45 protein-coding genes, 3 tRNA genes and 1 pseudogene (1 of these 49 cut by a window edge) are annotated in these 57,671 nt (G+C 60.0%); 38 read left to right on the top strand and 11 right to left on the bottom strand.

Features of this window, described 5'->3' with window-relative positions:
- The 7 genes from dnaK to NQL71_RS06445 form a co-directional block, all read left to right on the top strand.
- Nucleotides 1-1,799 carry the 3' portion of a molecular chaperone DnaK gene (dnaK, locus tag NQL71_RS06475; protein ID WP_046820628.1) on the top strand. 118 nt of this gene lie to the left of the window's left edge, so only the last 1,799 of its 1,917 coding nucleotides appear in the window; the start codon falls outside the window, past its left edge; the stop codon is at nt 1,797-1,799.
- Nucleotides 1,800-2,095: 296 nt separating this feature from the next.
- On the top strand, nt 2,096-3,220 hold the full coding sequence (gene dnaJ, locus NQL71_RS06470) for a molecular chaperone DnaJ (protein ID WP_046820627.1): 1,125 nt from the start codon (nt 2,096-2,098) through the stop codon (nt 3,218-3,220).
- A 10-nt stretch (nt 3,221-3,230) separates the two neighbouring features.
- Nucleotides 3,231-4,034, top strand: a complete 804-nt coding sequence (gene dapB / locus NQL71_RS06465) for a 4-hydroxy-tetrahydrodipicolinate reductase (RefSeq protein WP_046820626.1) — start codon at nt 3,231-3,233, stop codon at nt 4,032-4,034.
- Between the two features lie 259 nt (nt 4,035-4,293).
- The gene (gene carA / locus NQL71_RS06460; RefSeq protein WP_046820625.1) at nt 4,294-5,430 is read left to right on the top strand and encodes a glutamine-hydrolyzing carbamoyl-phosphate synthase small subunit; all 1,137 of its coding nucleotides are present in this window, start codon (nt 4,294-4,296) and stop codon (nt 5,428-5,430) included.
- A gap of 118 nt (nt 5,431-5,548) precedes the next feature.
- Nucleotides 5,549-8,770 carry a carbamoyl-phosphate synthase large subunit gene (gene carB / locus NQL71_RS06455; protein ID WP_046820624.1) on the top strand — a complete coding sequence of 1,074 codons (3,222 nt, stop codon included), beginning with the start codon at nt 5,549-5,551 and terminating at the stop codon, nt 8,768-8,770.
- The gene (greA, locus tag NQL71_RS06450) at nt 8,767-9,243 is read left to right on the top strand and encodes a transcription elongation factor GreA (protein ID WP_046820623.1); all 477 of its coding nucleotides are present in this window, start codon (nt 8,767-8,769) and stop codon (nt 9,241-9,243) included. Before carB ends, greA begins: the two co-directional genes overlap by 4 nt.
- A 28-nt stretch (nt 9,244-9,271) precedes the next feature.
- Complete coding sequence (locus tag NQL71_RS06445) at nt 9,272-9,676, top strand: MFS transporter (RefSeq protein ID WP_077182424.1); 405 nt, start codon at nt 9,272-9,274, stop codon at nt 9,674-9,676.
- A gap of 9 nt (nt 9,677-9,685) precedes the next feature.
- Here the strand turns inward: NQL71_RS06445 and NQL71_RS06440 are convergent, their stop codons facing one another.
- Nucleotides 9,686-9,994: a YhbY family RNA-binding protein gene (locus tag NQL71_RS06440; RefSeq protein WP_007942889.1), complete on the bottom strand. Its 309-nt coding sequence runs from the start codon at nt 9,992-9,994 to the stop codon at nt 9,686-9,688.
- A 101-nt stretch (nt 9,995-10,095) separates the two neighbouring features.
- Here NQL71_RS06440 and rlmE point away from each other — a divergent pair, with 101 nt between their 5' ends.
- From rlmE to NQL71_RS06355, 17 genes are all read left to right on the top strand, one after another.
- Nucleotides 10,096-10,725: a 23S rRNA (uridine(2552)-2'-O)-methyltransferase RlmE gene (gene rlmE, locus NQL71_RS06435; RefSeq protein ID WP_274642402.1), complete on the top strand. Its 630-nt coding sequence runs from the start codon at nt 10,096-10,098 to the stop codon at nt 10,723-10,725.
- Nucleotides 10,726-10,927: 202 nt separating this feature from the next.
- On the top strand, nt 10,928-12,838 hold the full coding sequence (ftsH, locus tag NQL71_RS06430) for an ATP-dependent zinc metalloprotease FtsH (protein ID WP_046820620.1): 1,911 nt from the start codon (nt 10,928-10,930) through the stop codon (nt 12,836-12,838).
- 8 nt (nt 12,839-12,846) lie between these two features.
- A complete protein-coding gene (gene folP, locus NQL71_RS06425) occupies nt 12,847-13,698 on the top strand; it encodes a dihydropteroate synthase (protein ID WP_046820619.1) in 852 nt (283 codons plus the stop codon).
- 16 nt (nt 13,699-13,714) lie between these two features.
- Complete coding sequence (gene glmM, locus NQL71_RS06420; RefSeq protein WP_274642401.1) at nt 13,715-15,052, top strand: phosphoglucosamine mutase; 1,338 nt, start codon at nt 13,715-13,717, stop codon at nt 15,050-15,052.
- 66 nt (nt 15,053-15,118) lie between these two features.
- The gene (gene tpiA / locus NQL71_RS06415; protein ID WP_046820617.1) at nt 15,119-15,874 is read left to right on the top strand and encodes a triose-phosphate isomerase; all 756 of its coding nucleotides are present in this window, start codon (nt 15,119-15,121) and stop codon (nt 15,872-15,874) included.
- Between the two features lie 4 nt (nt 15,875-15,878).
- Nucleotides 15,879-16,262, top strand: a complete 384-nt coding sequence (secG, locus tag NQL71_RS06410) for a preprotein translocase subunit SecG (RefSeq protein ID WP_017336473.1) — start codon at nt 15,879-15,881, stop codon at nt 16,260-16,262.
- Between the two features lie 22 nt (nt 16,263-16,284).
- Nucleotides 16,285-16,370, top strand: a tRNA-Leu gene (locus NQL71_RS06405).
- 97 nt (nt 16,371-16,467) lie between these two features.
- Nucleotides 16,468-16,544: transfer RNA gene (locus NQL71_RS06400), tRNA-Met, on the top strand.
- Between the two features lie 138 nt (nt 16,545-16,682).
- Nucleotides 16,683-17,141 carry a ribosome maturation factor RimP gene (gene rimP, locus NQL71_RS06395; RefSeq protein ID WP_007973115.1) on the top strand — a complete coding sequence of 153 codons (459 nt, stop codon included), beginning with the start codon at nt 16,683-16,685 and terminating at the stop codon, nt 17,139-17,141.
- 59 nt (nt 17,142-17,200) lie between these two features.
- Nucleotides 17,201-18,682, top strand: a complete 1,482-nt coding sequence (gene nusA / locus NQL71_RS06390) for a transcription termination factor NusA (RefSeq protein ID WP_007988680.1) — start codon at nt 17,201-17,203, stop codon at nt 18,680-18,682.
- A gap of 27 nt (nt 18,683-18,709) precedes the next feature.
- A complete protein-coding gene (gene infB, locus NQL71_RS06385; protein ID WP_077182426.1) occupies nt 18,710-21,235 on the top strand; it encodes a translation initiation factor IF-2 in 2,526 nt (841 codons plus the stop codon).
- A gap of 159 nt (nt 21,236-21,394) precedes the next feature.
- Complete coding sequence (rbfA, locus tag NQL71_RS06380; RefSeq protein WP_008057429.1) at nt 21,395-21,796, top strand: 30S ribosome-binding factor RbfA; 402 nt, start codon at nt 21,395-21,397, stop codon at nt 21,794-21,796.
- 3 nt (nt 21,797-21,799) lie between these two features.
- A complete protein-coding gene (gene truB, locus NQL71_RS06375; protein WP_020796537.1) occupies nt 21,800-22,717 on the top strand; it encodes a tRNA pseudouridine(55) synthase TruB in 918 nt (305 codons plus the stop codon).
- Between the two features lie 115 nt (nt 22,718-22,832).
- Nucleotides 22,833-23,102, top strand: a complete 270-nt coding sequence (rpsO, locus tag NQL71_RS06370) for a 30S ribosomal protein S15 (RefSeq protein ID WP_046820615.1) — start codon at nt 22,833-22,835, stop codon at nt 23,100-23,102.
- Nucleotides 23,103-23,311: 209 nt separating this feature from the next.
- Nucleotides 23,312-25,417, top strand: coding sequence for a polyribonucleotide nucleotidyltransferase (pnp, locus tag NQL71_RS06365; protein WP_007915263.1), 2,106 nt, complete (start codon nt 23,312-23,314; stop codon nt 25,415-25,417).
- Nucleotides 25,418-25,598: 181 nt separating this feature from the next.
- A tRNA-Thr gene (locus NQL71_RS06360) sits at nt 25,599-25,674 on the top strand.
- Between the two features lie 134 nt (nt 25,675-25,808).
- Entirely contained in the window at nt 25,809-26,114 is a 306-nt protein-coding gene (locus tag NQL71_RS06355; protein WP_166618442.1) for a DUF6388 family protein, read from the top strand.
- Nucleotides 26,115-26,165: 51 nt separating this feature from the next.
- Here the strand turns inward: NQL71_RS06355 and nadC are convergent, their stop codons facing one another.
- Nucleotides 26,166-27,014, bottom strand: coding sequence for a carboxylating nicotinate-nucleotide diphosphorylase (nadC, locus tag NQL71_RS06350; RefSeq protein WP_046820613.1), 849 nt, complete (start codon nt 27,012-27,014; stop codon nt 26,166-26,168).
- 230 nt (nt 27,015-27,244) lie between these two features.
- Between nadC and NQL71_RS06345 the strand changes: the two genes are divergently transcribed.
- The 6 genes and pseudogenes from NQL71_RS06345 (at nt 27,245) to NQL71_RS06325 (ending at nt 33,752) form a co-directional block, all read left to right on the top strand.
- Nucleotides 27,245-29,203 carry a DUF1631 domain-containing protein gene (locus NQL71_RS06345; protein WP_274642400.1) on the top strand — a complete coding sequence of 653 codons (1,959 nt, stop codon included), beginning with the start codon at nt 27,245-27,247 and terminating at the stop codon, nt 29,201-29,203.
- Nucleotides 29,204-29,266: 63 nt separating this feature from the next.
- Complete coding sequence (ampD, locus tag NQL71_RS06340; protein ID WP_046820611.1) at nt 29,267-29,824, top strand: 1,6-anhydro-N-acetylmuramyl-L-alanine amidase AmpD; 558 nt, start codon at nt 29,267-29,269, stop codon at nt 29,822-29,824.
- Entirely contained in the window at nt 29,824-30,660 is an 837-nt protein-coding gene (gene ampE / locus NQL71_RS06335; protein ID WP_046820610.1) for a regulatory signaling modulator protein AmpE, read from the top strand. The genes ampD and ampE overlap by 1 nt, the downstream gene beginning before the upstream one ends.
- Nucleotides 30,661-31,244: 584 nt before the next feature.
- Nucleotides 31,245-32,384 (top strand): annotated as a pseudogene (locus NQL71_RS36720) (HAMP domain-containing protein); the annotation flags it as partial.
- Between the two features lie 144 nt (nt 32,385-32,528).
- On the top strand, nt 32,529-33,242 hold the full coding sequence (locus tag NQL71_RS36715) for a methyl-accepting chemotaxis protein (protein WP_414478855.1): 714 nt from the start codon (nt 32,529-32,531) through the stop codon (nt 33,240-33,242).
- 120 nt (nt 33,243-33,362) lie between these two features.
- Complete coding sequence (locus NQL71_RS06325) at nt 33,363-33,752, top strand: hypothetical protein (RefSeq protein WP_274642399.1); 390 nt, start codon at nt 33,363-33,365, stop codon at nt 33,750-33,752.
- Here the strand turns inward: NQL71_RS06325 and NQL71_RS06320 are convergent, their stop codons facing one another.
- Both NQL71_RS06320 and cra read right to left on the bottom strand, forming a co-directional pair.
- Nucleotides 33,753-34,529, bottom strand: coding sequence for a TatD family hydrolase (locus NQL71_RS06320; protein WP_046820607.1), 777 nt, complete (start codon nt 34,527-34,529; stop codon nt 33,753-33,755). It lies immediately after the preceding gene.
- A 3-nt stretch (nt 34,530-34,532) separates the two neighbouring features.
- Entirely contained in the window at nt 34,533-35,528 is a 996-nt protein-coding gene (cra, locus tag NQL71_RS06315; protein ID WP_046820606.1) for a catabolite repressor/activator, read from the bottom strand.
- Between the two features lie 294 nt (nt 35,529-35,822).
- On the opposite strand from cra, the gene ptsP reads away from it, so the two are divergent.
- The 4 genes from ptsP to NQL71_RS06295 all read left to right on the top strand — a co-directional run bounded on the left by ptsP (nt 35,823) and on the right by NQL71_RS06295 (nt 43,068).
- Nucleotides 35,823-38,684, top strand: a complete 2,862-nt coding sequence (ptsP, locus tag NQL71_RS06310; protein ID WP_077182430.1) for a phosphoenolpyruvate--protein phosphotransferase — start codon at nt 35,823-35,825, stop codon at nt 38,682-38,684.
- Entirely contained in the window at nt 38,684-39,625 is a 942-nt protein-coding gene (gene pfkB / locus NQL71_RS06305; protein WP_046820604.1) for a 1-phosphofructokinase, read from the top strand. The genes ptsP and pfkB overlap by 1 nt, the downstream gene beginning before the upstream one ends.
- Before the next feature lie 11 nt (nt 39,626-39,636).
- Nucleotides 39,637-41,376 (top strand): PTS fructose-like transporter subunit IIB, encoded by a 1,740-nt coding sequence (locus NQL71_RS06300; RefSeq protein WP_274642398.1) that lies wholly within the window; start codon nt 39,637-39,639, stop codon nt 41,374-41,376.
- Nucleotides 41,377-41,523: 147 nt separating this feature from the next.
- On the top strand, nt 41,524-43,068 hold the full coding sequence (locus NQL71_RS06295; protein ID WP_274642397.1) for an alkaline phosphatase D family protein: 1,545 nt from the start codon (nt 41,524-41,526) through the stop codon (nt 43,066-43,068).
- Between the two features lie 96 nt (nt 43,069-43,164).
- Here NQL71_RS06295 and NQL71_RS06290 read toward each other — a convergent pair whose 3' ends face one another.
- Together NQL71_RS06290 and NQL71_RS06285 are read right to left on the bottom strand one after the other, a co-directional pair.
- On the bottom strand, nt 43,165-45,693 hold the full coding sequence (locus NQL71_RS06290) for a PepSY domain-containing protein (protein WP_274642396.1): 2,529 nt from the start codon (nt 45,691-45,693) through the stop codon (nt 43,165-43,167).
- A gap of 245 nt (nt 45,694-45,938) precedes the next feature.
- Nucleotides 45,939-48,257 (bottom strand): TonB-dependent receptor, encoded by a 2,319-nt coding sequence (locus NQL71_RS06285; RefSeq protein WP_166618432.1) that lies wholly within the window; start codon nt 48,255-48,257, stop codon nt 45,939-45,941.
- 208 nt (nt 48,258-48,465) lie between these two features.
- Here NQL71_RS06285 and NQL71_RS06280 point away from each other — a divergent pair, with 208 nt between their 5' ends.
- Nucleotides 48,466-49,146 (top strand): Fe2+-dependent dioxygenase, encoded by a 681-nt coding sequence (locus NQL71_RS06280; protein ID WP_046820599.1) that lies wholly within the window; start codon nt 48,466-48,468, stop codon nt 49,144-49,146.
- Nucleotides 49,143-49,907, top strand: a complete 765-nt coding sequence (locus NQL71_RS06275; RefSeq protein ID WP_248686615.1) for a tetratricopeptide repeat protein — start codon at nt 49,143-49,145, stop codon at nt 49,905-49,907. Before NQL71_RS06280 ends, NQL71_RS06275 begins: the two co-directional genes overlap by 4 nt.
- Before the next feature lie 143 nt (nt 49,908-50,050).
- Here the strand turns inward: NQL71_RS06275 and NQL71_RS06270 are convergent, their stop codons facing one another.
- The 5 genes from NQL71_RS06270 to NQL71_RS06250 all read right to left on the bottom strand — a co-directional run bounded on the left by NQL71_RS06270 (nt 50,051) and on the right by NQL71_RS06250 (nt 55,109).
- Nucleotides 50,051-51,214, bottom strand: a complete 1,164-nt coding sequence (locus tag NQL71_RS06270) for a type III PLP-dependent enzyme (protein ID WP_046820597.1) — start codon at nt 51,212-51,214, stop codon at nt 50,051-50,053.
- Between the two features lie 444 nt (nt 51,215-51,658).
- Complete coding sequence (locus NQL71_RS06265; protein ID WP_046820596.1) at nt 51,659-52,816, bottom strand: osmoprotectant ABC transporter ATP-binding protein OsmV; 1,158 nt, start codon at nt 52,814-52,816, stop codon at nt 51,659-51,661.
- Nucleotides 52,813-53,466 carry an ABC transporter permease gene (locus NQL71_RS06260; RefSeq protein ID WP_046820595.1) on the bottom strand — a complete coding sequence of 218 codons (654 nt, stop codon included), beginning with the start codon at nt 53,464-53,466 and terminating at the stop codon, nt 52,813-52,815. Before NQL71_RS06260 ends, NQL71_RS06265 begins: the two co-directional genes overlap by 4 nt.
- A gap of 12 nt (nt 53,467-53,478) precedes the next feature.
- Nucleotides 53,479-54,372, bottom strand: a complete 894-nt coding sequence (locus tag NQL71_RS06255) for a glycine betaine ABC transporter substrate-binding protein (RefSeq protein WP_046820594.1) — start codon at nt 54,370-54,372, stop codon at nt 53,479-53,481.
- A gap of 20 nt (nt 54,373-54,392) precedes the next feature.
- Nucleotides 54,393-55,109, bottom strand: a complete 717-nt coding sequence (locus NQL71_RS06250) for an ABC transporter permease (protein WP_046820593.1) — start codon at nt 55,107-55,109, stop codon at nt 54,393-54,395.
- 328 nt (nt 55,110-55,437) lie between these two features.
- On the opposite strand from NQL71_RS06250, the gene NQL71_RS06245 reads away from it, so the two are divergent.
- Nucleotides 55,438-57,021, top strand: a complete 1,584-nt coding sequence (locus NQL71_RS06245; RefSeq protein ID WP_274642395.1) for a peptide chain release factor 3 — start codon at nt 55,438-55,440, stop codon at nt 57,019-57,021.
- A 324-nt stretch (nt 57,022-57,345) separates the two neighbouring features.
- Entirely contained in the window at nt 57,346-57,603 is a 258-nt protein-coding gene (locus NQL71_RS06240; RefSeq protein ID WP_248686613.1) for a hypothetical protein, read from the top strand.
- Nucleotides 57,604-57,671 lie beyond the last annotated feature (68 nt).

Raw genomic sequence — 57,671 nt, 5'->3', positions numbered from 1 at the left:
TCGCTTACGCCAACGATGGCGAAATCCTGGTCGGCCAGTCCGCCAAGCGTCAGGCTGTGACCAACCCGCACAACACCCTGTATGCGGTGAAGCGTCTGATCGGTCGTCGCTTCGAAGAAGAAGTGGTACAGAAAGACATCCAGATGGTCCCTTACAAGATCGTCAAGGCTGACAACAACGACGCCTGGGTTGAAGTGAACGGCCAGAAAATGGCACCGCCACAAATCTCGGCTGAAATCCTGAAGAAAATGAAGAAGACCGCCGAAGACTACCTCGGCGAGCCAGTGACCGAAGCGGTGATCACCGTTCCGGCCTACTTCAACGACAGCCAGCGTCAAGCGACCAAGGACGCCGGCCGTATCGCGGGCCTGGACGTAAAACGTATCATCAACGAACCCACCGCGGCTGCTCTGGCCTACGGTATGGACAAGGCCAAGGGCGATCACACCGTGATCGTTTACGACCTGGGTGGCGGTACCTTCGACGTTTCCGTGATCGAGATCGCTGAAGTCGATGGCGAGCACCAGTTCGAAGTGTTGGCCACCAACGGCGACACCTTCCTGGGCGGTGAAGACTTTGACATTCGTCTGATCGACTACCTCGTCGACGAATTCAAGAAAGAAAGCGGCATGAACCTCAAGGGTGACCCGTTGGCAATGCAGCGCCTGAAAGAAGCCGCTGAAAAAGCCAAGATCGAGCTGTCTTCCGCTCAGTCGACCGACGTCAACCTGCCGTACATCACTGCAGATGCCACCGGTCCTAAGCACCTGAACGTGAAGATCTCCCGCGCCAAGCTGGAAGCGCTGGTTGAAGACCTGGTTCAACGCACCATCGAGCCTTGCCGCATCGCGCTGAAAGATTCCGGTATCGACGTTGGCGCGATCAACGACGTGATCCTGGTCGGCGGTCAGACCCGTATGCCACTGGTTCAGAAACTGGTGACCGAGTTCTTCGGTAAAGAAGCACGTAAAGACGTCAACCCGGACGAAGCAGTAGCCATGGGTGCTGCCATCCAGGGTGCGGTACTGGCCGGTGACGTGAAGGACGTTCTGCTGCTGGACGTCAGCCCGCTGACCCTGGGTATCGAAACCATGGGTGGCGTGATGACTGCGCTGATCGAGAAAAACACCACGATTCCTACCAAGAAATCGCAAGTGTTCTCGACTGCCGACGACAACCAGGGCGCTGTGACCATTCACGTGCTGCAAGGTGAGCGTAAGCAGGCTGCGCAGAACAAGTCCCTGGGCAAGTTCGACCTGGCCGAGATTCCACCAGCACCACGTGGCGTGCCACAAATCGAAGTGACCTTCGACATCGACGCCAACGGCATCCTGCACGTAGGCGCCAAGGACAAGGCCACCGGCAAGACTCAGTCGATCGTGATCAAGGCCAACTCCGGCCTGTCCGATGAAGAGATCGAGCGCATGGTGCGTGATGCCGAGGCCAACGCCGAGGAAGACCGCAAGTTCGAAGAACTGGCCGCTGCCCGTAACCAGGGTGATGCACTGGTTCACTCGACGCGCAAAATGGTCGCTGATGCTGGCGACAAGGTAAGCGCTGAAGAGAAGACTGCAATCGAAGCTGCTGTAGTTGCCCTTGAAGCCGCCGTGAAAGGCGACGACAAGGCCGCTATCGAAGCCAAGGTTGAAGAGCTGTCGAAAGTCTCCGCTCCAGTGGCCCAGAAGATGTACGCCGAACAGGCTCAGCCAGCTGAAGGCGCGGCACCGCAAGGTGAGTCGGCCGAGAAGGCTGACGACGTGGTCGACGCTGAGTTCGAAGAAGTAAAAGACCACAAGTAAGTTGTTGGTCGGCCGGTTGACTGCCTTGCGGCGGTGACTGGTAGGATGTCGCCGCGCGGGAGCTTGCTCCCGCGTTGGCGTGTCTGGAGTTAGCGAATTTTTACAGCATGCGACAACGCTCGCGTGCTGATGGCATGGCCGGGAATGCTCCTGCTTTTCGAGCCGAAAGTGCCGATCGAATCAAAGACCAGGATCGTTGAATTGACGTGAGTTGGGTCCGGGCCTGTATTGGGGCTCAACGAGTTTGGCGAGGCTCAGGAGAGGTTTGTCGAACGTCCTCAAGAGTGCAGAGACTTATGGCAAAGCGTGACTATTACGAAGTATTGGGTGTTGAGCGCGGCTCAAGCGAGTCGGACCTGAAAAAGGCCTACCGTCGCCTGGCGATGAAGCACCACCCGGACCGTAATCCTGATGACAAGGCATCGGAAGAGATGTTCAAGGAGGCCAATGAGGCCTACGAAGTACTGTCCGATTCCAGCAAGCGTGCGGCGTATGACCAGTACGGCCATGCCGGTGTCGACCCGAGCATGGGTGGCGGTGGTGCCGGTTTCGGTGGGCAGAATTTCTCCGACATCTTCGGCGATGTCTTCAGCGACTTCTTCGGTGGTGGTCGCGGTGGTTCCCGTGGCGGCGCCCAGCGTGGCAGTGACTTGCGCTACACGCTGGAGTTGAATCTGGAAGAAGCGGTGCGCGGCACCAGCGTGAATATCCGCGTTCCGACACTGGTCAACTGCAAGCCGTGCGACGGCTCGGGAGCCAAGAAGGGCTCTTCGCCGGTCACCTGCCCGACTTGTGGCGGTATCGGCCAGGTGCGCATGCAGCAAGGCTTCTTCTCGGTGCAGCAAACCTGCCCGCGTTGCCATGGCCAGGGCAAGATCATTTCCGATCCGTGCGATTCCTGCCACGGCGAAGGTCGCGTCGAAGAGTACAAGACCCTGTCGGTCAAGGTTCCGGCCGGTGTCGATACCGGTGACCGCATTCGCCTGTCGGGTGAAGGCGAGGCGGGCGCCCAAGGCGGGCCGACCGGCGATCTGTACGTGGTGATCAATGTGCGCGAGCACTCGATCTTCCAGCGTGACGGCAAGCACCTGTTCTGCGAAGTGCCGATCAGCTTCGTCGATGCGGCGCTGGGTGGCGAGCTGGAGATTCCGACCCTCGATGGTCGGGTCAAGCTGAAAATCCCTGAAGGGACCCAGACCGGCAAGCAGTTCCGCGTGCGCGGCAAGGGCGTTGCCCCGGTACGTGGAGGCGGTGCGGGTGACTTGATGTGCCGTGTGGCGGTCGAGACTCCGGTCAATCTGAGTCGTCGTCAGCGTGAATTGCTCGAAGAGTTCCGCAGCTCCCTGGCGGACGACAACAGTCACTCACCGAAAACCACTGGCTGGTTCGAAGGCGTGAAGCGCTTCTTCGGCGATTTGTAAGGAGACAGGCATGCGACGTATAGCTGTGATGGGCGCCGCCGGGCGCATGGGCAAAACCCTGATCGAAGCCGTGCAGCAAGCACCGGGTGCCGGCCTGACGGCGGCAGTGGATCGTCCTGACAGTACGCTGGTCGGCGCGGACGCTGGCGAGCTGGCTGCGATCGGCCGCATCGGCGTGCCGTTGTCGGGTGATCTGGATCGTGTGGTCGATGAGTTCGACGTGCTGATCGACTTCACCCACCCGACAGTGACCCTGAAGAACCTCGCCTTCTGCCGAAAGCACGGCAAGGCGATGATCATCGGCACTACCGGCTTCAGCGTTGAAGAGAAGCAGTTGCTGGCAGAGGCGGGCAAGGATATCCCGATCGTCTTCGCAGCCAACTTCAGCGTCGGCGTAAACCTGTGCCTGAAGCTGCTCGACACTGCTGCCCGGGTGCTGGGTGACGATGTCGATATCGAAATCACCGAAGCTCACCATCGGCATAAAGTCGATGCGCCGTCCGGTACGGCCGTACGCATGGGTGAAGTGATTGCCGATGCCCTGGGTCGCGACCTGAAGAAAGTCGCGGTTTACGGTCGTGAGGGCCAGACCGGTGCTCGCGAGCGCGAAACGATCGGTTTTGCCACGGTTCGTGCTGGCGACATCGTCGGTGATCACACCGTGCTGTTCGCCGCCGACGGTGAGCGTGTCGAGATCACCCACAAGGCTTCCAGTCGCATGACCTTCGCCAAGGGCGCGGTACGTGCCGCCTTGTGGCTGGATGGGCGCGAGCCTGGTCTTTACGACATGCAAGACGTGCTCGATCTGCGTTAAGATGCACCCGAAATCGGGCTCGCGCGCAGCGTCTGAGCCCGGTTTTATTCCGCCAAGCGACGTCCTGTCGCATTCTCCAGCCTTTAGGGCTCATTGGCGGTAGACCAAAAAGGCCTTTTTCTGTAAGCTACAGCTTTAGTGTGTCCACTAAAAGCGCGCAGAATAATTCAGTGAAGAAGCGGGGTGACGTGTCCATACGTCACTCCGCTTTTTTACAACCTGCGATCGCCCTTTCAGGCTTTATTTACGGGAGGTCTTCTTGACTAAGCCAGCCATACTCGCCCTTGCTGATGGCAGCATTTTTCGCGGCGAAGCCATTGGAGCCGACGGTCAAACCGTTGGTGAGGTGGTGTTCAACACCGCAATGACCGGCTATCAGGAAATCCTTACCGATCCTTCCTACGCCCAACAGATCGTTACCCTGACTTACCCGCACATCGGCAATACCGGCACCACGCCGGAAGACGCCGAGTCCAACCGCGTCTGGTCCGCTGGCCTGGTCATCCGTGACCTGCCTCTGGTGGCGAGCAACTGGCGTAACACCATGTCCCTGTCCGACTACCTGAAGGCCAACAACGTTGTGGCCATCGCCGGTATCGACACCCGCCGACTGACGCGCATCCTGCGTGAAAAAGGCGCGCAGAACGGCTGCATCATGGCCGGTGACAACATTTCCGAAGAAGCCGCCATCGCCGCTGCCCAAGGTTTCCCTGGCCTCAAGGGCATGGACCTGGCGAAAGTCGTCAGCACCACCGAGAAGTACGAGTGGCGCTCGACTGTCTGGGATCTGAAAACCGACAGCCACGCGACCATCGAAGCCTCCGAGCTGCCGTACCACGTGGTGGCCTACGACTATGGCGTCAAGGTGAACATCCTGCGCATGCTGGTTGAGCGCGGCTGCCGCGTAACCGTCGTGCCTGCGCAAACGCCTGCTGCCGACGTGCTGGCCCTGAAGCCGGACGGCGTGTTCCTGTCCAACGGCCCTGGTGATCCGGAGCCTTGCGACTACGCGATCCAGGCGATCAAGGACGTGCTGGAAACCGAGATCCCGGTATTCGGCATCTGCCTCGGTCACCAGCTGCTGGCCCTGGCTTCCGGCGCCAAGACCCTGAAAATGGGCCATGGCCACCACGGTGCCAACCACCCGGTCCAGGACCTGGACACTGGCGTGGTGATGATCACCAGCCAGAACCACGGTTTCGCGGTAGACGAAGCGACCCTGCCGGCCAACGTTCGCGCGATCCACAAATCGCTGTTCGACGGCACGCTGCAAGGCATCGAGCGTACTGACAAGAGCGCCTTCAGCTTCCAGGGTCACCCTGAAGCCAGCCCTGGCCCGAACGACGTAGCACCCCTGTTCGATCGCTTCATCAACGAAATGGCCAAGCGACGCTGATCGCTCGCCCTGATGTTGCAAAGCCTGAGGGCGGCCCCGATACCGGTGGCCCCCTCGGGTCTTCACAGATTGAACAAGACGGCTTGCCGACTGACCTGCGGATTTGAGTGACAAACCCATGCCAAAACGTACAGACATTAAAAGCATCCTGATTCTCGGCGCTGGCCCGATCGTTATCGGCCAGGCCTGCGAATTCGACTACTCCGGCGCCCAGGCCTGCAAAGCCCTGCGCGAAGAGGGCTACCGCGTCATCCTGGTGAACTCCAACCCGGCCACCATCATGACCGACCCGGCCATGGCCGACGCCACCTACATCGAGCCGATCAAGTGGCAGACCGTTGCCAAGATCATCGAGAAAGAACGTCCGGACGCACTGCTGCCGACCATGGGCGGCCAGACTGCACTGAACTGCGCCCTGGATCTGGAGCGCGAAGGCGTCCTGGAGAAGTTCGGCGTAGAAATGATCGGTGCCAATGCCGACACCATCGACAAGGCTGAAGACCGTTCGCGTTTCGACAAGGCGATGAAGTCCATCGGCCTGGCGTGCCCGCGTTCCGGTATCGCCCATAGCATGGAAGAGGCCAACGCGGTTCTCGAGAAGCTCGGCTTCCCATGCATCATCCGTCCGTCCTTCACCATGGGCGGCACCGGTGGCGGTATCGCTTACAACCGTGAAGAGTTCGAAGAAATCTGCGCCCGCGGCCTGGACCTGTCGCCGACCAAAGAACTGCTGATCGACGAATCGCTGATCGGCTGGAAAGAATACGAGATGGAGGTTGTCCGCGATAAGAAGGACAACTGCATCATCGTCTGCTCCATCGAAAACTTCGACCCGATGGGCGTGCACACCGGTGACTCGATCACCGTGGCACCGGCACAGACCCTGACCGACAAGGAATACCAGATCCTGCGTAACGCCTCCCTGGCGGTACTGCGCGAGATCGGCGTGGAAACCGGCGGTTCCAACGTTCAGTTCGGCATCTGCCCGAACACCGGCCGCATGGTCGTGATCGAGATGAACCCGCGCGTATCCCGTTCGTCGGCACTGGCCTCGAAAGCCACCGGCTTCCCGATTGCCAAGGTCGCGGCCAAACTGGCTGTGGGCTACACCCTGGACGAGCTGTCGAACGACATCACCGGCGGCAAGACCCCGGCATCCTTCGAGCCGTCCATCGACTACGTCGTGACCAAGCTGCCACGCTTTGCCTTCGAGAAGTTCTCCAAGGCTGACGCACGCCTGACCACGCAAATGAAGTCGGTCGGTGAAGTCATGGCCATTGGCCGTACCTTCCAGGAATCCCTGCAGAAAGCCCTGCGTGGCCTGGAAGTGGGCGTTTGCGGCCTGGACGAGAAGGTTGACCTGAGCAACCCGGAAAGCATGAGCGTGCTCAAGCGCGAGCTGACCGTACCGGGCGCCGAGCGTATCTGGTACGTGGCGGACGCGATGCGCGCTGGCATGAGCGTTGAAGACATCTTCGGCATGACCATGATCGATCCGTGGTTCCTGGTGCAGATGGAAGACCTGATCAAGGACGAAGAGAAGGTCAAGACCCTGGGTCTGACCAGCATCGACCGCGACCTGATGTTCCGTCTCAAGCGCAAAGGCTTCTCCGACATGCGCCTGGCCAAGTTGCTGGGTGTGACCGAGAAGGCCCTGCGTGCTCACCGTCACAAGCTGGATATCTTCCCTGTCTACAAGCGCGTCGACACCTGCGCTGCCGAGTTCGCCACCGATACCGCGTACCTGTACTCGACGTACGAAGAAGAGTGCGAAGCGGCGCCATCGGGTCGCGACAAGATCATGATCCTGGGTGGCGGTCCGAACCGCATCGGCCAGGGCATCGAGTTCGACTACTGCTGCGTACACGCGGCACTGGCCCTGCGCGATGACGGTTACGAGACCATCATGGTCAACTGCAACCCGGAAACCGTGTCCACCGACTACGACACCTCCGATCGCCTGTACTTCGAACCAGTGACCCTGGAAGACGTGCTGGAAATCGTCCGCGTCGAGAAGCCCAAAGGCGTGATCGTCCAGTACGGCGGCCAGACCCCGCTGAAACTGGCGCGTGCCCTGGAAGCCGCCGGCGTGCCGATCATCGGCACCAGCCCTGACGCCATCGACCGTGCCGAAGACCGCGAGCGCTTCCAGCAGATGGTCCAGCGCCTGAATCTGCGTCAGCCGCCAAACGCCACCGTGCGCAGCGAAGACGAAGCGATTCGTGCCGCCAGCAAGATTGGTTACCCGCTGGTGGTGCGTCCGTCCTACGTATTGGGCGGCCGTGCGATGGAAATCGTCTACGAAGAAGAAGAACTCAAGCGCTACCTGCGTGAAGCGGTTCAAGTGTCCAACGACAGCCCGGTGCTGCTGGACCACTTCCTCAACTGCGCCATCGAAATGGACGTGGATGCGGTCTGCGACGGCAAAGACGTGGTGATCGGTGCGATCATGCAGCACATCGAACAGGCTGGCGTTCACTCCGGTGACTCCGCTTGCTCGCTGCCGCCGTACTCGCTGCCGGCGCACATCCAGGACGAGATGCGCGAACAGGTCAAGAAAATGGCCCTGGAACTGGGTGTGGTCGGCCTGATGAACGTACAGTTGGCGCTGCAGGGCGACGACATCTACGTCATCGAAGTCAACCCGCGTGCTTCGCGTACCGTGCCGTTCGTGTCCAAGTGCATCGGTGTTTCCCTGGCAATGATCGCTGCACGCGTGATGGCCGGTAAAACCCTGAAGGAAATCGGCTTCACCAAGGAAATCATCCCGAACTTCTACAGTGTGAAAGAGGCGGTGTTCCCATTCGCCAAATTCCCTGGCGTTGACCCGATCCTCGGCCCTGAGATGAAGTCCACCGGTGAAGTGATGGGCGTGGGCGACACCTTCGGTGAAGCGTTCGCCAAGGCCCAGATGGGTGCCAGCGAAGTGCTGCCGACCGGCGGTACTGCGTTCATCAGCGTCCGTGATGACGACAAGCCACTGGTTGCGGGCGTGGCCCGTGATCTGATCAACTTGGGCTTCGAAGTGGTGGCCACTGCCGGTACTGCCAAGCTGATCGAAGCGGCAGGCCTGAAAGTGCGCCGGGTGAACAAGGTGACCGAAGGGCGTCCGCACGTAGTCGACATGATCAAGAATGACGAAGTCACCCTGATCATCAACACCACCGAAGGCCGTCAGTCGATCGCTGACTCCTATTCCATTCGTCGTAATGCCTTGCAGCACAAGATTTACTGCACCACGACCATTGCTGCTGGCGAAGCTATCTGTGAAGCGCTGAAGTTCGGTCCCGAGAAGACCGTGCGCCGCTTGCAGGATCTACACGCAGGATTGAAGGCATGATCAAATACCCAATGACCGTCCTGGGCGCCAAAGCCCTGGAAGAAGAACACGCTCATCTGACCAAGGTCGTCCGTCCCAAGCTCAGCCAGGACATTGGTACGGCTCGCGAGTTGGGTGACTTGAAAGAAAACGCTGAATACCATGCCGCCCGCGAACAGCAAGGCATGGTCGAGGCGCGGATTCGTGATATCGAAGGCCGGATCCAGAATCAGGTCATCATTGATGTCACGACCATTCCTCACACCGGCAAAGTGATTTTCGGTACCACCGTCGAAATCGCCAACGTCGAGACTGACGAAAGCGTCTCTTACCACATCGTGGGTGAGGATGAGGCTGACTTCAAACTCGGCAAGATTTCGGTCGGCTCGCCTTTGGCCCGTGCCTTGATCGGCAAGGAAGAGGGTGATGTGGTTGCCGTGAAAACGCCTAGCGGCGTTATCGAGTACGAGATTGTCGAAGTCCGTCACATCTGAAGCCAGGCGCCCGCTGCATGCGGGCGCCATGCTCTGGCAGCTGGCCCAGATGTTGTGGGTTGGCGGTCTGTGGCTGGTGCATCTCGGTTTGCAGCCGGTGTTGGGCCGAATTGGCTTGGCACCGTTGCTGATCGATGAGATCGCCGGCTTGTTCGAGAGCATGGTGGTGGGGTTTGCCGCCGTGTGCGTGATCTTTCAGGCTTTGGTGCTGGTACAGGCCAATGGCCTTGCCAGTCTATGGCGGGATTTTCGTGGGCAGGTGCTGTTGATCGCGTTGTTGGCGTGTGCGACGTATGTCGCCGTGCATGTCGGCTGGCCTGATGCGCAGCGCTGGCAGGTGTTCAGCTATCTGGTCCTGGGATTCTCGGGCCTGGTGCTGATCATGCAGCCGGTACCCGGATGGAGTGGCAGGGTGCGCGAAGCACACCCTTGACCCTTGTCATCACTTGAAGCGATGGACGTTCGACAGCTGCTTGTTGACGCTGAAGTTCTTGCGGTAAATCAGGGCCATCTTGCCGATGACCTGTACCAGATCCGCTTTGCCAACCTTGCACAGCTCGGCAATGGATGCCAGGCGCGATTCGCGATCGAGGATGTTGAGCTTGATCTTGATCAGCTCGTGATCCGCCAGGGCGCGTTCAAGTTCGGCTAACACACCTTCAGTCAAACCGTTGTCAGCCACGATCAAAACTGGTTTCAGATGGTGGCCAATGGATTTGTACTGTTTCTTCTGCTCTTGAGTGAGCGGCATAATCTGACCCTTTCGTCTGGATTCTGTAAAATGGCGGCCATTTTACCCGAGGGTTCGTGGATCCGCCCAACTAATCACGACCCTTATCATCGAGGTGCCCAATGGCGCGTTCCAAGACAAGCCTTGAGTGGCTGAAAAGACATGTCAATGATCCCTATGTGAAGCAGGCGCAGAAAGACGGCTACCGCTCGCGTGCGAGTTACAAGCTTCTGGAACTCCAGGAAAAGTACAAACTGATTCGTCCGGGCATGAGTGTTGTCGACCTGGGTGCGGCACCCGGTGGCTGGTCGCAGGTCACTAGCCGGCTGATCGGTGGCCAGGGCCGCTTGATCGCCTCGGACATCCTGGAAATGGACAGCATTCCGGACGTGACTTTCATCCAGGGTGACTTCACCCAGGACGAAGTGCTCGCTCGGATCCTTGAAGCCGTGGGTAATTCGCAGGTGGACCTTGTGATTTCCGATATGGCCCCCAATATGAGTGGTACGCCTGAAGTGGACATGCCCAAGGCCATGTTCCTGTGCGAGCTGGCGCTTGATTTGGCGGAGCGGATCCTCAAGCCCGGTGGTAATTTCTTGATCAAGATTTTTCAGGGCGAAGGTTTCGATGTTTACCTGAAGGACGCTCGTAAGAAATTCGACAAGATCCAGATGATCAAGCCGGACTCTTCACGTGGCAGCTCCCGCGAGCAATACATGCTGGCTTGGGGCTATCGCGGTCGGAGTGAATAAAACGAGGTTTTTTGGCGGGGTGATAGGTTTTTCGTATTTCGCCTCGCGTGCATAAACGAATATTGTGTAGAAAGTGTTTCACAAAGGGTTACAGACGGCGCCTGCCAGAGTTGTAGGTAATGTAGTAAGTTAGGCCGGTGAATATCATGCGAAGCGCGCGCCAACAGCGGCGCTTGCTTCAGAGGGTAGTTAATTGAACGATATGGCAAAGAATCTGATCCTGTGGTTGATCATCGCGGCAGTCCTGGTGACGGTGATGAACAACTTCTCCAGCCCTAACGAGCCGCAGACCCTCAACTATTCCGACTTCATCCAGCAGGTCAAGGATGGCAAGGTCGAGCGCGTGGCGGTTGATGGCTACGTGATTACCGGCAAGCGCAACGATGGCGATAGCTTCAAGACCATTCGTCCGGCGATCCAGGACAACGGCCTGATCGGCGACCTGGTGGACAACCACGTCGTGGTCGAAGGCAAGCAGCCTGAGCAGCAAAGCATCTGGACTCAACTCCTGGTGGCGAGCTTCCCGATCCTGGTGATCATCGCGGTGTTCATGTTCTTCATGCGCCAGATGCAGGGCGGAGCCGGTGGCAAGGGCGGCCCTATGAGCTTCGGCAAGAGCAAGGCGCGCCTGCTCTCCGAAGACCAGGTGAAGACCACCCTGGCTGACGTTGCCGGTTGCGACGAAGCCAAGGAAGAAGTCGGCGAACTGGTCGAGTTCCTGCGTGATCCGGGCAAATTCCAGCGCCTGGGCGGCCGCATTCCTCGCGGCGTGCTGATGGTCGGTCCTCCGGGTACCGGTAAAACCTTGCTGGCCAAGGCGATTGCCGGCGAAGCCAAGGTGCCGTTCTTCACCATCTCCGGTTCCGATTTCGTCGAGATGTTCGTCGGTGTCGGTGCCAGCCGTGTTCGCGACATGTTCGAGCAAGCCAAGAAACACGCGCCATGCATCATCTTCATCGATGAAATCGACGCCGTCGGTCGCCACCGTGGTGCCGGCATGGGCGGTGGTCACGATGAGCGCGAGCAGACTCTCAACCAGTTGCTGGTAGAGATGGACGGCTTCGAAATGAACGACGGCATCATCGTGATCGCCGCGACCAACCGTCCAGACGTACTGGACCCTGCGTTGCTGCGTCCAGGCCGTTTCGACCGTCAGGTCGTGGTTGGCTTGCCGGATATCCGTGGTCGCGAACAGATTCTCAAGGTCCACATGCGCAAAGTGCCGATGGGTGACGACGTCGCTCCGGCTGTGATCGCTCGTGGTACTCCTGGCTTCTCTGGTGCCGACCTGGCCAACCTGGTCAACGAGGCGTCGTTGTTTGCTGCCCGTGCCGGCAAGCGCATCGTCGAGATGAAAGAGTTCGAGCTGGCCAAAGACAAGATCATGATGGGTGCCGAGCGCAAATCCATGGTCATGTCCGAGAAAGAAAAGCAGAACACCGCTTACCACGAAGCTGGCCACGCCATTGTCGGCCGCGTCGTACCTGAGCATGATCCGGTATACAAGGTCTCTATCATCCCGCGCGGTCGTGCGCTGGGTGTGACCATGTTCCTGCCGGAAGAAGACCGCTACAGCCTGTCCAAGCGTGCGCTTATCAGCCAGATCTGCTCGCTCTATGGTGGCCGTATCGCTGAAGAAATGACCTTGGGCTTCGATGGCGTCACCACCGGTGCGTCCAACGACATCATGCGTGCCAGCCAGATTGCGCGGAACATGGTGACCAAGTGGGGCCTTTCCGAAAAACTCGGTCCGCTGATGTATGCCGAAGAAGAGGGCGAAGTGTTCCTCGGTCGCGGCGGCGGTGGCCAGAACGCCAGTTTCTCCGGTGAGACAGCCAAGCTGATCGACTCCGAAGTGCGCAGCATCATTGACCAGTGCTACGGCACGGCCAAGCAGATTCTCACGGACAACCGTGACAAGCTCGACGCCATGGCCGATGCCCTGATGAAGTATGAAACCATCGATGCCGAGCAGATCGACGACATCATGGCTGGACGCACCCCTCGCGAGCCTCGCGACTGGTCGGGCGGTACCGGTACATCCGGCACGCCGCCGGCGGTGCAGGGTGAGCGTCCGGAAACACCTATCGGCGGTCCCGCTGCTGACGTTTAAGGTTTGAAATGACTTTTGTTCAGTCCTCGACCCGGTTGCCTTGCGGCAACCGGGTTCTTGATTTGGCCCAGACGCATGTCATGGGCATTCTCAATGTCACTCCCGATTCTTTCTCCGATGGTGGCAAATTCAGCCAGCTCGATGCGGCGTTGCGCCATGCCGAAGCCATGGTGGCGGCTGGCGCCACACTGATCGATGTCGGCGGCGAGTCGACTCGCCCGGGCGCCAGGGCGGTTTCACCGCTCGAAGAGCTGGAGCGCGTGGCGCCGATCGTCGAGAGGATTCACCGTGAGCTGGACGTGATCATCTCGGTCGATACCTCCACGCCCGCAGTCATGCGCGAAACGGCGCGACTGGGTGCTGGCCTGATAAATGACGTGCGTTCGTTGCGCCGCGAAGGTGCGCTGGATGCGGCGGCGGCTACCGGCTTGCCGGTGTGCCTGATGCATATGCTCGGTGAGCCGGGTGACATGCAGGACAACCCGCACTACCAGGACGTCACCCGGGAGGTGGGCGAGTTTCTTGCCGAGCGCATGGCTCAGTGCGCAGCAGTGGGCATTCCGGCTGAGCGGATCATCCTGGATCCGGGTTTTGGCTTCGCAAAAAACCTGCAGCACAATCTAAGCTTGTTCAAGCACATGGAAGCCTTGCATGCCCTGGGGCGCCCGCTGTTGGTTGGGGTGTCGCGCAAGAGCATGATCGGTCAGGCGTTGAATCGTCCCGTCGGTGAGCGCCTTTACGGCGGTCTTGCCCTCGCGGCGCTGGCATCGCATAAGGGTGCGCGTATATTGCGTGTCCATGACGTCGCTGAAACAGTTGATGTGGTGAAAATGATCGCCGCAGTGGAATCAGCCGAATAAGAAAGATGGAGTACTTATGACTAAGAAATATTTTGGCACCGACGGTATTCGTGGTCGGGTCGGCGAGTATCCGATCACTCCAGACTTTATGCTCAAGCTGGGCTGGGCTGCCGGCATGGCGTTCCGCAAAATGGGCGCGTGCAAGGTGTTGGTCGGCAAGGACACGCGGATTTCCGGGTACATGTTCGAATCGGCGCTTGAGGCCGGGCTGACATCGGCGGGTGCCGATGTGATGCTCCTGGGCCCGATGCCGACGCCGGCCATCGCTTACCTGACGCGAACCTTTCATGCTGAAGCCGGTATCGTGATCAGTGCTTCGCACAATCCCCATGATGACAATGGCATCAAGTTTTTCTCCGGAAAGGGCACCAAGCTTCCCGATGAAGTCGAGCACATGATCGAAGAGTTGCTCGATACTCCGATGACCGTGGTCGAATCGAGCAAGATCGGCAAGGTCTCGCGAATCAACGACGCTTCGGGTCGCTACATCGAATTCTGCAAGAGTAGCGTGCCTACCGGCACCAGCTTTTCCGGCCTGAAAATCGTCATCGACTGCGCTCACGGTGCGACCTACAAGGTAGCGCCCAGCGTATTCCGCGAGCTGGGTGCCGATGTCGTGGTCCTGTCCGCGCATCCCAATGGCCTGAATATCAACGATAACTGCGGTTCGACCCATATGGGCCAGCTGCAGGCTGCCGTGTTGGCCGAGCATGCCGACCTGGGTATCGCGTTCGACGGTGACGGCGACCGCGTGCTGATGGTTGATCACACTGGTGCCATCGTCGATGGCGACGAGCTGCTGTACATCATTGCTCGCGATCTGCATGAGCAGAACAAGCTGCAAGGCGGTGTCGTCGGTACATTGATGAGCAACCTGGGGCTGGAGCTCGCCCTGGCGGACCTGGCGATTCCCTTTGTGCGCGCCAACGTCGGCGACCGTTATGTCATCGCGGATCTGCTGGAGCGCAACTGGCTGGTGGGTGGTGAGAACTCGGGGCATATCGTTTGCTTCCATCACACCACTACCGGTGACGCGATCATCGCCGCGCTGCAGGTGCTGATGGCGCTGAAGACCCGTTCGCAGGGTCTTGCACAAGCTCGCCAGGCATTGCGCAAGTGCCCTCAGGTGTTGATCAACGTGCGTTTCGGTGGCGGTGCAAACCCGCTCGAGCATGCGTCGGTCAAGGAAGCCAGTGAGCGTGTCACCCAGGCCATGGCGGGGCGCGGACGCGTGCTGTTGCGCAAGTCCGGGACAGAGCCGCTGGTGCGTGTCATGGTCGAAGGCGAAGACGAAACCCTGGTTCGCGGCTACGCCGAAGAGCTGGCAAAACTGGTTGCTGAAGTTTCTGCCTGAATTCGGCTTGCCAGCCTCGATTGTGTTGGGTAACATCTGCGCCCACTTTGACCGACGAGGTACAGCATGCGTCGCCCTATGGTAGCTGGTAACTGGAAGATGCACGGTACCCGCGCCAGCGTCGCTGAGCTGATCAACGGCCTACGTGACTTGGCCTTGCCGAGCGGTGTTGATGTCGCGGTATTCCCGCCTTTTTTGCATATCAGCCAAGTGGTTGATGGCCTGGAAGGAAAGTCGATTTCGGTCGGCGCGCAGAACTCTGCGGTGGAGCCGGGGCAAGGTGCACTGACTGGCGAGGTCTCGCCAAGTCAACTGGTGGATGCAGGTTGTTCCCTGGTGCTTGTCGGGCACTCCGAGCGCCGCCAGATAATGGGCGAGCAGGACGAAGTGCTGATTCGCAAGTTTGCAGCGGCACAGGCAAGTGGCCTGGTTCCGGTGTTGTGCATAGGGGAGACCCTGGAGCAGCGTGAAGCCGGGAAGACCCTTGAGGTTGTCTCGCAGCAGCTGGGCAGCATCATCGACGAGTTGGGTGTCGGTGTGTTTGCAAAGGCAGTAATCGCTTACGAGCCGGTCTGGGCCATTGGCACCGGGCTGACTGCTTCGCCACAACAGGCGCAGGATGTGCATGCAGCCATTCGCGCGCAGTTGGCGGCAGAGAATTCTGAAGTCGCGCAAGGTGTGCGGCTTCTATACGGCGGCAGCGTGAAGGCGGCCAATGCGGTCGAACTGTTCGGCATGCCGGATATCGATGGGGGCCTCATTGGTGGGGCTTCCCTGAATGCAGATGAGTTCGGTGCGATTTGTCGCGCCGCGGGAAACTGAAAAAATGCTGGAAACAGTCGTAGTCGTTTTTCATCTGCTGGGTGCATTGGGCGTAGTAGCTCTGGTTTTGCTGCAGCAGGGTAAAGGTGCGGACGCTGGCGCGTCTTTCGGAGCAGGTGCTTCAAATACTGTGTTCGGAAGCCAAGGTTCCTCTACCTTTCTTAGTAAGTTTACTGCTATACTTGCCGCAGGTTTCTTCATAACCAGCTTAGGGTTAGGTTACTTTGCTAAAGAGAAAGCTCACCAGCTGACTCAAGTAGGTTTGCCAAACCCGGCAGTGTTGGAAGTTCCAAAGCAACAACCGGCTTCTGATGATGTCCCGGTGCTTCAAGAGCAAAAGTCGGCTACTCCAGCGACTGACGTGCCTCCAGCTCAAGAGCAGAAGTAAGAAGGGTTTCAAACGTAGTATTGCCGAGGTGGTGGAATTGGTAGACACGCAACCTTGAGGTGGTTGTGCCCATAGGGTGTAGGGGTTCGAGTCCCCTTCTCGGTACCAATTAGTCAGGAGAGCCCGCTGTTGCGGGCTTTCTTGCAGGTGGAAGGTTACATTGACCCTGTAGGGGATCGGTCGTATACTTCCGCCCCAGCTTTGTCGCGGGGTGGAGCAGTCTGGTAGCTCGTCGGGCTCATAACCCGAAGGTCGTCGGTTCAAATCCGGCCCCCGCAACCAGTTTAAGGAGCCCCTTTTAAGGGGCTTTTTGTTAGCTGGACACTTCCAACGCCGCTGTTCGACGGCGTTTCAAGGATGGGCGTTTCGCCCATTTTTTTATTTTGCATAGCATGCACATACATGCACGAGGGGGTTCAGGTGTCGAGCAAGCTAGAAGAGTTGCAGGCCTTGCTGGCCCCGGTGGTCGTGGCCCTAGGCTATGAATGCTGGGGTATCGAGTTTTCGGCTCAGGGTCGTCACTCGATGTTGCGCGTTTATATCGATAAAGAGGGCGGTGTGCTGGTGGACGATTGTGCCATCGTCAGCCGTCAGATCAGCGGTGTATTGGATGTTGAAGATCCAATCTCCGTTGAATACACCCTCGAAGTTTCCTCGCCAGGCATGGAACGCCCGCTGTTCACTCTTGAGCAGTTTGCAAAATTTGCCGGTGAACAAGTGAAGATCAAGCTGCGCTCGCCTTTTGAAGGACGACGCAACTTTCAGGGCCTTCTGCGCGGTGTAGAAGAGCAGGACGTCGTGGTGCAGGTAGAAGACCATGAGTTCCTGTTGCCGATCGATATGATCGACAAGGCCAACATTATTCCCAGTTTTGACTGAGGCGTGCCAGATACTGCGGATCCCGCGGATCCAATGGCTTGCGAAAGGCGAGGCGTACGATGAGCAAAGAAGTACTGCTGGTTGTTGAGTCGGTATCCAATGAAAAGGGCGTACCGGCTAACGTAATTTTTGAAGCGCTGGAGCTCGCTCTGGCCACGGCTACCAAAAAGCGTTTCGAGGACGAAGTCGATCTGCGTGTGGAAATCAACCGCCACACCGGTGCTTACGAAACCTTCCGTCGCTGGACGGTCGTCGAAGAAGCAGACCTGGACGATCCGGCCATCGAAACCTGGCCGAGCAAGGTTGCTGAAACGCACCCTGGCGCCAAGGTCGGTGACGTTGTCGAAGAGAAAATCGAGTCCATCGAATTCGGCCGTATCGCTGCACAGACTGCCAAGCAGGTCATCGTGCAGAAGGTTCGCGAAGCCGAGCGCGCTCAGGTTGTCGACGCTTACCGCGAGCGCCTGGGTGAAATCATCTCCGGCACCGTGAAAAAAGTCACCCGCGATAACGTGATCGTCGACCTGGGTAACAACGCCGAGGCGTTGCTGGCCCGTGAAGACATCATTTCTCGCGAAACTTTCCGGGTTGGCGTGCGCTTGCGTGCGCTGCTCAAGGAAATCCGCACCGAGAACCGCGGCCCGCAGTTGATCCTGTCGCGTACCGCGCCGGAAATGCTGATCGAGTTGTTCCGCATCGAAGTGCCGGAAATTGCCGAAGGCCTGATCGAAGTAATGGCTGCGTCCCGTGATCCGGGTTCGCGCGCCAAGATCGCCGTGCGCTCCAAGGACAAACGCATCGACCCGCAGGGCGCTTGCATCGGTATGCGCGGTTCGCGCGTCCAGGCAGTGTCGGGCGAGTTGGGTGGTGAGCGTGTGGACATCGTCCTGTGGGACGATAACCCGGCTCAGTTCGTGATCAACGCCATGTCCCCGGCCGAGGTTGCGGCAATTATCGTTGACGAAGATGCCCATGCAATGGACATCGCCGTCGGCGCAGACAATCTGGCTCAGGCCATCGGTCGTGGTGGTCAGAACGTGCGTCTGGCCAGCCAGTTGACTGGCTGGACCCTGAACGTGATGACCGAATCGGACATCCAGGCTAAACAGCAAGCAGAAACCGGCGACATCCTGCGCAACTTCATCGACGAGCTGGAAGTCGACGAAGAGCTGGCACAGGTGCTGGTCGATGAAGGCTTTACCAGCCTGGAAGAGATTGCCTACGTACCGTTGGAAGAAATGCTCAACATCGACGGCTTTGACGAAGAAATCGTCAACGAGCTTCGCGCTCGTGCCAAGGATCGTTTGTTGACCAAAGCCATCGCTACTGAGGAAAAGCTGGCAGACGCCCATCCGGCCGAAGACCTGCTCTCGCTTGAGGGTATGGACAAGGATTTGGCGATGGAACTGGCGGTGCGCGGCGTAATTACCCGCGAAGACCTGGCCGAGCAGTCTATTGACGACCTGCTCGACATCGACGGCATTGACGATGATCGTGCCGGCAAGTTGATCATGGCCGCCCGAGCCCACTGGTTCGAGTAATTAGGCGCGGCCTGAGGAGAGAAGTGCATGACGCAAGTCACGGTGAAACAACTGGCCGATGAGGTCAAAACACCGGTAGAGCGCCTGTTGCAGCAGATGCGTGAGGCAGGTCTGCCGCACACCGCCGCCGAAGAAAGTGTGACTGATAGTGAGAAGCAATCGTTGCTGACTCACTTGAAAAGCAGCCACAAGGCGAAAGTGGAAGAACCACGCAAGATTACGCTGCAGCGTAAAACCACCAGCACCCTGCGTGTTGCTGGCAGCAAAAGCATCAGCGTTGAAGTACGCAAGAAGAAAGTCTTCGTACAGCGCAGCCCGGAAGAAATCGAAGCCGAGCGCAAGCGTGAACTGGATGAACGTCGCGCAGTAGAAAATGCTGCCCGTCAGAAGGCTGAAGAAGAAGCCAAGCGTCGCGCCGAAGAAGAAGCGCGTCGCCAGCCTGCAGCTGCGCCGACCGCTCCAGCCCAACCTGTTGCAGCGCCAGCTGCGGTAGCCGAACCTGTTCGCGAAAGCGCACCGGTCGTGGCAGCCGCTCCGGCACCTGCGGCCGATACCCGCAAGCGCGACGAACAGCGTCGTCCGGACAAGCCACGTGCCGACGACAACAATCGTCGCGGTAGTGGCGATGGCGAGCGTAAAAACGCTCCGCATCGTGCTTCGGTCAAGGAAAAGGCGCCAGCTCCACGTGTTGCCCCACGGACTACCGACGAAGAAAGCGACGGCTTCCGTCGTGGTGGTCGCGGCAAGGCCAAGCTGAAGAAACGCAACGCCCACGGTTTCCAGAGCCCAACCGGCCCTGTCGTGCGCGAAGTGAAGATCGGCGAAACCATCACTGTTGGCGATCTCGCCCAGCAGATGTCGGTGAAGGCTGCTGAAATCATCAAGTTCATGTTCAAACTGGGTACTCCAGCGACCATCAACCAGGTACTGGACCAGGAAACTGCCCAGCTGGTTGCCGAAGAGCTGGGCCACAAAGTGACCCTGGTCAGCGACACCGCCCTGGAAGATTCCCTGGCCGAGTCCCTGAAGTTTGAAGGCGAGGCTGTTTCCCGTGCGCCGGTCGTGACCGTAATGGGTCACGTTGACCACGGTAAGACTTCCCTGCTCGACTACATCCGTCGTGCCAAGGTAGCTGCTGGCGAAGCCGGTGGTATCACCCAGCACATCGGTGCCTACCACGTTGAAACCGACCGTGGCATGGTGACGTTCCTCGACACCCCTGGTCACGCCGCGTTTACCGCAATGCGTGCCCGTGGTGCCAAGGCGACCGACATCGTGATCCTGGTGGTTGCAGCGGACGACGGCGTGATGCCGCAGACCATCGAAGCTGTTCAGCATGCCAAGGCTGCTGGCGTTCCGCTGGTTGTCGCTGTGAACAAGATCGACAAGCCAGGTGCTGACCTCGATCGCATCCGTAGCGAACTGTCGGTACACGGCGTGACCTCGGAAGAGTGGGGTGGTGACACTCCATTCGTGCCGGTTTCGGCGAAGATGGGTACTGGCGTCGACGAGCTGCTCGAAGCTGTTCTGTTGCAGGCCGAAGTCCTGGAATTGACCGCTACTCCATCGGCTCCCGGCCGTGGTGTCGTGGTTGAATCCCGCCTGGACAAGGGTCGTGGCCCGGTGGCTACCGTTCTGGTTCAAGACGGTACCCTGCGTCAAGGCGACATGGTCCTGGTCGGTTCGAACTACGGCCGTGTACGTGCCATGCTCGACGAGAACGGCAAGCCAATCAAGGAAGCCGGTCCAGCCATCCCTGTCGAGATCCTCGGCCTGGACGGTACTCCGGATGCTGGCGACGAGATGAGTGTGGTTGCCGACGAGAAGAAAGCCCGTGAAGTGGCTCTGTTCCGTCAAGGCAAGTTCCGCGAAGTCAAGCTGGCCCGTGCTCACGCCGGCAAGCTGGAAAACATCTTCGAAAACATGGGTCAGGAAGAGAAGAAGACGCTCAACATCGTCCTCAAATCCGACGTCCGTGGTTCGCTGGAAGCGTTGAACGGTGCCTTGAACGGCCTGGGTAACGACGAAGTGCAAGTGCGCGTGGTCGGTGGCGGTGTCGGTGGTATCACCGAATCCGACGCCAACCTGGCACTGGCCTCCAACGCTGTACTGTTCGGCTTCAACGTGCGTGCCGATGCTGGCGCGCGCAAGATCGTCGAGCAGGAAGGTCTGGATATGCGTTACTACAACGTGATCTACGACATCATCGAAGACGTCAAGAAAGCCCTGACCGGCATGCTCGGCAGCGATGTTCGCGAGAACATCCTGGGTATCGCCGAGGTGCGTGACGTGTTCCGTTCGCCGAAGTTTGGCGCGATCGCCGGTTGCATGGTGATCGAAGGTGTCGTTCACCGTAACCGTCCAATCCGTGTACTGCGTGAAGACATCGTTATCTTCGAAGGCGAGCTGGAATCCCTGCGCCGCTTCAAGGATGACGCTTCCGAAGTGCGTGCCGGCATGGAATGCGGTATCGGCGTTAAGAGCTACAACGACGTCAAGGTCGGTGACAAGATCGAAGTCTTCGAGAAGGTCCAGGTTGCTCGCAGCCTCTAACTCGCGCACTTCAAGAGCCGTGATGGCCAGCCGCATGCAATTGCGCGGCGCATCGCCCGGACTCTAAACGCAACGCCCGGTCTGGCTTTTGTCAGGCCGGGCGTTTGCCGCTTTCAGACCACACGGGTTTCACCGTGGGGCAGTAACAGGTAACAAGACATGGCAAAAGAATACAGCCGTACCCAACGTATCGGCGATCAGATGCAGCGCGAGCTGGCACAACTGATCCGTCGTGAAGTCAAAGACCCGCGCGTCGGCCTGGTCACCATTACCGCTGTGGAAGTCAGCCGTGACGTCGGTCACGCGAAGATCTTCATTACCGTGATGGGCCAGGACAGCCACGAAGACATCGCGCAAAGCATCAAGGTGCTCAACTCCGCCGCCGGTTTCCTGCGCATGCAGCTGGCTCGCGAGATGAAGCTGCGCAGCGTTCCGCAGTTGCACTTCCACTACGATGAAAGCGTCGTGCGCGGTGCGCATCTGTCGGCCTTGATCGAGCGCGCAGTGGCTGAAGACAATCAGCACTCGGTTGCGGCACAAGCCGAAGACACCAAGGAGTAATCGGTGGCTCAGGTTAAACGTATCCGTCGTAACGTCAGTGGCATCATCCTGCTCGACAAGCCGCTGGGGTTCACCTCCAACGCCGCCTTGCAGAAGGTCCGCTGGTTGCTCAACGCCGAGAAGGCCGGGCACACCGGTAGTCTCGATCCGCTGGCCACCGGCGTGTTGCCGCTGTGCTTCGGCGAGGCCACCAAGTTCTCGCAGTACCTGCTCGATTCCGACAAGGGTTACGAAACCCTGGCGCAGCTGGGCAAGACCACCACTACGGCCGATGCCGAAGGTGAGGTTTTGCAGGAGCGGCCGGTGACCGTTGGTCGCGCCGATATCGAAGCTGTATTGCCGCAATTTCGTGGGCAAATCAGTCAGATACCGCCGATGTACTCGGCCCTCAAGCGTGATGGGCAGCCGTTGTACAAGCTGGCCCGAGCAGGTGAAGTAGTGGAGCGCGAACCGCGTTCTGTTACTATTACGCGCTTGGAATTGCTGGCCTTCGAAGGGGATACTGCGCGGCTTGCGGTGGATTGCACCAAAGGCACCTATATTCGCACCCTGGTGGAGGATATCGGTGAGCAACTCGGTTGTGGCGCTTACGTTGCAGAACTGCGACGTACCCAGGCCGGGCCTTTCACCCTGGCGCAGACCGTTACTCTCGAAGAGCTGGAAGCGGTACATGCCGAAGGCGGCAACGAGGCGGTCGACCGCTTCCTGATGCCATCGGACAGCGGCCTGCTGGATTGGCCACTGCTGCAGTTCTCGGAAGCGAGTGCGTTCTACTGGCTCAACGGCCAGCCGGTACGCGCCCCGGATGCCCCGAAGTTCGGCATGGTACGGGTACAGGATCACAATGGTCGCTTCATCGGTATCGGTGAAGTGAGCGAAGACGGGCGCATCGCGCCGCGTCGACTGATTCGGTCAGAATGACCGAACGAGTGTGGCTGTTAGCAGGCACGGTCACTACTCATTTTTAGATACAGGGATTTGTCCCTGGCCTGTTGAAACTGTTTTTGAAACAGTTTCCTGATAAAAGGATTGCCACATGGCTCTCGACGTTCAAGAAAAAGCTCAAATCGTAGCTGACTACCAGCAAGCTGTTGGTGACACTGGTTCGCCAGAAGTGCAAGTTGCACTGCTGACCGCCAACATCAACAAACTGCAAGGTCACTTCAAGGCCAACGGTAAAGATCACCACTCCCGTCGTGGTCTGATCCGCATGGTTAACCAGCGTCGTAAGCTGCTGGACTACCTGAAAGGCAAAGACGTGAGCCGTTACAGCGCTCTGATCGGTCGCCTGGGTCTGCGTCGCTAATAAGCGATTGCGCTAGAGGTTGGTTGTCTGTCGTGCATCAGCGGATTTGCGCCGGTGCATGGCAGGCTCCCAGCCTCAAGTTTTATCTGGATATCCGTTTTGCCTGTGTGAGTACAACCAGGACAACCGGTCGGGCCGATTCCCGGCGTTGCCCAAGAATTTCGCAAGAACCCAGTTTCCCCAAGAGCCACAAAAGAAGGTAGGACACCGTGAACCCGGTAATCAAAAAGTTCCAGTTCGGTCAGTCGACCGTCACCCTCGAGACTGGCCGTATCGCCCGTCAGGCCTCCGGCGCAGTATTGGTCACCGTTGACGACGACGTCAGCGTATTGGTGACCGTCGTTGGTGCCAAGCAAGCCGATCCAGGCAAGGGCTTCTTCCCTCTGTCTGTTCACTACCAGGAAAAGACTTACGCTGCCGGTAAGATCCCTGGCGGTTTCTTCAAGCGCGAAGGCCGTCCTTCCGAGAAAGAAACCCTGACTTCCCGACTGATCGACCGTCCGATCCGTCCGCTGTTCCCTGAAGGCTTCATGAACGAAGTGCAGGTTGTCTGCACCGTCGTGTCCACCAGCAAGAAGACCGATCCGGACATCGCTGCGATGATCGGTACCTCGGCTGCGCTGGCCATCTCCGGCATTCCTTTCGATGGCCCGATCGGCGCTGCCCGCGTTGCCTTCCACGAAAGCACCGGCTACCTGCTGAACCCGACTTACGAGCAGCAAGCTGCTTCGAGCCTGGACATGGTCGTTGCCGGTACTTCGGACGCCGTGCTGATGGTTGAATCGGAAGCCAAAGAGCTGACCGAAGACCAGATGCTGGGCGCGGTACTGTTTGCTCACGACGAATTCCAGGTTGTGATCAACGCTGTCAAAGAACTGGCCGCTGAAGCTGCCAAGCCAACCTGGACCTGGGCTCCTGCGCCAGAAGCCACCGAACTGCTGGGCGCTATCCGTGCCGAGTTCGGCGAAGCGATCTCCCAGGCCTACACCATCACCGTCAAGGCCGACCGTTACGCTCGCCTGGGCGAGTTGAAGGACCAGGTCGTTGCCAAGCTGTCCGGTGAAGAAGGCCAGCCTTCTTCCAGCGAAGTCAAAGCGGCGTTCGGCGAAATCGAATACCGCACCGTTCGCGAAAACATCGTTAACGGCAAGCCACGTATCGACGGTCGCGACACCAAGACCGTACGTCCGTTGAACATCGAAGTCGGTGTTCTGCCAAAGACCCACGGTTCGGCTCTGTTCACCCGTGGCGAAACTCAGGCTCTGGTTGTTGCAACACTGGGTACTGCCCGTGACGCACAGCTGCTGGATACCCTGGAAGGCGAGAAAAAAGACCCGTTCATGCTGCACTACAACTTCCCACCGTTCTCGGTAGGCGAGTGTGGTCGCATGGGGGGCGCTGGTCGTCGTGAAATCGGTCACGGCCGTCTGGCCCGTCGTTCGGTTTCGGCCATGCTGCCAGCCGCTGACGTGTTCCCGTACACCATCCGTGTTGTGTCGGAAATCACCGAATCCAACGGTTCGAGCTCCATGGCTTCCGTTTGCGGCGCTTCCCTGGCCCTGATGGACGCTGGTGTGCCGATGAAGGCGCCGGTTGCCGGTATCGCCATGGGTCTGGTTAAAGAAGGCGAGAAATTCGCCGTCCTGACCGACATCCTGGGTGACGAAGACCACCTGGGCGACATGGACTTCAAGGTAGCCGGTACCGCCAAAGGCGTGACCGCGCTGCAGATGGACATCAAGATCAAGGGCATCACCGAAGAGATCATGGAAATCGCTCTGGGCCAAGCCCTGGAAGCGCGCCTGAACATCCTCGGCCAGATGAACCAGATCATTGGCCAGTCGCGTACCGAACTGTCGGCCAACGCTCCGACCATGATCGCGATGAAGATCGACACCGACAAGATCCGTGATGTCATCGGTAAAGGCGGCGCGACCATTCGTGCGATCTGTGAAGAAACCAAGGCTTCGATCGACATCGAAGACGACGGTTCGATCAAGATCTTCGGCGAAACCAAGGAAGCGGCAGAAGCTGCACGTCAGCGCGTCCTGGGTATCACCGCTGAAGCCGAAATCGGCAAGATCTACGTCGGCAAGGTTGAGCGCATCGTCGACTTCGGTGCATTCGTCAACATCCTGCCGGGCAAGGACGGTTTGGTTCACATCTCCATGCTGAGCGATGCTCGCGTCGAGAAAGTGACCGACATCCTGAAAGAAGGCCAGGAAGTGGAAGTGCTGGTACTGGACGTGGACAACCGCGGCCGTATCAAGCTGTCCATCAAGGACGTAGCAGCAGCGAAGGCTTCGGGCGTTTAATCACTCCCGCGCCTGACCGCTGAACAACAAAACGCCCCGACTGGTTCGGGGCGTTTTGTTATGCGCAGAAAAATCAAAAGATCGCAGCCTGCGGCAGCGCCTACACAGGCTGCGATCTTTTGTTTTTTTAACGGTGTTGGAAGTTGCCTGACTCCATGGTCAGTGCTAGGTTTAGCCCACTGCCCGTGTAGCTCAGCCGGTAGAGCAGCGCACTCGTAACGCGAAGGTCGCAGGTTCGATTCCTGTCTCGGGCACCAGCGACACGTTGTTTTCAGATGATCCCGAATGGTTCTGAAGGCCAGAAAAGCCGGGCTTCAAGCGGTTTTTTTGCGTCAGAGAGATCCTTGATGATCCAGATCCATCTTCCATTCCCCCGATCAAAGAGAACGCCATGACCGTTAAAGAGTTGACCCAGGAAGCAAGGCACGTAGAAGCACTGAAGAAATACGTGTTGGATGCGCCAGAATTGATGGACGAGATCAAGGACCTGCCCGCCGACGATCAGAAAGACCAGATCCAGTGGGCGTTCGAGGATGAAGCCGAAGCCCAGGGCTTGCAGCCGTGGGAACTGACGCTCAAATACACATCAACCCCCGAAGAGTACGAGGCCGAGCGCCTGAAACTGCACAAGGAAGCGGCTGAAGTGTTGGGTGTCGAGTGGGATGAGTACTGCGAGATGAACAATCTGGTGGTCTGACAAAAACGCCGGCCTTCATGAGGCCGGCGTTTTTCGTTCAACGACGCGTGATCAGAGGCTCAGTCGCATCGACAGATCCACAGCCTTCACATCCTTGGTCATCGCCCCAATCGAAATGTAATCCACCCCGGTTTCGGCAATCGGCAGCAATGTGCTTTCGTTGATCCCGCCGCTGGCCTCCAGCTTTGCCTTGCCATCGTTCAGGCGCACGGCTTCGCGCATGTCATCCAGGCTCAGTTCGTCGAGCATGATGATGTCAGCCCCGGCCGCCAGCGCTTCTTTCAGTTCATCCAGGCTTTCCACTTCGATCTCTACCGGCTTGCCCGGTGCGATCTTGTGCGCGGCGGCGATGGCCTGGGGGATGCCTCCGCTGGCGGCGATGTGGTTTTCCTTGATCAGGAAGGCGTCATACAGGCCGATGCGGTGGTTGTGGCAACCGCCGCAGGTCACTGCGTACTTCTGTGCCAAGCGCAGCCCTGGCAGGGTCTTGCGGGTGTCGAGCAGTTTCACCTGGGTTTGCGCAACGAAGTCTGCCAGTTGCTGCGCGCGAGTGGCGACGCCGGAGAGCATCTGCAGGAAGTTCAGCGCGCTACGTTCGCCCGTCAGCAGCGAGCGAGCCGGCCCTTCGAGGTGGAACAGCACCTGATTGGGTTTGACGCGCTCGCCATCGGCGACCTGCCAATGCACCGCAACCCGTGGGTCCAGCTGCCGAAACACGGTATCTACCCATGCAGTGCCACAGATGACGGCGGCGTCGCGGGTGATGATGGTGGCTTTGGCCAGGCGTTCGGCCGGGATCAGTTGCGCGGTGATGTCGCCGCTGCCGATGTCTTCGAGCAACGCGCGGCGCACGTTGGCTTCGATTTCGGCGTTCAGATCGGCGAGACGTAGATTCGGCATAAGGAACTCCACAAACAAAGTGCTCCGATTATAGGGCCATGCTACCGAGCAACCCAAGGCATGCGCATCGTTCCCACCGTCCTGAAGCCTGCATCTGGTCGATTGCGTTGCGCGAGCCTGTTCTTTTCATGCGCGGTGAGCACTGGGGTGGCGTTAGGACTACCTTTACCCGATAATTCGCCTTGGATTTGACGTCACGACTTTGACGGCTGCAGGGTTCAGGAGGCTGGATGCACAACGACGGGAATGTGGTGCCTTTGCGCAGGGTCGCTCTCGACCAGGCGATGGACCCGCCACTCGCCCGCCTGCCTGTCATTGCGCTGCAGGTTCGCGACAAGGCTACTCAACAGCTCAGGCAAGCTCTGCAGACGCTGTTCGACAATGCCGACGATACCCTCTTCGAAATGGCCGACCGGGCACTCGATGATGTCGAGCAGAACCTGTTCTTTGAGGCGATGCGCGACCTGCGCTTGAAACGCAAAAGCATCGAACGGTTGTTTTTCGAGCAATTCTTCGAGGCGTTCATCAGCCTGGGCCAATGCCACCTCGCCTACAGGATCCTGCCTCGGTCATTGTCCACCAGCACCCGCGCGGCGCTACCTGATGACGGGCTGGAGCGCAACCTTGCTGTGGACGCGATGGTCAACAAGGTGCTCTACCGTGACGGTTTCGCCCTGGATCAGCTCACCGCCCGCCTCAGTACATTGCTGGGCAGGACGTTGATCGAGCAGCACAATCCGCTGGGGCCGACGATGCTCTGCAAGTTTTTTCTTGGGGCTGGGCGCCACCTGGGTGTGGACATCAAGGTGAAGATGGTCATCCTCCAGCTGTTTGACCGCTACGTGCTCAGTGGCGCCGGCCAGCTTTACGCCCAGGCAAACCAACTGCTGATGGCCACTGGCGTGCTGCCTGGCCTTGCGCCCGCCCCGATCAGTGATACGACGGAAAACGCCACCGCTGCTGCGCTAGCCGCACCAGCAGGGCCGGCAGCCGAAAACCATGTGCCCGAGGTATTCGCCAACCTGCAGAACCTTTTATTGCCGGTACGTTCGAGCGTTGCCGCCACCCCTGGAGCCAGTCCCCCGACACAGCAGATTTCCAACCGCGAACTGTTGCGCCTGCTCTCACACCTGCAGCAGCATGAACCGTTCACCGTGAACGACTCCGACCTGCGTGGCCAATTGCAGCAGCTGTTGAACCGGGTTTGGGTCAAAAGCGGCAAGTCGTGGGTCATCGAGGGGGTAGACGCCGATGCCATCCAGCTCACCGTCATGCTGTTCGACTGCATCCTGGCTGACGCTACATTGCCGGACCGCCTCAAGACATTGATCGCTCGCCTGCGGATACCGCTGGTGAAAGTGGCGGTACTCGACAAGCACTTGTTCAGCCACAGCAGTCATCCGGCCCGGCGCTTGCTCGACGAAATCGCCCGTGCGGCCCAGGGGTGGGGTGAGGCCGATGGTCATGAGCGCGACAGTCTGTATCGGTACATCGAGCAGATGGTGCTGCGTTTGTTGAATGAGTTTGGCGACGATCCGGCGATATTTTCCGAGTTGCTGGCGGAGTTCCTTGCGTTCACTCGTGACGAGCGCCGTCGCAGTGAGCTGCTGGAACAGCGGATTCGTGATGCCGAAGAAGGACGCGCCCAAACCGCCTTGGCCCGCCAGCGAGTGGAGCAGGCGTTGAATCAAGAGCTCCTGGGCAAGACACTACCGCACAGTGTGCTGGCGTTCGTGCACGACGCCTGGAGTAACGTGTTGCTGTTGACCTGCCTCAAGCACGGTCATCTGTCGCCGCAGTGGCAGGCAGATGTGCAGGCCTTGGCGGATTTGATCTGGAGCGTCCAGAGACACGACCAGCCCGATGCGCCTGAGCGTTTGCTGATGCTGGTCCCGGGGTTGCTCAAGTCGTTGCGCGAGGGGCTGAGCCGTTCGGCGTTCGATCCCTTTTCCACCAGCGCATTTTTCAGCGAGCTGGAGCGCTTGCACGTTCAATCGTTCGAGCAACCGGGACATTCGCCTGCGGGGGCGTCGGTGCTGGTCGAGGTGTTGGAGCCATTCTTTCTGCAGACGGCAGAGGAAGGACAGTTACGAGGCGGCGCGGTGCGCGTGCTTGACGATGGCGCATTGTTTGGCCGAGGCCTGGCATCGGTGATCGCCAAACTGCAGCGCCTCAATCGCGTCAAGTGATCGCTCCCAGAGGACTATCGCGGCATACTGGACATCAACACAGTCGTCGTTGAAGGAATTTGTATGCAGCTGGACCCCGCGAGTGGTTGGTGCAAGGGTGTGCATGTATGCCCCTCGCCCAACTTCAATGCGCGCCCCGAGGGCGAAATTTCCCTGCTGGTGATTCACAACATCAGCCTGCCGCCAGCGCAATTCCAAACTGGCAAGGTGCAGGAGTTCTTCCAGAACCGCCTGGATGTCACGGAGCACCCCTATTTTGAAGGAATTGCCGACCTGCGGGTGTCTGCGCATTTTCTGATTGAGCGTGACGGCACCGTCACTCAGTTTGTCTCTTGCCTTGAGCGCGCCTGGCATGCGGGAGTATCGAGTTTCGAGGGGCGGGAAACCTGTAACGATTTTTCCGTAGGCATCGAACTCGAAGGCACGGATGATCTGCCATTCGACGATGCGCAATACCGAGCGTTGACGACCCTGACCCGTCAACTGCAATCGGCGTTTCCGGCAATCACCACGCAACGCATCTGCGGGCACAGCGACATCGCCCCCGGGCGCAAGACCGATCCGGGGCCCGCGTTCGACTGGGCACGCTACCGCGCAGCCCTGGCACAAGAGGAAGGATAATGAGTTTTCTGGTGTTGCTGTTGGCGGTGTGGATCGAGAAATTTTCGGCCCTGCGCCACCGGGTTCAACACGACGCTGGCTGGGTTCGCGAGCTGCACAAGCTTGAGCTCAGCCCGCGCCTGGTGAACCGTCCGTGGTTGGTCCTGGCTGTGTTGGTGCTGTTTCCGGTGGCGCTGCTGGGCTTGCTGCTGGTGGTGCTCGACCCTGTCGCCTACGGCTTATTGGCGCTGCCGGTGCATCTGCTGGTGGTGATCTACAGTCTGGGTCGCGGTGATCTGCTCGGCGGTCTCGGGCCCTTCCGCGATGCCTGGCGCCGCGAAGACCTGCAAGCGGCGGCCCATGTGGCCAAGCGAGACCTGGACATCTGCGCCGACAATGCCGAGCAACTGCTGGAACGGGTGGAAGGGCATTTATTGTGGGAGGCCTACCAGAGCTTTTTCGCGATCATTTTCTGGTACTTCCTTCTGGGGCCGGTCGCCGCGTTGAGCTATCGCTTGCTGGCCCTGGCCGAAGAGCACGGGCAAAACCCGGCCGTGGTCGAACGCGCGGCGCAATTGCGTCATGCATTCGACTGGGTGCCGGTACGCCTGTTGGCCGCCAGCTTTGCCCTGGTCGGCAACTTTGTCGCGGTCAGCCGGGTGATGTTGCACGAGCTGTTGAACTGGAATATCAGCGCGGCCCAACTGATCGAAAAGGTCGGACTGGTGGCGGGTGAAATTCCAGCGCCGGTCGTTGGGCCTGAGGGCATCCACAATCTAGACCGTATCTGGGAGTTGCTGCTGCGGGCGGCAGTGCTTTGGTATGCGGGGTTTGCGTTGTGGACAGTGTTGCCGTAGGCGCTGGCTTGTCGGGTCGCCGCATGCTCGCGGAGGTACCCGACCCAGTGTAGGAGCTGGCTTGCCAGCGATGGCGACCTGACAGCCCACCTATTATTTGTTGGCCGCGTACATATCCATTCCTGCGGTAACGGCCACCTAGGGTTCCGCTCTTACAGCGGGTCACTTTGAAAAGCGCAAAGTAACCAAACGCTCTTGCCCCTGGCGTTCGGTGCCTCGCTAATGCTCGGCATCCCCTCGCTCCGGTCCTGCTCCGTGGGCCCGCCGCCATCGGCCATCCATGGCCGAGGGCGGCTAAACCGGCATCCATGCCGGTTTACCCACTGCGCAGAACCTCCACTCGGCCTCACGATGGGGCAAGAAGATCAAAAACCAAAGCGAGGCGAGCTAACGCTCGACCTATTGTTTGGTGGTACGCGTTCTCTTCACCGTTAACCTTAAGTTACAAAACATCCCCCTGATTTACGCTATACAGGGATAGCGCCGAATAGTGGCTATCTGCTCTCTCGCTGCGCCCACCATAAAAATAAGAAATCCAAGGGAGACTTCCAGTGAAGAGCTTGCTCTATCCCGCCGTCGCGTTGATGAACCGCCTGAGTTTTGGCATGAAGTTCAGCCTGATCAGCGTATTGTTCCTGGTGCCGATGCTGGTCACCAACTTCTACCTGGTGCGTGACTCCTATCGCGAATTCCAGGGCACCCGGGTCGAACTGCAAAGCCTCGACCTGTTGGGCAGCAGCCTCGCACTGCGACGTGATTTGGAAACCCTGAACAATCTTGTGCAAATCAACGTCGCCCTGGGTCAATCCGGCAAGGCGGGGAATGTCGAGGCGCAGATCGGCACGCTGGAACAGGGCGTGCTGGCGCGCTTGCAGGGCTTGAGTGCGATGGCCACTGACCCGGAGCAGATCGCACTGTTCGATGGCAAGCGCGATGAAATGATCAGCGCCATCAAGGCTCAGCAGACGGAAAAGTCCCTGCAAAGTAAAAGCGCACTGATCAGCAAACTGGTCGGCAATGCCCAGGTCTTCGGCCAGGTCATCGCCAGCCAGGCCGGCCTCAGCCATGACAGCCAAAGTGATATGCGTCAGCTGAGCGAACTCGTCACTAACATCACCCCGCGCATTACCCAGCTGCTCGGCGAAGGGCGGGCATTGGGCTCCGCTTCGCTGGGCCAGGGTTTTCTCAATTCGTCGTCGAGCACGCGTTTCGATGAGTTGCTGGCGCAGATCGACAAGCTCCATGCCGAGTATGGCCTGAAGCTGCAGGACGCCACGGGCTCCAGTAACGCCGCGCGCGAAGCCTTGGCGGCCCAGGCTGACAGCAGCAAGGCCTCGTTGAAGCAGGCCAGTGAGCTGTTCGAAGAGCAGGTGGTGATGGCTGACACGCTCGATGCACCGTGGCAGGCCTTTTACGATCAGGTCTCGGCGTTGATGGTCCAGACCTACCAGCTCAACGAAGCCACCTTGAAATTTCTCGGTAGCCAGTTGCAACAGCGCCTGGACCAGAACCGCACGCACATGATTCTGCAAGCCTTGGCGCTGTCGGTGGTGTTCGTGCTGATCTTTTATCTTTACGGCGCCTTCTACGCCTCCACCCGCACCACCCTCAAGCGTCTTGGCGCGGTCATGGACAAGGTGGCGGCCGGTGACATGACGGTCACCTTCAACGCCCACAGCCGTGACGAACTGGGCGAGTTGGGTGAGGTGTTCAACGGTACCGTGAAGAAGATCCATGACTTGATCGAGCGTGTCGGCCAGACCGTCGGCGAGGTCGAGCGCCAGGCCGGGCAAGTCGAGAGCGTCTCGGCGCAAAGCAACCAGGCGGTGGCCGGGCAACGCTCGCAGATCGAGCAGGTCGCCACGGCGATGAACCAGATGTCAGCCACCTCCCTGGAGGTGGCGCGCAGCGCCGCCGCTGCCGTCAGCAGCGCCCACAGCGTCAACGACGAAACGGTGAGCGGTCGTGGACTGGTGGAGTCGCAGCAGGGCAGCATCGCTGCACTGGCCAGCGAAATCGATCAGTCGGTGCAGGTGATCAACCAGTTGGCCAGCGACAGTCAGTCCATCAGCCGTGTGCTGGAAGTGATCAAGAGCATCGCCGAACAGACCAACTTGCTGGCGCTCAATGCCGCCATCGAGGCTGCCAGGGCGGGGGAACAGGGACGCGGCTTTGCGGTGGTAGCGGATGAAGTCCGCACGCTCGCCAAGCGCACCCAGCAATCGACCGAAGAGATCGAACAGATGATCGCCAAGCTGCACGGCGGTGTCGGGGCGGCGGTCAAGGCGATGGGCGTCAGCCATGAGATGGCCAATGGTACGGTGGGGCAGTCGGAAAAGGTCCAGCAGGCCTTGGAAAATATTCTTGGTGCTGTAGGAATGATCGTCGACCAAAATCAGCAGATCGCCGCGGCTGTGGAGCAGCAGACTGCCGTTGCCCACGACATTGACCAGAACATTGTCGAGATCAATCGTGCCGGAGAACGCACGGCCGAAGGTGCGCACCGAACAGAGGACGCCAGTCGCGCGCTGTCGGCGCAGGTGGTGGAGCTGAAGCAGCTGATCAGTGCGTTCAGGGTCTGAAAAGTATGTAGTAATACTGCCCAGTTCTTGTAGGAAAGCTCCGGTTTTCCTATAGCTTCTGGTTTTTCGTCTTCAATGTAGGAGTATCCACTTCACTGAGTACAAGGAGGAGGCGCGGTCATGGCTGTTGCAACACTAGGAATCCAGGGGCGCTGTGCACATTGCCAGCGCACGCTGTTACTCAAGCCCTGGCAACTCAATGCCATTGCAATCAACGAAGCATTCACCTGTTCTCACTGTCAGAAAAACCTGCAACTGTGCGACCCGAAACAGATCAGGCGCTTCAGGTCCCTGGACTCGATAGCCATGTTGAAGGCAAGCCTGTTGGTCACGATTTGCAGTACATTGTTGGTGGCGCTGGTATTGGAATGGATTGGAATACTCAGCGTCCTGGAGCAGCTGAATGTTTCGCTGGTGGCGATTTTCGTCTACTTCGTTGCCCTTCGAATTGCCCGTCAGCGTCAACACATGACCCTGATTCTCGAGGCCGCCAAGGCCCACGTCGACTGATTACCAGTTGAACAATTCACGGGCATTGGCGCTGCTGGCGGCGGCCAGTTGTTCGGGCGCGAGCGACATGATTGCCGCCAGTGCCGTGCAGATCGCCGGCAAGTGCGCCGGGCTGTTGCGCTGGCCGGGAAACATCGCGGGCGCCATGTCCGGCGAGTCGGTTTCCAGCACCACTGACGCCAGTGGCAGCCGGGCAAGCACGCGGTGCATGCGCAGTGCCTGAGGCCAGGTCGCCGCGCCACCGAGACCGAGCTTGAAACCGAGCTTCATGTATTCGCGAGCTTCTTCCTCGCTGCCGGCGAAGGCATGGATGATCCCGGCGCGTTTGAGCTTGAAGCGTTTAAGCGTGGCAATCACCGCGGCATGACTGCGGCGTACATGGATCAGCGCGGGCAGCTGGAAATCCACCGCCAGTTGCAGTTGCGCGTCGAACAACGCTTGCTGGCGTTCGCGGTCCAGGGTTTCGATGAAGTAGTCCAGGCCGATCTCACCCACCGCGCACAGCTGGCGATGGCCGGCCAGTCGCGTCAGCCAGTCGCCCAGTTCGGTGAGGTGCTCGGGACGATGATCCTCCAGATACACCGGGTGCAAGCCGAGCGCCGCATGCAGGTCGGGGTCGCTTTGCACCAGTTCCCAGACACGCTGCCAGTTGCCCTGATAAACCCCCAGCACCACCATCTGCCGCACCCCGAGTGCACGGCTTTGGGCCATCAGCGCCTGACGATCCGCGTCGAAGTCGGGGAAGTCCAGATGAGTGTGGGTGTCGATCAGGTCCATGGCTCAGTCCTGGCGAATACGTTGCTTGAACGTCCGCGCGATGGCCTGCACACCGGGTTGGTAATCGGATTGCTCGATGGCTGCCAGCGCGAGTGCAAGTGCCTTATCGGCAATCAATTGGTGTTGCTGGGCCATGGCGTTCACCGGCAGCGGCAGGAAATCCAGCAACTGGGTGTCACCAAAGGTGCCGAGGCGTAGCGGGCGGGTTTTCAGCGGAAAGTCGTGCAAGGCATCGAACACGCCCTGGAGCAAGACATAGGACGTCGTCACCAGGGCTTCGGGCAAGTGTCCTACGCGCTGGAGTAATTCTTCCATCAACTGTTTCCCGCACTCACGGCTGAACGAATCACCGTGTTCGATCAATACCTCGCCGTCGTACCCGACCAGGGCCTCCTTGAAACCGGCGGCCCGTTCCTGGCTGATGCTCAACTCGGGTCGGGCACCGATCAAGGCAATCTGCCTGGGCACTGGATCAAGCAGGCTTTGGGTCAGGTGCAGGCTGGCCTCGCGATCGTCGCTGATCACCGAACAGAAGTATTCAGGCTCCATGACCCGGTCGATGGCGATAATTGGAATGCCTTTGGCTTGCAGCAAGCGATAGCTGTCGTCCCCCGGTGGCAGGCAACTGGCGACGATCAGGGCATCACAACGACGGGCGCGGAACAGTTGAAGCAGTTGCCGTTCACTGTCAGGTGCATCGTCTGAGCTGGCGATCAACAGCTGATAGCCACGCGCCCGGGCGCCTTGTTCCAGGAGCTTGGCGATCCGCGCGTAACTGGGGTTTTCCAGGTCCGGCAGAATGAAGCCCAGGGTCCGGGTGTGGCGACTGCGCAGGCCGGCCGCCTGAGGGTTAGGCGTGAAGCCATGTTCTTCGACGACCGCGCGCACGCGCTCAACGGTGGCGCTGCTGATGCGTTGTTGTTCGGCCTTGCCATTGATGACGTAGCTGGCGGTGGTGACGGACACACCGGCCAACTGGGCTATATCACTGAGTTTCAACCCGCTATTCCTTGTTTTTTCGAGCTTGCCTCGACATTTTCACCAATCCTACCCGATTCAGGCAGGCGACCTTGGTCACAACGCATCCGACAAGTTGGACTTCAAGGATGGAACATTATCGAGTAACGTGCCAATCACTCTAGATTAAACGTTTCAGCAGGCGTATTTTCTACGTTAATGGCTGCTTTGGACGGTTCTGCCGCGAAACCACCAAAGATTGTTTGAAGACAAAGGCCTAAGCTGAATCATTCAAAAACAATACCTGGCGCCCCAAGGGTGCCAACAGGAGAAAGCATGCTCGAGCTCACCATAGAGCAGATATCCATGGGCCAGTCGGCTGTGGATAAGTCCGCCGCGCTGCAACTGCTGGCCCGGCACCTGGTTGCCGATGGCCTGGTTGACGAGGGCTACCTCGCCGGTTTGCAGGCTCGCGAAGCCCAGGGCTCGACCTTTCTCGGTCAAGGTATTGCCATCCCCCACGGTACGCCCGAAACCCGCGATCAGGTGTTTTCCACAGGTGTGCGCCTGATGCAATTTCCCGATGGCGTGGATTGGGGCGACGGACAGATCGTCTACCTGGCGATCGGTATTGCCGCCAAGTCCGACGAACACCTGCGCCTGTTGCAACTGCTGACCCGTGCCCTCGGTGAAACCGATCTGGGCCAGGCCTTGCGCCGCGCCGGATCCGCCGAAGCCTTGCTGAAACTGTTGCAAGGCGCGCCGCAGGAATTGGCGCTGGATGCGCAGATGATCGGCCTGGGCGTTGCCGCCGAAGATTTCGAAGAACTGGTCTGGCGCGGCGCGCGTTTGCTGCGTCAGGCTGATTGCGTCAGCAACGGATTCTCCGCCGTGTTGCAGCAAGTCGAAGCGCTGCCGCTGGGCGATGGCCTGTGGTGGTTGCACAGTGAACAAACGGTAAAACGCCCTGGCCTGGCATTCGTCACCCCGGACAAACCACTGCGTTACCTGGGGCAGCCGCTGAACGGTTTATTTTGTCTGGCCAGTCTTGGCGAGGCCCACCAAGCGTTGCTCGAGCGCCTGTGTGCGTTGCTGATAGAAGGTCGCGGCCATGAACTGGGCCGTGCCACCAGTTGCCGCGCCGTGCTTGAAGTGCTGGGTGGTGAACTGCCCGCCGATTGGCCGAGCGCGCGTATTGCGCTGGCCAACGCCCACGGCCTGCATGCCCGTCCGGCGAAAATCCTGGCGCAACTGGCGAAAAGTTTTGAAGGCGAGATTCGTGTGCGCATTGTCGATGGCCAGGACAGCGCGGTGTCGGTCAAGAGCTTGAGCAAGCTGCTCAGCCTCGGCGCCCGTCGCGGCCAGGTGCTGGAAATCATCGCCGAGCCAAGCATCGCTGCCGATGCCTTGCCCGTCTTGTTGGCCGCCATCGAAGAAGGTCTCGGTGAAGAGGTCGAGCCGTTGCCACCGGTGAGCCAGGCGCGTGAAGAGATTGTCGAGGTGGCCCAGGTGCTGCTCGCCCCGGCAGCCGGCAGCTTGGTGCAGGCCATTGCCGCCGCCCCGGGAATCGCCATCGGCCCGGCGCATATCCAGGTGCTGCAAACCATCGATTACCCGCTGCGCGGAGAATCCGCCGCCATCGAGCGTGAGCGTCTCAAGCAAGCGTTGGCTCATGTGCGCCAGGATATCGGTGGCTTGATCGAGCGCAGCAAGGCCAAGGCCATCCGCGAGATTTTCATCACCCACCAGGAAATGCTCGACGATCCGGAATTGACCGACGAAGTCGACACCCGTCTCAAGCAGGGCGAAAGTGCGGAAGCGGCGTGGATGTCCGTGATCGAAGCCGCCGCCACGCAACAGGAATCCTTGCAGGACGCCTTGCTCGCCGAGCGCGCCGCCGATCTGCGCGACATTGGCCGTCGAGTGCTGGCGCAACTCAGTGGTGTCGAAACCCCGAGTGAACCTGAACAGCCGTACATTCTGGTGATGGACGAAGTCGGCCCCTCCGACGTGGCCCGGCTTGATCCGACCCGGGTCGCCGGCATTCTCACCGCCCGGGGGGGCGCCACCGCCCATAGCGCGATTGTGGCGCGGGCCTTGGGAATTCCAGCGCTGGTGGGTGCCGGCGCGGCGGTGTTGCTGCTGGCACCGGGTACACCGTTGTTGATCGATGGCCAGCGCGGTCGCTTGCATGTGGACGCCGATGCAGCCACTTTGCAGCGCGCTATCGTGGAGCGCGACACCCGCGAACAACGCCTCAAAGCCGCCGCCGAACAACGCCATCAACCGGCGTTGACCACTGACGGTCACGCCGTCGAAGTGTTCGCCAATATCGGCGAAAGTGCCGGCGTCACCAGCGCGGTCGAGCAGGGCGCCGAAGGCATCGGTCTGCTGCGCACCGAGCTGATTTTCATGGCCCACCCGCAAGCGCCGGACGAAGCGACCCAGGAAACCGAATACCGCCGCGTACTCGATGGCCTGGCCGGCCGGCCGCTGGTGGTGCGCACCCTGGACGTGGGCGGCGACAAACCGCTGCCGTATTGGCCGATCGCCAAGGAAGAAAACCCGTTCCTCGGGGTGCGCGGCATTCGCTTGACCCTGCAGCGGCCGCAGATCATGGAAGCGCAGTTGCGCGCCTTGCTGCGAGCCGCCGACAACCGTCCGCTGCGGATCATGTTCCCTATGGTCGGCAGCGTCGACGAGTGGCGCCAGGCGCGGGACATGACCGAACGCCTGCGCCTGGAAATACCGGTGGCGGACCTGCAGTTGGGGATCATGATCGAAGTGCCATCGGCGGCCCTGCTGGCGCCGGTACTGGCCAGGGAAGTCGACTTTTTCAGCGTCGGCACCAACGACCTGACGCAATACACTCTGGCCATCGACCGTGGTCACCCAACCTTGTCGGCCCAGGCGGATGGTTTGCATCCGGCGGTGCTGCAACTGATCGACATCACCGTGCGCGCGGCCCATGCCCATGGCAAGTGGGTCGGCGTGTGCGGCGAGCTGGCGGCCGATCCGCTGGCGGTGCCGGTGCTGGTCGGCCTGGGTGTGGATGAGCTCAGTGTCGGCGGACGCAGCATTGCCGAGGTCAAGGCGCGGATTCGCGAACTCAGTCTCGCCCAAGCCAGGACGTTGGCCCAACAAGCCCTGATCGTGGGCAGCGCAAATGAAGTGCGCGCATTAGTGGAGGCCCTGTAATGGCCAAGATTTTAACCCTGACTCTCAACCCTGCGCTGGACCTTACGGTCGAGTTGTCGCGCCTTGAGCCCGGTCAGGTCAACCGCAGCGATGCCATGCACACCCATGCCGCCGGCAAAGGGCTGAACGTGGCACAAGTGCTGGCTGACCTGGGGCATCAACTGACGGTCAGCGGGTTCCTCGGCGAAGACAATCTGCAAGCGTTTGAAACCCTGTTCGCCAAACGCGGTTTTGTCGATGCCTTCATCCGGGTTCCCGGTGAAACACGCAGCAATATCAAACTGGCGGAAAGCGATGGGCGCATCACCGACCTCAATGGACCGGGGCCGCTGGTCAGTGCGGCGGCGCAGCAGGCATTGCTCGAACGTCTCGACCGGATTGCGCCGGGGCATGACGCGGTAGTGGTGGCCGGCAGCCTGCCCCAGGGCATCAGCCCGCAGTGGTTGCAGGCGTTGATCGTGCGCTTGAAAGGCCTGGGCCTGAAGGTGGCCCTCGACACCAGCGGGCAGGCCTTGCGGGCCGCGCTCAAGGCCGGCCCCTGGTTGATCAAGCCCAATGCCCAGGAGCTGGCTGAAGTGCTCGGTGGCGAGGTGGTGTCGGTCATGGCTCAAGCTGAAGCCGCGAGCCGTCTGCACGCTCAGGGCATCGAGCATGTGGTGATCTCCCACGGCGCCGAAGGCGTGAACTGGTTCAGTGTCGGCTCGGCGCTGCACGCCACGCCACCCAGGGTCAGCATCGCCAGCACGGTTGGGGCGGGTGATTCTCTGCTGGCGGGGATGCTGCATGGCCTGGTCAGTGCCGACACGCCTGAACAGACGTTGCGCACGGCCACGGCGATCGCCGCGATGGCGGTCACCCAGATCGGTTTCGGTATCGGCGATGCGGCGCAACTGGCGCAGCTCGAGCAGGGGGTGCGCGTACGCCCCCTGACAGAACAATAAGAGGGTTGGTCATGAAGTTAGCCATTGTTACTGCCTGCCCGAGCGCCATGGTCACCAGTGTGCTGTCTGCCCGTTTGCTCGAGGCAGCAGCCCAGCGTCAGGGCTGGAGCACCAGCGTCGAAATCATTGATACGGCGCACCCCGAGCGCCAATTGTCGGCGGCAACGATCGACGCGGCCGAGTGGGTGTTGCTGGTGACCAGCGTGCCTGTGGATATGTCGCGTTTCGTCGGCAAACGATTGTTCCAGAGCACTCCTGCCCAAGCGCTGCAGGATGTTGAAGCGGTGTTGCGCCGTGGTGCTGAAGACGCTCAGGTGTATGTCGCGCCTGATGCCGTGGTCGAGCCGGTTGCTGTGGCCAAGAACGCGCCGCGACTGGTTGCCGTGACGGCATGTCCGACGGGGGTTGCCCACACCTTCATGGCCGCCGAAGCCTTGCAGCAGGCAGCCAAGCGTCTGGGCTACGACCTGCAAGTGGAAACCCAGGGCTCGGTCGGCGCCCGCAATCCGCTGAGCGCCGAAGCGATTGCCGACGCCGATGTGGTGCTGCTGGCGGCGGACATCGAAGTTGCCACCGAACGTTTTGCCGGCAAGAAGATTTTCCGCTGCGGCACCGGCATTGCCCTCAAGCAGGCCGAGGCGACGCTGAACAAAGCGCTGGCCGAAGGCAAGCAGGAAACCGCTTCGACCGGTGCCAAGGGACCGGCCAGGCAAGAGAAGACCGGGGTCTACAAACACCTGCTCACCGGCGTGTCGTTCATGCTGCCAATGGTAGTGGCGGGCGGCCTGATGATCGCCCTGTCTTTCGTGTTCGGCATCACCGCGTTCAAGGAAGAGGGGACACTCGCCGCTGCACTGATGCAAATCGGCGGCGAGACCGCGTTCAAGCTGATGGTGCCGCTGTTGGCGGGCTATATCGCCTACTCCATTGCCGACCGCCCTGGCCTGGCGCCGGGGATGATCGGCGGGCTGCTGGCGAGCACCCTGGGCGCCGGGTTTATTGGCGGGATCATTGCCGGGTTTATCGCCGGTTACGCGGCCCAGGCGATCAATCGTTATGCACGGTTGCCACAGAGTCTCGAGGCGCTGAAACCTATTCTGATCATCCCGTTGCTGGCGAGCCTGTTCACCGGCCTGGTGATGATCTACGTGGTCGGCAAGCCGGTGGCGGGCATGCTCGGCGGGCTTACACACTTCCTCGACAGCATGGGCACCACCAACGCGATTCTGCTCGGTGTGCTGCTGGGCGGCATGATGTGTGTCGACCTTGGCGGGCCGATCAACAAGGCCGCGTATGCGTTCTCGGTCGGGTTGCTGGCGTCGCAGAGTTATGCACCGATGGCGGCGACCATGGCCGCCGGCATGGTGCCACCGATCGGCCTGGGCATCGCCACCTTCATCGCCCGGCGCAAGTTCGCCCAGACCGAGCGCGAGGCGGGTAAAGCGGCGCTGGTGCTGGGGCTGTGCTTTATCTCCGAAGGCGCGATTCCCTTTGCCGCGAAAGACCCGCTGCGGGTGATCCCGGCGAGCATTGCCGGCGGTGCGCTGACCGGTGCCTTGTCGATGTATTTCGGCTGTAAGTTGATGGCGCCCCACGGAGGGTTGTTCGTGTTGGCGATCCCGAATGCGATCAACCATGCGCTGCTGTATCTGCTGGCGATTGTTGCGGGGAGTTTGTTGACGGCGGTGGTATATGCGCTGGTCAAGCGGCCGGAGGTGGTGGAGTTGGCGGTAGAACCCGTCAGCGCCTGACACCCCCAAGACCCTGTAGGAGCAAGCTTGCTCGCGATGGCGGCGCATCAGTCAACATTGATGTGGCTGCAAGGCCGCTTTCGCGAGCAAGCCCGCTCCCACAAGGATCTGCGGTGATTTGGTTTTCCTTTTTCCAGGGAGAACACCATGAGCGAATTTGACCTCGGTCGCCGGCGTGTCATGCAAGCCGTCGGTGCCGGTTTGCTGATGCCAGGCCTGGCTCCGGCGGTGATCGCCTCGGTCAAGGATCGTCCGCAACTCACCGATGGCGTGCAGTCCGGCGACTTGCTGGGCGATAAAGCGATCATCTGGAGCCGCTGCGACCGCCCTGCACGCATGGTGGTGGAGTGGGACACCCGCAGCCTCTTTCCCAACCCCCGGCGATTGGTCTCGGCGCTGACAGACGCCCGCAGCGACTTCACGGCGCGGGTCGAACTCACCGGGCTGCCCGCCGACCAGGCGATTTTCTACCGCGTGCAATTCGAAGACGCCCAGAGCGGCGTCGCCAGCGAACCCTGGTTCGGCCACCTGCGCAGCGTGCCCCAGACCCGCCGCGATGTTCGCTTCGTCTGGAGCGGCGACACCGCCGGCCAGGGCTACGGTATCAACCCGGACATCGGCGGCATGCGCATCTACGAAGCCATGCGCCTGCGCCTGCCGGACTTCTTTATCCACAGCGGCGACACCATCTACGCCGACGGCCCCATACCGGCGCAACTCACCACCGAGAGCGGCCGGGTGTGGCGCAACATCACCAGCGAGGCGAAGAGCAAGGTCGCCGAAAGCCTCGACGATTTTCGTGGCAATTACCTTTACAACCTGATGGATGAACATGTCCGCCGCTTTAACGCCGAGGTCCCGCAGATCTGGCAATGGGATGACCACGAAGTGGTGAACAACTGGTCACCAGGGAAGTTGCTGGATCAGCGCTACACCCTCAAAGATATCCACAGCCTGGTCAATCGCGGACGTCAGGCCTGGCTTGAATATGCGCCGATGCGTTGGCAGAGCGCCGAGGGTGGCAAACGGATTTATCGCCAGCTCAGTTACGGGCCGTTGCTCGATGTGTTCGTGCTCGACATGCGCAGTTATCGCGGGGCCAATGACGCCAATCTTGGTGATGCCAAGCCGTTTCTAGGGCGCGAACAACTGGACTGGCTGAAGGCTTCGTTGAAAGCGTCCAGGGCCCAGTGGAGAGTCATTGCCGCCGACATGTCGATTGGCCTGGGCGCACCGGATGGCGAGGTCAGCCCCGGCGTGATGCGCTGGGAAGCGGTGGCCAACGGAGATCCCGGACCGGCCCAGGGGCGGGAGCTGGAGATTGCCGAATTGCTGGGTTTCCTGCGGGCGCAGCAGGTGCGCAATTTTGTCTGGCTGACGGCGGATGTGCACTACTGCGCAGCGCATCACTATCACCCGGACCGGGCCGCGTTCCAGGACTTCGAACCGTTCTGGGAGTTCGTTGCGGGGCCGTTGAATGCGGGGAGCTTCGGCCCGGACACGCTGGACATGACCTTCGGTCCCGAAGTGGTGTTCGAGAAAGCGCCACCGGTGCACAACATGTCGCCGTTTGGCGGATTCCAGTTTTTTGGCGAGGTAAACATCGACGGGCAGAACGGGGAGCTGAGTGTGGTGTTGCGGGATCTGGAGGGAGTGGCGGTGTTCGAGCAGACGTTACAACCAGCCCTGTAGGCGCGAGCTTGCTCGCGAAGACTGACTGACATTCAACATCTGTGTTGCCTGTCAGACCGCTTTCGCGAGCAAGCTCGCTCCTACAGGGCGCGGGGGTCAGTAGACGTCTCTGCGGTAGCGGCCCTGTTCGATCAGGCGCTCGACCTCGGCAGCGCCGAGCACTTCGTTGAGCACTTGGTCGACACCCGCGGCCATGCCCTGCAGGCTGCCGCAGATATAGATCACCGCGCCCTCCGCCAGCCATTTCTTCAGTTCGCTGGCCGATTCACGCAGGCGATCCTGCACGTAAATCTTCTCGGCCTGATCGCGTGAGAACGCCAGGTCCAGGCGCTCGAGATCGCCGGCAATCAACCACTCTTGCAGCTCATCGCGACACAGGTAGTCGTGCTCTCGATTGCGCTCGCCGAACAACAGCCAGTGACGTTGTTGGCCATCGGCAATGCGCGCCTTGAGCAGGCTGCGCAAGCCCGCCAGCCCGGTGCCGTTGCCCAGCAAAATCATTGGCACCGGTTCATTGGGCAGGTGGAAGCCGCTATTGCGCCGCACCAGCAGGTTGATGCTGCCGCCTACGGGGGCGTGTTCGGTCAGCCAGCCGGAACCGATGCCAAGGTTGCCATCGGGATGCACTTCCTGGCGCACGATCAATTCCAGGACGCCGTCTGCGGCAATCGAGGCGATGGAGTATTCGCGCATCGCCAATGGCACCAGCGCACTCACCAGCGCCTGGGCATGCAAGCCGACCAGATGGCTGCGATTCTCGGGCAGCTGGCGACTGGCGAGAGCTTGTTCCAGGGTTTGCGACAAGCCATCGAGTTCAATGGTGGCCCGGCCGTCGATCCCCAGGCCGTCGAGGAAATGCTCGATGGCCCATGGGCAATTGCGTGGCAGCACTTCCACCAGGTCACCGGCCAGCCAACTGCTGGTGGAGGGGGCGGCGAGGCCAAGCAAGTACACCGGCGAACCGCTACTGTCCGGATTGAGCAGCTCCCGACGGATCAGGGTCCAGTTGTCGTAGCGCGGTGCCTGCCAGGTGTCGATCGGCGCCTGGCCGGTCAACTGGCCCAGTTGCTGCTGCCAGTGGCGTAAGGCATAGGGGTCGCCGCTGTCGACTTCCACCGGGGCGAACAAGGTCTTGCCGCCGTGCTCGCCCAACCAGTTGTGCAGGCGATGGGCGAAGCCGCAGAAGTGTTGATACTGCCGGTCGCCGAGTCCAAGCACGGCATAGTTCAAGCTATCGAGACTCAACGCCCGGCCCAGCACCTTGCGTTCGAAAGCCCGGGCGCTGTCCGGCGCTTCGCCGTCGCCGAAGGTGCTGACCACGAACAGCGCATTGCTCGAACCCTGCAGTTGCTGTTCGCTGACATCCGCCAGCGGCTGCACGTTCACTGGCAAACCGGCCGCCTGCAACTGGCCGGCGGTCTGCCAGGCCAGTTGCTCGGCAAAGCCGCTCTGGCTGGCGAAACCGATGAGCCAGGCCGGGGCGTCGCTGCCGGATTGGGCCAGGCCTTTGCGGGCGTCCTTGATCTGGCGTTTCTTGCGCCGGCGATCGAGGTACAGCAGCCAGCCGGTGATGAAGAACAGCGGCATGCTCAACGCCGTGAGTGTCAGGATGATGCGCCCGACGATGCCGAAGTAGCTGCCCACGTGCAGTGCATAGATGCTGGTCAGCAGTTGCGCCTTGAGGCTCTTGTCGCTGTAGCGCTGATGCCGCTTGATCGCGCCGGTCACCGGGTCGAGGCTGATCTGGTTCAGCGCACGGTCGTGGGGCGAGTTTTTCAACAGGTAGAAAACGGTCGCCGGTTGCCCGGCCACGGGCGGCATGCGGGTGTTGTAGAAGCTCAGGTCGGGACCGGCGGCGCTGTAGATGCTGCTCCACATCGCCGAGTAATTGGCCGTCGGCGCCGGGCCGCTTGGCGCCGGGCCGCGTCCACCGCGCACACGTTCGTTCTGCGGCGAATCGGAGAGCAGTCGGGTCAAGCCCTTGTTGTACCACTCGTAGGACCAGGACAACCCGGTCAGCGCGGCCAGGAGGTAAAACACCAGGCACCAGGTGCCGGCAACCGAGTGCAGGTCCCAGTTGAAGCTGCGGCCTTTTTTCTTCCAGTCGAGGGTCAGCCAGGCGCGCCAGCTTCTCCACTGGCGGGGCCAGCGCAGGTACAGGCCGGACAGGCAGAAGAACACCAGGATCAGGGTACAGGCACCGGTGATCTGCCGACCGGTATCGCCCATGGCGAGGAAACGGTGCAGTTGCAGCATGAGGCCAAAGAAGCCCTGGCCGGTGGCGTCGCCCAGCAGTTCACCGGTGTAGGGGTCGAAGTAACGCATGGGACCGCGACGCTCACCCGCCGGCGGGGTGAAGAACACTTTGGCGGCAGTGTCGCTGTCGATGCCGACCGAGAGCATCGCGACTTTCATTTGCGTCGTCGCTTCGATCTTCTCCACCAGTTCGGCGGGTGGCAGGACGCCGGCGACTTGCTTCTGGACCTGCAACACGGAAGGATTCAGCGCATACAGGATCTCATCCTGGAACGAGACCGTCGCACCGGTGATGCCCATAAGGGCCAGGACCAGTCCGGCGCTGATGCCAAAAAACCAGTGCAACTGGAACAGGGTTTTCTTCAACACGTCGCTCGCCTTGTTCGTTCAAAAATAATCATCACGGCGCGCATTATGCCGTGGGTTGTCGAGAAACATTCCCTTTACACACAAAAGCCCCGCTCATCTGGATGAACGGGGCTGGCCACCGCCAATGTCTGTTTGTCTGTAGGAGCGAGCTTGCTCGCGATGGTCGTCAACGATAACGCGGCCTGTCTGGCAGCCCGTGTCGCCCTTGAGTTTTTCGCGAGCAAGCTCGCTCCTGCAAATTCCTATCAGAAGTGGAAGTTGGTGCTCAGCAGCGCAGTCCGGCCCGCCGCCTGATTGGCGAAGTGCGTGGAGAACGCTTTGTCGTAGTAGGTGACGTCGGTCAGGTTCTGCACGTTCAGCTGCAGGTCGACGTTCTTGGTCAGCTTGTAGGCGGCCATCGCGTCGTAACGCACATAGTCGTTGACCATGGTGGTATTGGCCACGCTGCCGAACACGTCGTCGACATAGAACGCACCGCCACCGATGGTCAGCTTCGGCGTGACCTGATAGGTCGTCCACAGGCTGGCGCTGTTTTTCGGGGTGTTAGGCAGTTCGTTGCCATCGTTGGCTGCGCCCATCGGACCGCCGTCAACCTGCTCGCTGTCCATGTAGGCGTAACCGGCGAAGACTTGCCATTTGTCGGTGAGCTTGCCGGTGGCCGAAAGCTCGACACCCTGGACGCGGGTCTTGCCGGCGTTTTCGTACGTGGTGGTATCGACCTGGACGCGAGCGTTGTCTTTCTCGGTGCGGAAGATATCCGCGGTCAAGGACAGACGATCGTTCAGCAGATCCCACTTGGTACCGATTTCGTAGTTCTTGGTGGTTTCCGGCTCCAAATCGCTTTTGAGCAGGTTGCCGTTGCGATCCGGGGTGCCGCCCAGCGGGTTGCCGTCCTGACCTTCGCCAAGCGTGGAGCCCGGAGGTGTCGCGGAGGTTGCGTAGGACGCATAGATGCTGCCGTTTTCCGCGGGTTTGTAGACCACACCGAGCTGACCGGTGACGAACTCGCTGACGTCATCGCCCTTGGAGGTCGTAGTGCCGGCGGCGTTGTAGGTCTTGTAGTCGGTGTCGAAATGGTCGTAGCGCAGGCCCATGTTCACCAGCCACTGCTCGGACAACGTCAGGGTGTCGAACACGTACAGCGCGTAGGTTTTACCCGTGGTGTCGGTACCGGCATAGTTGCGGCTGATCGAACCGTTCCATGGATCGTTCGGGTTCGGGTTCGCCAGCGAGGTGCAGTTGTAGCCACTTGGCGCGCCGACGAGGGCCGGGTTGCAGTTGGTGGTGACTGCGGCCGTCCCCGGCGTGGTGTCGGTGTTGACGGTGTACGAGGACTTCTTGCTTTCCTCGCGGCTCAACTCGATACCGGTGGCGAAGCTGTTCTTGAAGCCGGCGATGTAGACGTCACCGAACAGGTCGGTCTGGTTGGTGGTCGTATCGGTGTTGCTGACACGGGTATTGGCCCGACGCCAGACGGTGCCATTGTTGACGTTGCCCTTGCTGTCGTCCGGCTGGGTCAAGATGTAGTCCTGCATGCTGCTGCCGTGGCGCAGGGTGTTCTTGACGGTCAGCGCGTCGTTCAGGTCGTGCTCGACGGCGATGGTCGCCGTGTCGGTACGACCCTTGCGGAAGTCACGATCGGTCAGGCCGTAGAAGTTGCTGCTGTCGCCACCGGCGTAAGGCTTGTCCGGATTGGACTTGGTGCGGGCAGCCGAGCCACCGGCCGGGATGGTGTAGGGAATACCCGAGTCCGGCGTGTCGTTGCTTTCCAGATGGTAGTAGTCGAGGTTGACGCGAGTGTCGGTGCCCAGGCCGAAGGCGAGCGATGGCGCGACACCCCAGCGATCGTAATCGACGCTTTCGCGGCCGGCGACATTACTTTCGTGGCTCATCAGGTTCAAACGACCGGCAGCGGTGTCGGAGAACTGGTAGTTGCCGTCCATGGTGTAGCGCTGGGTCTGGTCCGAACCCCAGGTAAAGCCACCGTCGAACGAGTCGCCCAGGTGCGCTTTCTTGCTCACCAGGTTGATGCTGCCGCCGGCAGCGCCGCGACCGCCAATGGCCGAGTTGGGGCCCTTGCTGACTTCGATCGATTCAACGGCAAAGATTTCGCGGCTTTGCGAACCGGTATCGCGCACGCCGTCCAGGTAAGTGTCGCCCTGGGCATCGAAACCGCGGATGAACGGACGGTCGCCCTGGGGGTTGCCGCCTTCGCCAGCACCGAAGGTGATGCCCGGAACGGTACGCAGCGCGTCCTGCATGTTCAGGGCGCCGGTGTCCTTGAGGACCTGCTGCGGGATGACGGTGATCGAGCGCGGAGTGTCCACCAGCGGCGCGGTGTACTTGGGCGAGGAGGCTGTCTCGACGTTGTAGGAAGTCTCGTCCTGGGCTTCGCCGGTGATTGCGGTAGCGCCCAGGGAAATGGTGTTGCTTGGGGCTTTCTCGTTGGTTTTTTCAGCGGCGAAAACCATGTGGCCCGCAGAGCCGGCAGTGATAGCCACGCCAATGGCGGAGGCGAGCAGACGTGGTGAACTGACCGGTAGTTGTGGGTGCTGACGTGACATTTTTATTCCCCTCCCCAAGGATTTGAGGCGGCGGAATATAGTGTAAACACGTATTCGTATCAATTGCGAAACATTACTATTCGCACTGAATTTACATTCTTTACAATTTAACCTTACGGTTTTTGCTGTTTCATTCGTCTGTCGGGTTTTACACAGGCAATAAGAATCAATATCATTGGCGCCCCTTTGCTTTCAGGTGCTTGCCCCCATGCTGCTGCACATTCCCGGCTTGTTCGAAAAAGAAGAAGTGCAGCGCATTCGCGAGGCTCTGCAACAGGCCGATTGGGCCGATGGCAAGATCACCGCCGGCTATCAATCGGCCAAGGCCAAGCACAACCTGCAGTTACCGGAAGGTCATCCGCTGGCCAAGGAGATCGGCGCGGCCATGTTGGAGCGGCTGTGGAAAAACCCGCAGTTCATGTCGGCGGCGTTACCGCACAAGGTGTTTCCTCCGTTACTGAACTGTTACACAGCCGGCGGCAGTTTCGACTTTCACATCGACAACGCCGTGCGCCAGCCCAAGGGCAGTATCGAACGGGTGCGTACCGACCTCTCGGCCACGCTGTTCTTCAGCGAGCCCGAGGACTACGACGGCGGCGAACTGGAAATCCAGGACACCTACGGCACCCAGCGCGTGAAGCTGCCAGCTGGGGACATGGTGCTGTATCCCGGCACCAGCCTGCACAAGGTCAACGCCGTCACCCGTGGCACACGCTACGCTTCGTTTTTCTGGACCCAGAGCCTGGTGCGCGAAGACAGCCAGCGTGCCCTGTTGTTCGAGATGGACGGGGCGATCCGGCAGTTGACCGAAGATGTGCCTGATCACCCTTCGCTGATTCGCCTGACCGGCACCTATCACAACCTGTTGCGGCGCTGGGTCGAGGTATGAGTTTTCAATTGCGCCGTGAGGAAATCCTCGACGGCGATACGCTCAAGTCCATGCTCGAAGAAAGCCCGGCCCGTGCGGCCCAAGCCATTTTGATGGCCGCCGGCGAAGATGTCCTCGATGCCCAGGCGTTGCTTGGGCAGATTCTGCTGGACGGGCAGGGCATCGCCCAGGATCAGCCGCTGGCCGTGCGCTGGTTTGACATCGCCGCGCGGCGCGGGCATTTGATGGCGCGCAACATGCTCGGCCGCTGTCATGAGCATGGTTGGGGCTGCGAGGCCGATGCGGCGAAGGCCGCCAGGCACTATCGCATCGCAGCCGAAGCCGGACTGGATTGGGCGATGTACAACTTCGCCAACCTGCTGGCGACCGGGCGTGGGGTGCTTGAGGATCAGCAACAGGCATTGAGGTTTTATCAACAGGCCGCTGAAATGGGCCATGCAAAATCGATGAACCTGCTGGGGCGCTACCTGGAAGAAGGGCGGGTCTGCGCGAAAGACCTGCAAGCCGCGCGCGATTGGTATCGGCGTTCGGCTGAGGGTGGGGACTTTCGCGGGCAGTTCAGCTTTGCAGCGGTATTGGCTGATGAAGGCAATGTCGATCAAGCGCTGGTTTGGCTACGCACGGCGCTGATCACCGGGAACCTGAATTTTCTGCGGGTGGCGAGCGAGGCGCTGATGAGCGCCACCGATCCGCGCATCCAGATGCTGGCGGACGATTACCGCCGACGCTGCACTGAACTCGAACTCGCCTCGACCCTGTAGGAGCCGGCTTGCCGGTAATTCAGGCGCCGCTGTTAACCAGACCCACCGCGTGATCGTTGATCGCCAGCAAGCCGGCTCCTACAGATCACCCACAAAAAAGCCCATGACAGAGCATGGGCATTTTTGATTTCTGCGTGCAGTACTTACACGTAGAAAGATTTCAGCGGCGGGAAGCCATTGAACTCGACGGCGCTGTAGCTGGTGGTGTACGCACCGGTCGACAGCCAGTACAGGCGATCACCGATGGCCAGGTTCAGTGGCAGGCCGTACTTGTAGTTCTCGTACATGATGTCGGCGCTGTCGCAGGTCGGGCCGGCGATGACGACTTCTTCCATCTCGCCTTTCTTTTCGGTCCAGATCGGGAATTTGATGGCTTCGTCCATGGTTTCGATCAGGCCGGAGAACTTGCCCACGTCCGTGTACACCCAACGCTCGACGGCGGTGCGGGATTTACGCGCGACCAGCACCACTTCGCTGACCAGGATGCCGGCGTTGGCGATCAGCGAACGGCCCGGCTCCAGGATGATTTCCGGCAGGTCATCGCCGAAGTCTTCCTTGAGGAAGCGAATGATTTCTTCAGCGTAGGTTTCCAGGCTGTTGGTGCGGGTAATGTAGTTGGCCGGGAAGCCGCCGCCCATGTTGATCAGCTTGAGGACGATGCCGTCTTCTTCCTTCAGGCGCTCGAAGATCACCTTGACCTTGGCAATCGCCGCGTCCCAGACGCTGATGTCGCGCTGCTGCGAGCCAACGTGGAAGGAGATGCCGTACGGCACCAGGCCCAGGTCACGGGCGAGGATCAGCAGGTCCATGGCCATGTCGGTCTGGCAGCCGAATTTGCGCGACAAAGGCCAGTCGGCGGTGGTCGAGCCTTCGGTCAGGATTCGTACGTAGACTTTCGAACCCGGTGCGGCCTTGGCAATGTTGCGCAGGTCAGCTTCGGAGTCGGTGGCATACAGGCGCACGCCCTTCTCGTAGAAGTAGCGGATGTCCTTGGATTTCTTGATGGTGTTGCCGTAGCTGATCTGGTCGGCGCTGACGCCGCGGCTCAGCACTTTGTCCAGCTCGTAGATCGAGGCGATGTCGAAGCTCGAGCCTTTCTCCTTGAGCAGGTCGATGATTTCCACAGCCGGGTTGGCCTTGACCGCGTAGTAGACCTTGGCGAATTCGAAACCGGCGCGCAGGTCATCGTAGGCCTGGCTGATCATCGCGGTGTCGATCACCACGAACGGGGTTTCTTGCTTGTCGGCGAATGCCTTCATTTTCTGGAAGGTTTCGCGCGCGAAATAGTCTTCGACCTGGATCGACATGCTGGGAACTCCTACTGGCAAACTGAAATTATCAATGGGTGCAAATGAACGTCCTCCGTATCCCCACTTTGGTTCGCCTACTTCCCAAGGCATGTCGCCGAAAGCAAAAAGGCCATGGGAAGCGCTGCTTTCCCTTGGCCTTGCTGTCTCGTCGTCAGTACTTGAGCCGGATGGATCGTTTCCAGCATGGACGTTCGGCGCGAACTTTAGGGCGTGAGGGGCTTGAGATCAACAAAAAATGTCGCGTTTTTGCACGCATCCGTCGTGCGGTCCCTTACAACTACTGATGTAACGGACCTGTGTGACGGTGTGATGTTCCCCTGAATGATCGTTCCCGCGCTCCGCGTGGGAATGCATCAAGAGACGCTCCGCGTCTCAAAGGGCGGGCGCAGAGCGTCCAGGGAGGCGTTCCCACGCGGAGCGTAGGAACGATCAGTGAAGGGATCAGGCCACAGCAGTCTCTGCTGGCGAAACGATACTGGTCTTGCCCCCACGGGACTTGCCCGAACTCAGATACTCGGCAATCGACTCCTGCGTCACTTCCCCGAGAAACACCCGCTCCGCATCCATCACCGGCAGCCACGAACGGTTGAACTCATACATCCGCGACAACAGGATGCGCAGATGCTCGTCATACGCCGCCGTGGCGTTGAATTCGCGCAGGTATTGCCCGCACGTGCCGCTCTGACGGTGCAGGTCGCGCCGGCGTACATAGCCCAGGGCCTTGTTGTCGGCGCAGGTGACCACCACGTAGCGACGGTCATGCTCGTCCATCAATTCCAGTGCATCGGCCACCGGCGTTTCCGGGCTCACCGACGGCGCGTTGTCCGCCGCATCCTCGGCTTTGACCAGCAACAGGCGCTTGAGCGTGCTGTCCTGGCCGACGAAGTTGCTGACAAAATCATCCGCCGGATGCGCCAGCAGGGTGTCCGGGTGATCGATCTGCAACAGCTTGCCGGCGCGGAAGATCGCGATCTTGTCGCCCAGCTTGATCGCTTCGTCGATGTCGTGGCTGACCATGATCACGGTCTTGTTCAGCGCCCGTTGCATCTCGAAGAACTCGTTCTGGATCATTTCGCGGTTGATCGGGTCGACCGCGCCGAAGGGTTCGTCCATCAGCAACAGCGGTGCATCGGCTGCCAGCGCGCGAATCACGCCGATCCTTTGTTGCTGGCCGCCGGACAGCTCCCGAGGGTAGCGATGCAGGTATTGCTTGGGTTCGAGCTTGATCATGCTCATCAACTCGCGGGCGCGGTCGTGGCATTTCTGTTTGTCCCAGCCGAGCAGCTTGGGCACCACCACGATGTTCTCTTCGATGGTCATGTTGGGGAACAGGCCGATCTGCTGGATCACATAACCGATGTTACGGCGCAGGGTCACTTCGTCGAGGCCGGTGGTGTCTTCGCCATTGATCAGGATCTTGCCCGAGGTCGGCTTGATCAAGCGGTTGATCATCTTCAGCGTGGTGCTTTTGCCGCAACCCGATGGCCCGAGGAACACGCAGATTTCGCCTTCATTGACGGTCAGGCTTACCGAGTCCACGGCTTTCACGTCTTTGCCGTTGCTTTGGAAGGTCTTGCTGAGGTTTTGAAGTTCGATCATTTGAGCAGTCCTTTTGGAGTCAGCGAGCGTTGCAGCCATTGCAGAAGCAGGTCGGCGAAGATGGCCAGCAAGCTGACCAGCACGGCGCCGACGATCAGCATCGACATGTCGCTGCGGCTGATGGAAGCGAGGATGAGTACACCGAGGCCACCGGCGCCGATGGTCGCGGCGATGGTCATGACGCCAATGTTCATGACCACGGCAGTGCGCACGCCGGCGAGGATCACCGGCACGGCGATGGGCAACTCGACCATGCGCAGGCGCTGGCCGAAGGTCATGCCGATGCCGCGCGCGGCTTCGCGGATGCCTGGTTCGACGTTGGTCAGGGCCAGGTAGGTGTTACGCATGATCGGCAGCAGCGAATACAGGAACACGGCGGTGATGGCTGGCATCGGGCCCAGGCCCTGGCCGAACTTGGAGTAGAACGGCAGCAGCAGGCCGAACAGCGCAATCGACGGCACGGTCAATAGCACCGTGGCACTGGCCTGCAGCGGGCCGGCGAGCGTCGGGAAGCGCGTCATCAGCACGCCCAGCGGCACGCCGACCACGATCGCCAGGGTCACGGCGATGCCCACCAGGGTGATGTGTTGCCCGGTCAGGTGCAGGACCTGTGCCCAGTCGAGGTGGGAAAAGGCGTTGAGAAATTCCATGGCTTTTCCTCCTTATTTGATTGGATGCTGGCGCAGGAAATCTGCGGCAACGGCCGAAGGGCTCTGGTGATCGACATCGACCCGCGCGTTGAGCTCGCGCATGGTGTTGTCGTCGAACAGTTCAGCCAGGGGCTTGAGTTGTTCGGCCAGTTGCGGATGCTCATTGAGGTAAGCCTGGCGAACCACGGGCGCTGCGGTGTAGTCGGGGAAGTAATGCTTGTCGTCTTCCAGGAGCTTGAGCTTGAAGGCGTTCAAGCGACCATCGGTGGTGTAGACCAGGCCGGCAAACACCTGGCCGTTGCGCAGGGCGGTGTAGACCAGACCGGCGTCCATCTGGCGGATGTTTTTGCGGGTCAGGTTCATGTCGTAGAGCTTGACCATGCCATCCAGACCGTCCGAACGGTTGGCGAATTCGGTATCCAGCGCCACCAGATTGTTGGTCTCGGCTTCTTTGCGCAGCACTGTGTTCAGTTCACTGATGGTGTTGATCTGCGGGTACTCATCCGCGACGTTTTTCGGCAGGGCCAGCGCGTAGGTGTTGCTGAATTTCGACGGAGTGAGCCAGACGAGTCCTTTTTTGCCGTCGAGTTCTTTGACTCGGGCGTAGGACTGTTCGCTGTCGAGTTTTTCGTCGACATGGTTGTAGGCCACCAACGACACGCCGGTGTATTCCCAGAGCATGTCCAACTGACCGCTTTCCTGGGCACTGCGGGCAAGGTTGCTGCCCAGGCCTGCGGTCACTTGGGTTTCATAACCTTTGGATCGCAGGTACTGGGAGGTGATTTCCGCCAGCAGTGTCTGTTCGGTGAACACCCGGGCGCCGATGCGGATCAGCGGTTTTTCCGCGGCTTGGGCAAATCCTGCGAACAGCAGGACGCAGCCTAGTAAAAAGCTTGATGTCTTCATGATGATTCCTTTGCCGAGGCTTAAGACGGGCGCAGACCGCGTTCGAGCCAGAGACGGCTGGCGAGCGTCACCAGGCCATCGAGCAGCAACGCCAGCAGGGCGGTGCAAGCTGCGCCCAGCAGCAGTTGCGGCTGGTTGTTCAGGGCGATGCCGGGGAAGATCAGGCTGCCCAGACTGTTGGCGCCGATCAGGAACGACAAGGGCGCGGTACCGACGTTGATCGCCAGGGCCACGCGAACGCCGCCGATGATGATCGGCACGGCGTTTGGCAGTTCGACCCGCCACAGCACCTGAGACGGCGTCATGCCGATGCCGACGGCTGCTTCCTTGAGCGAACCCTGGACGTTTTTCAGGCCTTCGTAGGTGTTGCGCACGATCGGCAGCAACGAAGCGAGGAACAGGGCGAAGATCGCGGGGCCACTGCCGATGCCGAGGATGCCCAGGGCGATGGCCAGTACGGCGAGAGGCGGCACGGTGTTGCCGATGTTGAAGAGCTGCATGAAGCGCTCAGCGCGGCCCACCATGCTCGGGCGGCTGAGGAAGATGCCGGCGGGGATGCCCACAACGAGGGCGGCCAGCATGGACGCGAGGACGAGAATCAGATGAGCTTGCAGGTAAAACAACAAATCGTCGCGGTAGTGTTCGATCGTGTTGATGCCGATCCAGTGGACCAGCAGGGCCAGGAGGGCGATTACCAGCGCGCCTCCTATCAGCCCTTTGCCATAGCGAATAGCCACAGGCGGACTCCTTTTTTCAGTCGGCGAACACTTTTTCGCGTGGCAACGCCATTCCTGGCTGCCGAAAAAATGATCGCGAGAAGCAGCTCGAACAGGCCGGTAAAACGGCCTGCAATCGAGCCATGAGCACAGCCTCGTCAGGCTGAAATGCGGGTGTTTCAGGCCCCCGACGAGTGGTCGTTACGGGGGAGTGGACGTCTCCGTGCTTTAAAAGGTTCCCATCTAAGGCAGCATTTGGCCACCCCTGATGTGCTCAACGGTTCGGTTATTGACTCAACTTGGGCTATAATCTGCGCCCTTTTTTGAATCACCTGCCAGGCGATTTCCCATGACCAAACAGGCCGCCGAAGTCGCGAAACGCCGCACTTTCGCCATTATTTCCCACCCCGATGCCGGTAAGACCACTATCACCGAGAAGCTCCTGCTGATGGGCAAGGCGATTGCGGTAGCCGGTACGGTGAAATCTCGTAAATCCGACCGCCATGCCACCTCCGACTGGATGGAAATGGAAAAACAACGGGGTATTTCCATTACCACGTCGGTCATGCAGTTCCCGTATCGCGAGCACATGATCAACCTGCTCGACACCCCGGGCCACGAAGACTTCTCCGAAGACACCTATCGCACCCTGACGGCGGTGGACTCGGCCTTGATGGTCCTCGACGGCGGTAAGGGTGTAGAGCCGCGGACCATCGCCCTGATGGACGTCTGCCGTCTGCGTGACACGCCGATCGTCAGCTTCATCAACAAACTCGACCGTGACATCCGCGACCCGATCGAACTGCTCGACGAAATCGAAGCGGTCCTCAAGATCAAGGCCGCGCCGATCACCTGGCCGATCGGCTGCTACCGCGACTTCAAAGGCGTGTACCACCTGGCCGACGATTACATCATCGTCTACACAGCCGGTCACGGCCACGAGCGCACCGAAACCAAGATCATCGAGAAACTCGATTCCGATGAAGCCCGCGCCCACCTGGGTGACGAGTACGAGCGTTTCATCGAACAGCTGGAACTGGTGCAGGGCGCCTGCCACGAGTTCAACCAGCAGGAGTTCCTCGACGGTCAGCTGACCCCGGTGTTCTTCGGTACGGCACTGGGCAACTTCGGTGTCGACCACGTCCTCGACGCCGTCGTCGATTGGGCGCCGCGCCCACTGGCGCGTGTAGCCAACGAGCGCACCGTGGAACCGGTGGAAGAGAAGTTCTCGGGCTTCATCTTCAAGATCCAGGCGAACATGGACCCGAAACACCGCGACCGTATCGCGTTCATGCGTATCTGCTCGGGCAAGTACGAGAAGGGCATGAAGATGCGCCACGTGCGCACCGGCAAGGACGTACGGATCGGCGACGCGCTGACCTTCTTCTCCTCCGAGCGTGAGCAACTGGAAGAAGCGTTTGCCGGCGACATCATCGGCCTGCACAACCACGGCACCATCCAGATCGGCGACACCTTCAGCGAAGGCGAAGTCCTGGGCTTCACCGGCATCCCGCACTTCGCCCCGGAACTGTTCCGCCGCGTACGCCTGAAAGACCCGCTGAAATCCAAGCAACTGCGCCAGGGCCTGCAGCAACTGGCCGAAGAAGGCGCGACCCAGGTGTTCTTCCCGGAACGCAGCAACGACATCATCCTCGGCGCCGTCGGTGTGCTGCAGTTCGACGTGGTCGCCAGCCGCCTGAAAGAGGAATACAAGGTCGAGTGCTCCTACGAGCCGATCACCGTTTATTCCGCGCGCTGGATCGAATGCAGCGACAAGAAGAAGCTTGAGGAATTCACCAACAAGGCCGTGGAAAACCTGGCACTGGACGGCGGCGGTCACCTGACCTACCTCGCGCCTACGCGGGTCAACCTGGCCCTGATGGAAGAGCGCTGGCCGGACGTGAAATTCCGTGCGACGCGTGAGCATCACTAAGCTTTGAGTTGAAACACCAAAAACCCCGTTGCGAAAGCTGCGGGGTTTTTTGTTGGTGCGCGGTTCAGTGTGGGAGCGGGCTTGCTCGCGAAAGCGGAGTGTCAGTCGACATGGATATTGGGTGTGATGGACTCTTCGCGAGCAAGCCCGCTCCCACACTGGACGGTGTTGTTATTGAGTTTGGGTATAACCCTTATTCAAAACCAGTCTCACCTTTCTCGGCATTTCCGACCGGTCGTTAGCGTCCTATTTGGTGAACCCTGGTGATTGGAACTAGATTTAATCAGCGCCAGACAGGCACTCCACGAAAGGATGGATTCGGCTATGAACAGATTGCTACGCGTTGTGTTGCTGTTGAAGGTATTGGTGATGCTGGCCCTCGGCAGTTCGGCGGTCTGGGCAGAGTGTGAGGATCATGAAACCCAGGCGTCGAGCGGGCAGGGGACCCACGGCGAGCTGATGATCGCCAAGTCCGAATCGGAACCGGGCGACAAGGGGCAGGGTGGTGCCGACAACGATGATGACTCGACCACCGATGAACCGGACTCCGATGATGTTGACGAAGGCGACAGCCAGACGTAAATCGCAGACCCTACCAAACCCTTGCGCCGGACCCACTGTAGGAGCGAGCTTGCTCGCGAAGGCGTCAT

Source organism: Pseudomonas serbica, from assembly GCF_028823535.1.
In the GTDB taxonomy this organism is placed as follows: domain Bacteria; phylum Pseudomonadota; class Gammaproteobacteria; order Pseudomonadales; family Pseudomonadaceae; genus Aquipseudomonas; species Aquipseudomonas serbica.
The sequence above is the reverse complement of the archived record's forward strand: the minus strand, read 5'-3'. Positions and strand labels throughout refer to the sequence as shown.

Bases quoted from the DNA above. Each gene is read 5' to 3' on its own strand.
- dnaJ (WP_046820627.1), top strand. From the start codon at position 2,096: ATGGCAAAGCGTGACTATTACGAAGTATTGGGTGTTGAGCGCGGCTCA.
- dapB (WP_046820626.1), top strand. From the start codon at position 3,231: ATGCGACGTATAGCTGTGATGGGCGCCGCCGGGCGCATGGGCAAAACC.
- carB (WP_046820624.1), top strand. From the start codon at position 5,549: ATGCCAAAACGTACAGACATTAAAAGCATCCTGATTCTCGGCGCTGGC.
- greA (WP_046820623.1), top strand. From the start codon at position 8,767: ATGATCAAATACCCAATGACCGTCCTGGGCGCCAAAGCCCTGGAAGAA.
- NQL71_RS06445 (WP_077182424.1), top strand. From the start codon at position 9,272: ATGCTCTGGCAGCTGGCCCAGATGTTGTGGGTTGGCGGTCTGTGGCTG.
- NQL71_RS06440 (WP_007942889.1), bottom strand. From the start codon at position 9,994: ATGCCGCTCACTCAAGAGCAGAAGAAACAGTACAAATCCATTGGCCAC.
- rlmE (WP_274642402.1), top strand. From the start codon at position 10,096: ATGGCGCGTTCCAAGACAAGCCTTGAGTGGCTGAAAAGACATGTCAAT.
- ftsH (WP_046820620.1), top strand. From the start codon at position 10,928: ATGGCAAAGAATCTGATCCTGTGGTTGATCATCGCGGCAGTCCTGGTG.
- folP (WP_046820619.1), top strand. From the start codon at position 12,847: ATGACTTTTGTTCAGTCCTCGACCCGGTTGCCTTGCGGCAACCGGGTT.
- glmM (WP_274642401.1), top strand. From the start codon at position 13,715: ATGACTAAGAAATATTTTGGCACCGACGGTATTCGTGGTCGGGTCGGC.
- tpiA (WP_046820617.1), top strand. From the start codon at position 15,119: ATGCGTCGCCCTATGGTAGCTGGTAACTGGAAGATGCACGGTACCCGC.
- secG (WP_017336473.1), top strand. From the start codon at position 15,879: ATGCTGGAAACAGTCGTAGTCGTTTTTCATCTGCTGGGTGCATTGGGC.
- nusA (WP_007988680.1), top strand. From the start codon at position 17,201: ATGAGCAAAGAAGTACTGCTGGTTGTTGAGTCGGTATCCAATGAAAAG.
- infB (WP_077182426.1), top strand. From the start codon at position 18,710: ATGACGCAAGTCACGGTGAAACAACTGGCCGATGAGGTCAAAACACCG.
- rbfA (WP_008057429.1), top strand. From the start codon at position 21,395: ATGGCAAAAGAATACAGCCGTACCCAACGTATCGGCGATCAGATGCAG.
- rpsO (WP_046820615.1), top strand. From the start codon at position 22,833: ATGGCTCTCGACGTTCAAGAAAAAGCTCAAATCGTAGCTGACTACCAG.
- NQL71_RS06355 (WP_166618442.1), top strand. From the start codon at position 25,809: ATGACCGTTAAAGAGTTGACCCAGGAAGCAAGGCACGTAGAAGCACTG.
- nadC (WP_046820613.1), bottom strand. From the start codon at position 27,014: ATGCCGAATCTACGTCTCGCCGATCTGAACGCCGAAATCGAAGCCAAC.
- NQL71_RS06345 (WP_274642400.1), top strand. From the start codon at position 27,245: ATGCACAACGACGGGAATGTGGTGCCTTTGCGCAGGGTCGCTCTCGAC.
- ampD (WP_046820611.1), top strand. From the start codon at position 29,267: ATGCAGCTGGACCCCGCGAGTGGTTGGTGCAAGGGTGTGCATGTATGC.
- ampE (WP_046820610.1), top strand. From the start codon at position 29,824: ATGAGTTTTCTGGTGTTGCTGTTGGCGGTGTGGATCGAGAAATTTTCG.
- NQL71_RS36715 (WP_414478855.1), top strand. From the start codon at position 32,529: ATGAACCAGATGTCAGCCACCTCCCTGGAGGTGGCGCGCAGCGCCGCC.
- NQL71_RS06325 (WP_274642399.1), top strand. From the start codon at position 33,363: ATGGCTGTTGCAACACTAGGAATCCAGGGGCGCTGTGCACATTGCCAG.
- NQL71_RS06320 (WP_046820607.1), bottom strand. From the start codon at position 34,529: ATGGACCTGATCGACACCCACACTCATCTGGACTTCCCCGACTTCGAC.
- ptsP (WP_077182430.1), top strand. From the start codon at position 35,823: ATGCTCGAGCTCACCATAGAGCAGATATCCATGGGCCAGTCGGCTGTG.
- pfkB (WP_046820604.1), top strand. From the start codon at position 38,684: ATGGCCAAGATTTTAACCCTGACTCTCAACCCTGCGCTGGACCTTACG.
- NQL71_RS06300 (WP_274642398.1), top strand. From the start codon at position 39,637: ATGAAGTTAGCCATTGTTACTGCCTGCCCGAGCGCCATGGTCACCAGT.
- NQL71_RS06295 (WP_274642397.1), top strand. From the start codon at position 41,524: ATGAGCGAATTTGACCTCGGTCGCCGGCGTGTCATGCAAGCCGTCGGT.
- NQL71_RS06285 (WP_166618432.1), bottom strand. From the start codon at position 48,257: ATGTCACGTCAGCACCCACAACTACCGGTCAGTTCACCACGTCTGCTC.
- NQL71_RS06280 (WP_046820599.1), top strand. From the start codon at position 48,466: ATGCTGCTGCACATTCCCGGCTTGTTCGAAAAAGAAGAAGTGCAGCGC.
- NQL71_RS06275 (WP_248686615.1), top strand. From the start codon at position 49,143: ATGAGTTTTCAATTGCGCCGTGAGGAAATCCTCGACGGCGATACGCTC.
- NQL71_RS06270 (WP_046820597.1), bottom strand. From the start codon at position 51,214: ATGTCGATCCAGGTCGAAGACTATTTCGCGCGCGAAACCTTCCAGAAA.
- NQL71_RS06265 (WP_046820596.1), bottom strand. From the start codon at position 52,816: ATGATCGAACTTCAAAACCTCAGCAAGACCTTCCAAAGCAACGGCAAA.
- NQL71_RS06260 (WP_046820595.1), bottom strand. From the start codon at position 53,466: ATGGAATTTCTCAACGCCTTTTCCCACCTCGACTGGGCACAGGTCCTG.
- NQL71_RS06255 (WP_046820594.1), bottom strand. From the start codon at position 54,372: ATGAAGACATCAAGCTTTTTACTAGGCTGCGTCCTGCTGTTCGCAGGA.
- NQL71_RS06245 (WP_274642395.1), top strand. From the start codon at position 55,438: ATGACCAAACAGGCCGCCGAAGTCGCGAAACGCCGCACTTTCGCCATT.
- NQL71_RS06240 (WP_248686613.1), top strand. From the start codon at position 57,346: ATGAACAGATTGCTACGCGTTGTGTTGCTGTTGAAGGTATTGGTGATG.